The sequence below is a fragment of the Hymenobacter elongatus genome, assembly GCF_004745955.1.
In the GTDB taxonomy this organism is placed as follows: domain Bacteria; phylum Bacteroidota; class Bacteroidia; order Cytophagales; family Hymenobacteraceae; genus Hymenobacter; species Hymenobacter elongatus.
The window spans coordinates 115343-173013 of the sequence record NZ_SRLD01000003.1 but is presented as its reverse complement, the minus strand read 5'-3'; the positions used below and the strand labels follow the sequence as shown (position 1 = coordinate 173013).

General features: G+C 61.0%; 48 protein-coding genes (1 of these 48 cut by a window edge). 18 read left to right on the top strand and 30 right to left on the bottom strand.

Features of this window, described 5'->3' with window-relative positions; all coding sequences use genetic code 11:
* The first annotated feature begins 258 nt into the window (after nucleotides 1-258).
* Together E5J99_RS03020 and E5J99_RS03015 are read left to right on the top strand one after the other, a co-directional pair.
* Nucleotides 259-1251: a glycoside hydrolase family 43 protein gene (locus E5J99_RS03020; RefSeq protein WP_135496235.1), complete on the top strand. Its 993-nt coding sequence runs from the start codon at nucleotides 259-261 to the stop codon at nucleotides 1249-1251.
* A 147-nt stretch (nucleotides 1252-1398) separates the two neighbouring features.
* Nucleotides 1399-1929: a DUF2911 domain-containing protein gene (locus E5J99_RS03015; protein ID WP_135496234.1), complete on the top strand. Its 531-nt coding sequence runs from the start codon at nucleotides 1399-1401 to the stop codon at nucleotides 1927-1929.
* A 59-nt stretch (nucleotides 1930-1988) separates the two neighbouring features.
* On the opposite strand, the gene E5J99_RS03010 is transcribed toward E5J99_RS03015, so the two are convergent.
* Both E5J99_RS03010 and E5J99_RS03005 read right to left on the bottom strand, forming a co-directional pair.
* Nucleotides 1989-2303: a hypothetical protein gene (locus E5J99_RS03010; RefSeq protein WP_135496233.1), complete on the bottom strand. Its 315-nt coding sequence runs from the start codon at nucleotides 2301-2303 to the stop codon at nucleotides 1989-1991.
* A 333-nt stretch (nucleotides 2304-2636) separates the two neighbouring features.
* Nucleotides 2637-4442 carry a M61 family metallopeptidase gene (locus E5J99_RS03005; protein WP_135496232.1) on the bottom strand — a complete coding sequence of 602 codons (1806 nt, stop codon included), beginning with the start codon at nucleotides 4440-4442 and terminating at the stop codon, nucleotides 2637-2639.
* Between the two features lie 429 nt (nucleotides 4443-4871).
* Here E5J99_RS03005 and E5J99_RS03000 point away from each other — a divergent pair, with 429 nt between their 5' ends.
* Together E5J99_RS03000 and E5J99_RS02995 are read left to right on the top strand one after the other, a co-directional pair.
* Nucleotides 4872-7052, top strand: coding sequence for a T9SS type A sorting domain-containing protein (locus tag E5J99_RS03000; RefSeq protein ID WP_135496231.1), 2181 nt, complete (start codon nucleotides 4872-4874; stop codon nucleotides 7050-7052).
* A gap of 346 nt (nucleotides 7053-7398) precedes the next feature.
* Nucleotides 7399-8106: an SOS response-associated peptidase gene (locus tag E5J99_RS02995; protein WP_245318677.1), complete on the top strand. Its 708-nt coding sequence runs from the start codon at nucleotides 7399-7401 to the stop codon at nucleotides 8104-8106.
* On the opposite strand, the gene E5J99_RS02990 is transcribed toward E5J99_RS02995, so the two are convergent.
* The 7 genes from E5J99_RS02990 to E5J99_RS02960 form a co-directional block, all read right to left on the bottom strand.
* A complete protein-coding gene (locus E5J99_RS02990) occupies nucleotides 8103-8336 on the bottom strand; it encodes a hypothetical protein (RefSeq protein WP_135496230.1) in 234 nt (77 codons plus the stop codon). The two genes, E5J99_RS02995 and E5J99_RS02990, sit on opposite strands and share 4 nt — an antisense overlap.
* A gap of 160 nt (nucleotides 8337-8496) precedes the next feature.
* Nucleotides 8497-8772: a hypothetical protein gene (locus E5J99_RS02985; RefSeq protein WP_135496229.1), complete on the bottom strand. Its 276-nt coding sequence runs from the start codon at nucleotides 8770-8772 to the stop codon at nucleotides 8497-8499.
* A gap of 111 nt (nucleotides 8773-8883) precedes the next feature.
* Nucleotides 8884-9237 carry a hypothetical protein gene (locus E5J99_RS02980; RefSeq protein ID WP_135496228.1) on the bottom strand — a complete coding sequence of 118 codons (354 nt, stop codon included), beginning with the start codon at nucleotides 9235-9237 and terminating at the stop codon, nucleotides 8884-8886.
* Between the two features lie 192 nt (nucleotides 9238-9429).
* Nucleotides 9430-11019: a DUF1501 domain-containing protein gene (locus E5J99_RS02975; RefSeq protein ID WP_167851952.1), complete on the bottom strand. Its 1590-nt coding sequence runs from the start codon at nucleotides 11017-11019 to the stop codon at nucleotides 9430-9432.
* Between the two features lie 123 nt (nucleotides 11020-11142).
* Entirely contained in the window at nucleotides 11143-12867 is a 1725-nt protein-coding gene (locus E5J99_RS02970; RefSeq protein WP_135496227.1) for a DUF1800 domain-containing protein, read from the bottom strand.
* 294 nt (nucleotides 12868-13161) lie between these two features.
* Nucleotides 13162-14322 (bottom strand): S1C family serine protease, encoded by a 1161-nt coding sequence (locus tag E5J99_RS02965; RefSeq protein WP_135496226.1) that lies wholly within the window; start codon nucleotides 14320-14322, stop codon nucleotides 13162-13164.
* A 43-nt stretch (nucleotides 14323-14365) separates the two neighbouring features.
* On the bottom strand, nucleotides 14366-14953 hold the full coding sequence (locus tag E5J99_RS02960) for an RNA polymerase sigma factor (RefSeq protein ID WP_135496225.1): 588 nt from the start codon (nucleotides 14951-14953) through the stop codon (nucleotides 14366-14368).
* 134 nt (nucleotides 14954-15087) lie between these two features.
* On the opposite strand from E5J99_RS02960, the gene E5J99_RS02955 reads away from it, so the two are divergent.
* Both E5J99_RS02955 and E5J99_RS21985 read left to right on the top strand, forming a co-directional pair.
* Nucleotides 15088-15333 (top strand): hypothetical protein, encoded by a 246-nt coding sequence (locus E5J99_RS02955; protein ID WP_135496224.1) that lies wholly within the window; start codon nucleotides 15088-15090, stop codon nucleotides 15331-15333.
* A 275-nt stretch (nucleotides 15334-15608) separates the two neighbouring features.
* Entirely contained in the window at nucleotides 15609-15737 is a 129-nt protein-coding gene (locus tag E5J99_RS21985) for a hypothetical protein (RefSeq protein ID WP_262712962.1), read from the top strand.
* Nucleotides 15738-15745: 8 nt separating this feature from the next.
* On the opposite strand, the gene E5J99_RS02950 is transcribed toward E5J99_RS21985, so the two are convergent.
* From E5J99_RS02950 to E5J99_RS02930, 5 genes are all read right to left on the bottom strand, one after another.
* A complete protein-coding gene (locus E5J99_RS02950; RefSeq protein WP_135496223.1) occupies nucleotides 15746-17545 on the bottom strand; it encodes a hypothetical protein in 1800 nt (599 codons plus the stop codon).
* 14 nt (nucleotides 17546-17559) lie between these two features.
* Nucleotides 17560-19815: a DUF4175 family protein gene (locus E5J99_RS02945; RefSeq protein ID WP_135496222.1), complete on the bottom strand. Its 2256-nt coding sequence runs from the start codon at nucleotides 19813-19815 to the stop codon at nucleotides 17560-17562.
* Nucleotides 19812-21365 (bottom strand): BatA domain-containing protein, encoded by a 1554-nt coding sequence (locus tag E5J99_RS02940; RefSeq protein WP_135496221.1) that lies wholly within the window; start codon nucleotides 21363-21365, stop codon nucleotides 19812-19814. Before E5J99_RS02940 ends, E5J99_RS02945 begins: the two co-directional genes overlap by 4 nt.
* Before the next feature lie 74 nt (nucleotides 21366-21439).
* The gene (locus E5J99_RS02935; RefSeq protein WP_135496220.1) at nucleotides 21440-22318 is read right to left on the bottom strand and encodes a DUF58 domain-containing protein; all 879 of its coding nucleotides are present in this window, start codon (nucleotides 22316-22318) and stop codon (nucleotides 21440-21442) included.
* Between the two features lie 160 nt (nucleotides 22319-22478).
* Nucleotides 22479-23456 carry an AAA family ATPase gene (locus E5J99_RS02930; RefSeq protein WP_135496219.1) on the bottom strand — a complete coding sequence of 326 codons (978 nt, stop codon included), beginning with the start codon at nucleotides 23454-23456 and terminating at the stop codon, nucleotides 22479-22481.
* A gap of 186 nt (nucleotides 23457-23642) precedes the next feature.
* Between E5J99_RS02930 and E5J99_RS02925 the strand changes: the two genes are divergently transcribed.
* On the top strand, nucleotides 23643-24353 hold the full coding sequence (locus E5J99_RS02925; RefSeq protein WP_135496218.1) for a hypothetical protein: 711 nt from the start codon (nucleotides 23643-23645) through the stop codon (nucleotides 24351-24353).
* Between the two features lie 5 nt (nucleotides 24354-24358).
* On the opposite strand, the gene E5J99_RS02920 is transcribed toward E5J99_RS02925, so the two are convergent.
* Nucleotides 24359-24982: a DUF4159 domain-containing protein gene (locus E5J99_RS02920; RefSeq protein ID WP_135496217.1), complete on the bottom strand. Its 624-nt coding sequence runs from the start codon at nucleotides 24980-24982 to the stop codon at nucleotides 24359-24361.
* 253 nt (nucleotides 24983-25235) lie between these two features.
* Between E5J99_RS02920 and E5J99_RS02915 the strand changes: the two genes are divergently transcribed.
* Nucleotides 25236-25865 carry a porin family protein gene (locus E5J99_RS02915; protein WP_135496216.1) on the top strand — a complete coding sequence of 210 codons (630 nt, stop codon included), beginning with the start codon at nucleotides 25236-25238 and terminating at the stop codon, nucleotides 25863-25865.
* A 363-nt stretch (nucleotides 25866-26228) separates the two neighbouring features.
* On the opposite strand, the gene E5J99_RS02910 is transcribed toward E5J99_RS02915, so the two are convergent.
* The 9 genes from E5J99_RS02910 to E5J99_RS02870 all read right to left on the bottom strand — a co-directional run bounded on the left by E5J99_RS02910 (nucleotide 26229) and on the right by E5J99_RS02870 (nucleotide 38988).
* Complete coding sequence (locus E5J99_RS02910; RefSeq protein WP_135496215.1) at nucleotides 26229-26654, bottom strand: hypothetical protein; 426 nt, start codon at nucleotides 26652-26654, stop codon at nucleotides 26229-26231.
* Nucleotides 26655-26955: 301 nt separating this feature from the next.
* Nucleotides 26956-27495: a hypothetical protein gene (locus E5J99_RS02905; RefSeq protein ID WP_135496214.1), complete on the bottom strand. Its 540-nt coding sequence runs from the start codon at nucleotides 27493-27495 to the stop codon at nucleotides 26956-26958.
* 433 nt (nucleotides 27496-27928) lie between these two features.
* Nucleotides 27929-29254 carry a TldD/PmbA family protein gene (locus E5J99_RS02900; RefSeq protein ID WP_135496213.1) on the bottom strand — a complete coding sequence of 442 codons (1326 nt, stop codon included), beginning with the start codon at nucleotides 29252-29254 and terminating at the stop codon, nucleotides 27929-27931.
* 81 nt (nucleotides 29255-29335) lie between these two features.
* Nucleotides 29336-30988 carry a TldD/PmbA family protein gene (locus E5J99_RS02895; protein ID WP_135496212.1) on the bottom strand — a complete coding sequence of 551 codons (1653 nt, stop codon included), beginning with the start codon at nucleotides 30986-30988 and terminating at the stop codon, nucleotides 29336-29338.
* A 162-nt stretch (nucleotides 30989-31150) separates the two neighbouring features.
* Nucleotides 31151-32482: a TldD/PmbA family protein gene (locus E5J99_RS02890; protein ID WP_135496211.1), complete on the bottom strand. Its 1332-nt coding sequence runs from the start codon at nucleotides 32480-32482 to the stop codon at nucleotides 31151-31153.
* Nucleotides 32483-32498: 16 nt separating this feature from the next.
* Nucleotides 32499-34151, bottom strand: a complete 1653-nt coding sequence (locus E5J99_RS02885; protein WP_135496210.1) for a TldD/PmbA family protein — start codon at nucleotides 34149-34151, stop codon at nucleotides 32499-32501.
* Between the two features lie 188 nt (nucleotides 34152-34339).
* Complete coding sequence (locus tag E5J99_RS02880; RefSeq protein ID WP_135496209.1) at nucleotides 34340-35374, bottom strand: 5-methylcytosine restriction system specificity protein McrC; 1035 nt, start codon at nucleotides 35372-35374, stop codon at nucleotides 34340-34342.
* Between the two features lie 12 nt (nucleotides 35375-35386).
* Nucleotides 35387-36706, bottom strand: a complete 1320-nt coding sequence (locus E5J99_RS21120; RefSeq protein ID WP_167851951.1) for an AAA family ATPase — start codon at nucleotides 36704-36706, stop codon at nucleotides 35387-35389.
* A gap of 188 nt (nucleotides 36707-36894) precedes the next feature.
* On the bottom strand, nucleotides 36895-38988 hold the full coding sequence (locus E5J99_RS02870) for a sigma 54-interacting transcriptional regulator (RefSeq protein ID WP_135496208.1): 2094 nt from the start codon (nucleotides 38986-38988) through the stop codon (nucleotides 36895-36897).
* A 213-nt stretch (nucleotides 38989-39201) separates the two neighbouring features.
* Between E5J99_RS02870 and E5J99_RS02865 the strand changes: the two genes are divergently transcribed.
* The 5 genes from E5J99_RS02865 (at nucleotide 39202) to E5J99_RS02845 (ending at nucleotide 44937) form a co-directional block, all read left to right on the top strand.
* Complete coding sequence (locus tag E5J99_RS02865; protein WP_135496207.1) at nucleotides 39202-40527, top strand: TolC family protein; 1326 nt, start codon at nucleotides 39202-39204, stop codon at nucleotides 40525-40527.
* Between the two features lie 76 nt (nucleotides 40528-40603).
* Complete coding sequence (locus tag E5J99_RS02860) at nucleotides 40604-41035, top strand: universal stress protein (protein ID WP_135496206.1); 432 nt, start codon at nucleotides 40604-40606, stop codon at nucleotides 41033-41035.
* A gap of 74 nt (nucleotides 41036-41109) precedes the next feature.
* Nucleotides 41110-42204, top strand: a complete 1095-nt coding sequence (locus E5J99_RS02855; RefSeq protein WP_135496205.1) for an HlyD family secretion protein — start codon at nucleotides 41110-41112, stop codon at nucleotides 42202-42204.
* 60 nt (nucleotides 42205-42264) lie between these two features.
* Nucleotides 42265-43836, top strand: coding sequence for a DHA2 family efflux MFS transporter permease subunit (locus E5J99_RS02850; protein WP_135496204.1), 1572 nt, complete (start codon nucleotides 42265-42267; stop codon nucleotides 43834-43836).
* Between the two features lie 300 nt (nucleotides 43837-44136).
* Nucleotides 44137-44937, top strand: a complete 801-nt coding sequence (locus tag E5J99_RS02845) for a bacteriorhodopsin (RefSeq protein WP_135496203.1) — start codon at nucleotides 44137-44139, stop codon at nucleotides 44935-44937.
* A 27-nt stretch (nucleotides 44938-44964) separates the two neighbouring features.
* Here the strand turns inward: E5J99_RS02845 and E5J99_RS02840 are convergent, their stop codons facing one another.
* The 4 genes from E5J99_RS02840 to E5J99_RS02825 all read right to left on the bottom strand — a co-directional run bounded on the left by E5J99_RS02840 (nucleotide 44965) and on the right by E5J99_RS02825 (nucleotide 48754).
* A complete protein-coding gene (locus E5J99_RS02840) occupies nucleotides 44965-45669 on the bottom strand; it encodes a hypothetical protein (RefSeq protein WP_135496202.1) in 705 nt (234 codons plus the stop codon).
* Nucleotides 45670-45972: 303 nt separating this feature from the next.
* On the bottom strand, nucleotides 45973-47007 hold the full coding sequence (locus E5J99_RS02835; RefSeq protein WP_135496201.1) for a hypothetical protein: 1035 nt from the start codon (nucleotides 47005-47007) through the stop codon (nucleotides 45973-45975).
* Nucleotides 47008-47126: 119 nt separating this feature from the next.
* A complete protein-coding gene (locus tag E5J99_RS02830; RefSeq protein WP_135496200.1) occupies nucleotides 47127-47876 on the bottom strand; it encodes a hypothetical protein in 750 nt (249 codons plus the stop codon).
* 20 nt (nucleotides 47877-47896) lie between these two features.
* Nucleotides 47897-48754, bottom strand: a complete 858-nt coding sequence (locus E5J99_RS02825) for a hypothetical protein (protein WP_135496199.1) — start codon at nucleotides 48752-48754, stop codon at nucleotides 47897-47899.
* Between the two features lie 371 nt (nucleotides 48755-49125).
* Between E5J99_RS02825 and E5J99_RS21755 the strand changes: the two genes are divergently transcribed.
* Both E5J99_RS21755 and E5J99_RS02820 read left to right on the top strand, forming a co-directional pair.
* Nucleotides 49126-49644, top strand: a complete 519-nt coding sequence (locus E5J99_RS21755) for a hypothetical protein (protein WP_245318676.1) — start codon at nucleotides 49126-49128, stop codon at nucleotides 49642-49644.
* The gene (locus E5J99_RS02820; RefSeq protein WP_245318680.1) at nucleotides 49544-50341 is read left to right on the top strand and encodes an alpha/beta hydrolase family protein; all 798 of its coding nucleotides are present in this window, start codon (nucleotides 49544-49546) and stop codon (nucleotides 50339-50341) included. The genes E5J99_RS21755 and E5J99_RS02820 overlap by 101 nt, the downstream gene beginning before the upstream one ends.
* 167 nt (nucleotides 50342-50508) lie before the next feature.
* Here E5J99_RS02820 and E5J99_RS02815 read toward each other — a convergent pair whose 3' ends face one another.
* Together E5J99_RS02815 and E5J99_RS02810 are read right to left on the bottom strand one after the other, a co-directional pair.
* The gene (locus E5J99_RS02815) at nucleotides 50509-50901 is read right to left on the bottom strand and encodes a hypothetical protein (protein WP_135496197.1); all 393 of its coding nucleotides are present in this window, start codon (nucleotides 50899-50901) and stop codon (nucleotides 50509-50511) included.
* Nucleotides 50902-50932: 31 nt separating this feature from the next.
* Complete coding sequence (locus tag E5J99_RS02810) at nucleotides 50933-53371, bottom strand: penicillin acylase family protein (RefSeq protein ID WP_135496196.1); 2439 nt, start codon at nucleotides 53369-53371, stop codon at nucleotides 50933-50935.
* Nucleotides 53372-54124: 753 nt separating this feature from the next.
* On the opposite strand from E5J99_RS02810, the gene E5J99_RS02805 reads away from it, so the two are divergent.
* The 3 genes from E5J99_RS02805 to E5J99_RS02795 all read left to right on the top strand — a co-directional run.
* Nucleotides 54125-55276 (top strand): DUF4856 domain-containing protein, encoded by a 1152-nt coding sequence (locus E5J99_RS02805; protein WP_167851950.1) that lies wholly within the window; start codon nucleotides 54125-54127, stop codon nucleotides 55274-55276.
* Nucleotides 55277-55368: 92 nt separating this feature from the next.
* Complete coding sequence (locus tag E5J99_RS02800; protein ID WP_135496194.1) at nucleotides 55369-56478, top strand: imelysin family protein; 1110 nt, start codon at nucleotides 55369-55371, stop codon at nucleotides 56476-56478.
* Nucleotides 56478-57671: the 5' portion of an HTTM domain-containing protein gene (locus tag E5J99_RS02795; RefSeq protein ID WP_135496193.1), read on the top strand. Its footprint extends 171 nt past the window's final position; 1194 of the gene's 1365 nt are visible here — the first part of the coding sequence; it begins with the start codon at nucleotides 56478-56480; its stop codon lies beyond the right edge, outside the window. Before E5J99_RS02800 ends, E5J99_RS02795 begins: the two co-directional genes overlap by 1 nt.

Sequence of the window (57671 nt, the reverse complement as noted above, 5' to 3'; positions counted from 1 at the left end):
TGGACGCCCGTCGGAGGATAGCCAGGACCATGGAAAGCAAGTGTCTGGCCCGGGTTTCTGCCCGCGACGTTGCCGCCTGCGAAGCCAGTAGGGTGCGGCTTGGCAGCAGTGAGCAGCCTATGCTATCTGTCTTTGCGAACACCCACTCGGCGCAGGTGCAGCTGGTGTGGCCGCCCGCCCAGCTGCTACAGCAGTGGGTACCATCATCTTCCTGGCCCCGATGCCGTAGAACAGCAAGTGCTTTAACACCCTGCGCCCATGGTAGCTGCCACGTATCAGAATCCGATAGTAGACGAGGACTTTGCGGACCCAACCATTATCCGGGCCGCCGATGGCTGGTACTACGCCTACGGCACCCAAACCAAATTCCACGGTCAGATTATCAACATGCAGGTGGCCCGGTCCCGGGACTTGGTGCACTGGGAGCGGCTGGCCGATGCGTTGCCCCAGAAACCCGCCTGGGCCAGCACTACCCAAAAGCTATGGGCCCCGCACGTAAGCGAGCACGCGGGGCGCTACTATATGTACTACTCGGCTCTGCCCAACGATGCGGAGGATTATTGCCTGGCCGTAGCTACAGCCGAAAACCCCGCCGGGCCTTTCACAGATAGTGGCCGGCCGCTGCTGTGCGGCCCGGGCTTTCTGAATATCGACCCCATGGCCTTCGACGACCCGGCTACCGGGCAGCGGCTGCTGTACTGGGGCTCGGGCTTCGGGCCGCTGCTGGTGCGCGCGCTGGCCCCCGACCGGATTTCTTTTGCTCCGGGCAGCAGAGCGCAGGAGTTGGTGCAGCCAGTCATCAACGAGGACCCTGACAACTACCAGCGGCTACTCGAAGGCAGTTGGGTGGTGCTGCGCGAGGGCTGGTATTTTCTGTTTTATTCCGGCAACAACTGCTGCGGCCCCGATGCCCACTACGGCGTGATGGTAGCCCGCGCCCGCCACGCCACGGGCCCCTTCGAAACCCTGGCTCAGGCTCTGGGGCATGGCCACAGCATCATTCTGGAAACCAACCAGCACTGGCGTGCGCCCGGCCACAACTGCGTCGTGACCGATGCTGCCGGCCAGGACTGGCTGGCCTACCACGCCATCGATCCGCAGCAGCCCACTTTTGACGCCATCGACGATGCCCAGGGCTACTCGCGGCGCGTGCTGCTGCTCGACCGGCTGGAGTACCACGGCGGCTGGCCCCGGCTGGCCAGCCCAGCGGCACCGTCGCGCACGCCGCAGCCGGCCCCGGTCACCAGCTGACTCAGGCGCTGGCAAGCCCCCGGTATAGCCGGGTGCGGCTAGCATTTGTTTGGTACTTATCGAAAGCAACGTACTGGCTGCCACGCGCGACTTTGAGCAATGCCAGGCTACTGGATATTCCTTTCACCCTTTTTTACGCTCTTGATTATGAAAAACAGCCGTCCGCTTTTCACCCTGACCCTGCTAATGAGCCTGTGGGCCACTTCTCTGGGCTGGGCGCAGTCGATGCCCGCTACCAAGGCTGCCCCGGCCAGCCCACCGGCCACGGCCACGGGTAAGATTGGCGCCGCTACCGTAACCGTCAAATACAACAGCCCCAGCGTAAAGGGCCGGCCGATATATGGCAGCCTGGTGCCCTACGGCCAGGTATGGCGGGCTGGGGCCAACGAGGCTACGACCGTGGAGTTCAGCAAAGACGTGATGGTGCAGGGCAAAAAGCTGCCCGCCGGCACCTATGCTTTCTTCGCCATTCCTACGGAGAAGGAGTGGACCGTTATTTTCAACAAAACGGCCAAGCAGTGGGGCTCTTTCAAATACGATGAAAAGCAGGACGCCCTGCGCGTAATGGCTACCCCGCGCAAAGCGGCCGCCATGACCGAGCAGTTGGCCTACATAGTGACCAAGGACGGCCTGGTGCTGCGCTGGGAAAACCTGGAGCTGCCGGTGGCCATCAAATAAACGGCGTCTGAACGCTGGTGAAACGCCCCGGCCGGCCCGCCGGACGGGGCGTTTCGGTTTCAGTCCTGGCCCGGGGCGGAGGAAGCTAGCCACACTTCCGTGCCGGGCGGCAGCGGCGGTGCGTGGGGCAGCTGGAGCAGCAGCGCATATTCGGCGGGTGGAGCCGGCGCATCAGCAGGAGCGGCGCGCGTAATTTCCTCAACGCTGGCCGTCGTGGCGGCTTGCTGGCCATCGGCAAAAACCAGGCGTACTGCCAACGTCGTGTGCGGCCCAAACTGGCGAAGTGCCTGCCCTCGGTCGTCGCCCCGCACGAACACACCCAGGCCGGTGAGCACGAAGCTGGACTCGACGGTTAGCAGCTTTTCGGTTTTCATACTATAGCGGGAGGTTGAACTGGGCGACGGGTGTGGTAGCGCTACTTACCAGGAACCCGATGCGAAGGATGCAAAAAAGCCCTGGCCGTCGTGACAGGCTTGTCCTTACCCACATCTTTTCCAGCGGCTGCAATGAAGCTTTCACGCAGGGTCCCGCAGTGTTAAAGCGCAGTGTCCCGCCGTATTTTTGCTGAATGGCACTGCGAGACACGGCGCTCTACCCCTGCGGGACCCTGCGTGAAGCACATTCGGGCAAGCCCGCCAAAGATGTGGGTAAGGACAAGGCCGTCGTGACAGGCAGGGCTTTTTGCTGGGTTTGGATAACGGTGCGGGCTACAGGTTTTTCAGCCAGGCCTGCCGCAATGCCAGCTGGGCCGGTGTGGCATCGGGCAGCACGGCGAAGTCGTAGCGCTTAATTTCCTGCTGCTCCACCAGGCGGCAGCGCACTTTCTTCTCGGCTCCGTCGTGGCGTATAGTGAGCTCATATTCCTCGTTGGGCTTGCGCGCCTTTAGCTCCGTCAGGGCCTGGCGGAGGGTGGAGGGCGTAATAGCAGTAGTGCCGTACGCCAGCAGCTGGTCGCCGGAGGTAATGCCACAGTCCCGCAGATTGCTGGATACGGCATCGAAAAGGACGGCGTTTCCATTGACAGTAAACGAAACGCTGGTAGCGCCCAGAGCCGTAACCGGCCGGCCGGTATGTAGTACTGGGGTGTAGCCAATTCCCACGTTGGCGTAGTATTTCCGCAGCGGCAGCGGCTCGGCCTGCTTCACGTAGCGGGCGAAGAAGTCCCCGATTTCAGGGTAGGTAAGCTTGGTGAAGTCGTCGAAGAAGGTCTTCTCGCTGAATGGCTTGTTGGGGCCGTAGCGCTTGGTCAGCTCGTTCATTACTTCCCGCAGCCCCCGCTCGCCGCCGCTCAGCTCTAGTAGGCGCAGGTCGAGCAAGGCGGCCGTCATGGCACCGCGTTGGTAGATATTGTTGTACTGGCGCTGCCCTTCGTCGCTGAACGACAGCAGGCCCAGCTTGCTGAGCGAGTACGTCGTATCAGCCTGAGTGTGGTCGTAGGCCACTTTGCCCGACAACTCCTTCAGGTACTCTTCCAGCGGCGTCAGGCCGCCACGGAGCTTCATCATGCCCGAGGCCCATTCCGTGGTGCCCTCATACAGCCACAAATGCTCGGAGCCAGTGGGCTGCACGAAGTTGAACTGCTCAATAACCTCGGAGTGGATGTTGAGCGGCGTCACGACATGAAAAAACTCGTGGGCCGCGATGCTGGTAATCTGGCTGGCCGATTCGGGCGTCAGGGGCGTTTCGCGCAGCACGTACTCCGAGCTGTAAGAGTGCTCCCAGGCCCCGTTGCTCTGGTCGTCGAAATGGTAGAGGAAGGTGTAGCGCTTCACGGGTAGCTGCACCAGAAACGCCTGGGCGGCACTCAGCATGGTTTGCATGTAGCCCAGCAAGGGCTCGGCCTTCACCTGGTCGGTCTTGGAATAGCAGTATACGGCCACTTCCGCGTCGCCCAGCTTGGTTTTGGCCTCCGTCAGGCGGCCCAGCAGAAACGGCGAATCGACGGCGTGGTCGTAGCTTTTGGCCGCGTAGTAGCCGTGCGCATCGGCCGTCAGCGGCGTGCCTACTTTCCAGCCGGCGGGGTAGTTCAGCTTGATGCGCATGGGTTTGCCCTGCCAGCCTTGCAAGTAGCCGAAGATACCCTGGCCGTTCAGCAGCGCGTGGTCGGCCTCGAGCGACGTGCCGCACATGCGGTATACGCGGTGCTCCTGCACGGGCGTGTCCCAGGTTTCGGCAATGGTGTAGCGGATGGCGCGGGTCTTTTCGGGCTGTTGCAGTTGCCACTGGTTGGTAGAGAGCTGCTTAACTGCCAGCGGCTTATTTCCGGCATCGAAGGCCTCGAACTTGCGCACAAAGCGGCCAATGTCCATCACTTGGTAGGTGCCCGGCGCAGTGGCGGCAAACTGGTAGATGCTCTGCTCTTTGCCCAGCTTGGGCACCTCCAGCCGCACCTCAAACAAGTCCTGGGTCGTAGGGTCGATACTTACCGTGTAGGTTAGCGGCTTCTGGGCGTAGGCTACGGACGTGGCTATCAGCAGGGTGCCAATAAGGGGTACTATACGCAAGGCATTCATAACAATGGGAGAGAGATGGTTCGGCAACGGATGCGGAAAAGAGCCAAACTGTTGCCTGCAACTGCGGCGAGCATCTCCGAAATATAGGGTCGTGGTTCTGATTGCTGGCTTCCAGTGGTGAAGTAGCCAAGCGCAAGTATAGTCTTTAATAATTCAAATAATTATATATAAAAGAGCAGCCTAAGTGTTTTTCCTGCCGCCTTTAACAAGTTCTGTTATAGCTTTTTCAGTCAGTATATATTGACTGTTAAATATAAAATAATATAACTTTTCTATAAAAATAGATAATTGCATAATGTATTTATGGTTGGAATTATCTTATAGAAAGATAGGGATAGGACGAGGTGTTGCCTTTGATAAAAGCATTTTGTTGTATTGACGCTCTATTGCAACCGCCGCTCCATCTTCTTACCATTTCAACCATGGTCTATGAAACCAAAATGTACTATTTCTGTCACCAGCGCCCGCCGTTGGTGTAAAGCCAGCCTGTTCTTCCTGGTCGGCAGTCTGGTGTGGTCGTCGGCCACCGCGCAGGTCACGCCTCCCGCTTTCCCGCGCAACGAAACCTTTAAAAACAGTACTGCCTCCAATTTCACCTTTGGGGGCGTGGCCCAGCTCACCGGCAAAGGTGGCACCGGCAACGACCCGGTTGGTAACGGCTACCTGCGCCTCACGGATGCCGTCACCAACCAGGCGGGCTTCGTTATCGACAACATCGGCTTTCCCTCGTCGGCGGGTTTCACGATTTCCTTCGAGTTCTTTTCCTACGGCGGCACTACGCCCGGAGCCGATGGCTTCAGCGTCTTTCTCGTCGATGGCGACCAACCGGCCACCGGCTTCAAAATCGGGGCCACGGGTGGCTCCCTGGGCTACGCCCAGAAAACGGTGGACCCGATTTCTCCCGGCGTTACCAAGGGTTACATCGGCATTGGCATCGATGAGTTCGGCAACTACTCCAACGGCAGCGAAGGCCGGTCGGGCGGCAGCGAGGTGCTCGATGCCACGAGCAAAGTGCCCAACGGCATTGCCATTCGCGGCGCCGGCAACGGCTCGGCTGCTACCGACTATCCGTACCTGACCGGCACCGAGCCCGGCGCCCTGGGTTTTCCCCTCGACGTGCCCACCACTCGTGCCCAGGCCGGCACCGCCGACTACCGTCGCGCCTACATCGACGTGGTGCCGACTACCGTCGCTTCCGTAACAACCTACCGGATTTCGGTGCGCATTCAGCACGGCAGCTCCGTGCGCACGGCCATCGACAACTTCCTCGTGCCCACGCCGCCGCCTACGTTGCGGCTCGGATTTTCCGGCTCTACGGGCGGCAGCACGAATATTCACGAAATTCGCAACCTGAATATCGTGCAGGTGCCCTTCGCCAACACCGACGTGGTCAGCACGCTCTACAATGTCGCCGTGCCCATCACCGTACTGGCCAACGACGTGGCGCCCGGTAGCAGCATCGACAACGCCTCTGTTGACCTGGACCCCGGCACGAGCGGTATACAAACCACATTCACCGTTGCAGGCCGAGGCGTTTTTGCTGTCGATGCCAACGGCCTGGTCACCTTTACGCCTTCCGGCACGTTTGCCGGCCCGGTGGCTATTCCGTACACGATGCGCTCTATTCTGGGCGAAGACTACACCTCCAGCCCCGCCAACATCCGCGTGACGGTGCAGGGAGCCGATGTGGCGGCCACCATCAGTGGCCCCGCCGCCGTCAGCCCCGGCGACGTCATCACCTACTCCATGACCACGGCCAACCGAGGCGTTACTACCGCCCTGAACGTGTTGCCACAGCTGCGGCTACCCACCAACCTGCCGCCCGCGCAGGTAACGGCTCCCAATGGCGTTTATGATGCAACGAGTGGCTGGGTCACGTTTTCGGCTATCAATACGCTGGCCAACGGCGCGGCTCCCATCACCAATACCGCCACGTTTACGGTGCCCGCCACGGCTCCGCCCACCATGACCAGCCAAGCCACGTCTAGCTCATCGACCGTGCCCGACCCGGTGTTGGCTAACAACAGCGCTTCGCTCAACACCAGCGTAGGCGACCCCCTGCCCGTCGTCCTGACCAGCTTCGTGGTCACGGCCGACCAGGCCGACGCGGTACTGGCCTGGAGAACCGCCTCCGAGAAAAATAACGACCGTTTTGAGGTCGAACGCTCCCTGAATGCTACCGATTTCCAGCGGGTAGCCAGCGTTGCCGGCCATGGCTCCACTGCTGCCCCTTCTACCTACCAGTATCGGGACAGGCAGGCCGGGAACTTGTCGCGCCAGCCGATCTATTACCGGCTGCGGCAGGTCGATACCGATGGCACCTCGATTTACGGCCCCGTGCGGACGGTGCAGTTTGCGGGGGCCCGCAAGCTGGCTATATCCGTCTATCCGAACCCCAGCACCGGCGCGGCCACTTTGGACCTGACCGGGCTGCCCGCCGGCGAGTTTGCCGTGCAGCTCACTGACCTCACGGGGCGCGTACTACGGCGCTACACTGCCGCCGGAGCTCAGGAGCAGCCGCTGGATGTGAGCACGCTGGCTCCTGGTGCGTATCTGGTGCAGGTGCGCGGGCAGGCCGTACAGCTCGTGTTTCCGCTGGTGCGCGACTAAGTATGGATTGGGGATTGGTGAAACCCCCGTTTGTGTCATGCTTACTCTGGCGCCCGCTTGTCGAAGCATCTCTACCACTATACTAATCAGCGTTACTCTGGCGGTAGAGTTGGTTCGACAAGCGTATGCTAAGCAAGTCAAGCATGGTATAGATGAAGCTTTTGTCGATTTTTACATAGGTTCTGACAGACCGAAGTACCGTTAGATCCTCCTCACAAACACACAAGGTCGTTGGCACTCGCCAACGACCTTGTGTGTTTGTGAGGAGGTCATAGTCGTAGGGAATGGGGCGCAAAACCCCGGCCACTGCGCTAGCGTACCCTCACATGTCCTGTTTTACCGCGAAGTGGATACTTCGCCTACTTGCTCCCAGCTTGTGTGTGGCCGTTATGCCTTCACTACCCCAGTTCCTGCCATTGAGAAACGCTTCGAGGCCAGCTTCAGGGAGCCTTTGGGGCCAACTTATAACGCGGCGCCTTCCCAGCGGCTACCCGTTATTACCAACGCGGAGCCGGGACAGGTGCAGCTGTTGCAGTGGGGCTTGCTACCGGGCTGGGTGAAAGACGTGAAAATAGCACCAAAACCCATCAATGCCCGCGCCGGGACGCTGCCCGAAAAACCGTCGTTCCGCCAGTTGCTGCAGCGCCGCCGCTGCCTGGTGTTGGCCGACAGCTTCTACGAGTGGCAGCAAACGGCACCCGCGCAAAAAGGGCCGAAGACGCCCCACCGCATTCTGCTGCGCAACGAGCAGCCATTTGCTTTTGCGGGTCTCTGGGACGAGTGGCTGGACCGGACCTCGGGTGAGCTAGTGCCCACGTTTACCATCATTACCACCGATCCTAACGCCCAAATGGCCCCGTTACATAACCGCATGCCCGTGATTTTGCCCGATCGGCAAGCAGAACTGGCGTGGCTGGACGATGGCGCGTCCGTAGCCGACCACCAGCTGCTATTGCAGCCTTATGCCGCTAGCCTCATGCGGGAGTATGTAGTCAGTGCCTTGGTTGACTCGCCTGCCAACAATGACCCCTCGGTGCTGGTATCGGCAATCTAAGCCGCCGTTGGCACCACGGCCCGAGCCGCATGGCTGCCCAACCGCCGCCGGTAGGCCGGACGCTTCTTCTTGCGCTTGCGCCGTTTGCTGGCATCCGTGCCGAAAATAGGAAACGTAGAAGCCGTGAGCGTGGTACTGTCAGACAGCACGGTTGCTGCTGGCGCTGCTACTATTTCGGCGCTATCAACGCTCAGAAAGGCGGCTAATAAAAGTAGGCTTAGCGTTTTCATATCGGTAATAGAAAGTGAATGCTGAATAGAACGTAGTGACGTTTCATGACAATAGTATAGTTTTTATAATTTAAATACAAATAAAAAACGATTTACCTCAACAAAAAGCCCTGCTGACTTACGTTGGTAGGTCAGCAGGGCTTTTTGTTGGAGCCCAGGCTTAGCGGCCCCGCATGCCGTGATGCCGACGACTCTTGCTACCCATACGTCGCTTCTTGTACTTGTATTTCTTGCGCTTGAACAGGCCCCCGTCAGCGGCGTCACCTATAGCATTGGCATCGACGATAGATACGATTGAAGGTACGGTGGTGGGGGCTGTGCCGGCTTCGGCCTGGGAGGCAGCAACAACAAGAGCTAGAACGAGGGTAACAAAAGCTTTCATGATTTGGTATTTTGGTTGGATATTTTTATCTTTTGGTGATGCAATATTAGCCAATGATATCGTATTAGTGCAATAAATTATCATCACATAAACATGTGAATGCAGAAAGCCCTGCTGAGTTGGATGGCTCCAACCCAGCAGGGCTTTTCGTGTAGCGGAGAACCACTAGTGTCCCTGGTGCTCCTGGCCTTCTTTATTGGCCTGACTGCCAGCCGCTTTGGGCTTGCTGTCCTTGAGCGGTTCAGCGGAGGTTCCTGCGTCGTCGGCTTCACTGCCGGTGTGCTCTATCGAGCGGCTTACCACTACCACGGCCACGGCGGCAATAGCGGCAATGCCCAATATCATTTGGGTGGGCGTCAGGCGCTGGGCAGCTTTCTTCAGGAGCGTGCCGCCGTGCTTCAGCAAGTCATCCATATGATCGTGGTTGCCTTGGATGAGCACATGGTAAGCGCTTTCGAAGGTGCGGGCCAGATCTTCGGGCATAATTTTCTCCAACTGTTGTTCAATCTGGGATTCCATAGCGGAAGAGTAGGTAGGTGTTCGTGGAAAAGTTGATACAGTGGTAGTGGCAAGCCACTGAAAAGCCTGTACGCAAAAAGCCGTTGGCGGGCTACCCTTTTTCCGCGAATGGGTAACATTTATGCGTTGGCCCAAGGCTGAGTAGTTGTGATTGGGCACTATCAGGCGGGAATACGCGCTTCCCGCCTGTTCCTACCGCTCCACGGCTATCAGCCGGGAGCTGGCGCGGCTGCCTTCCTGCACCTGGCAATAGTAGGCCCCCGCCGCCAAGTCGCCGGCCGGGAGCGGTAGCCGCTGCACCCCGCGCGGCAGCTGCCGGTCCAGAAGTCGCCGAACCTCGCGGCCCATCATATCGAATACCAGCACTTGCACGTGTCCGCCTTCCGATTCGAACTCCACGGTGGCCTGCTCCCGCACGGGGTTAGGATACACGCTGAAGCCCTTTACGCTCATATCGGAAGCCGTAGCCACCCCCGTGACCACACCCGGACGCAGCACCGGTACGTGCGGAAACGAGGCTCCGGGATGCGGGAGCAGGGCATCTACGGTGGCCTGCGGTACTTTAAACCAGTCCATCAGCAGGCTGCCATAAATGGCCCGGAAGTCGAACTGCATCGGCACGTTGTCGTTCACGCCGGCCGTAGCAGGCAGCACCGGGTTGGTACCGTGAATAATGGGGTTAACGCTGGTGCCAAAAACGATGAGCGGAGCCGCCGCACCGTGGTCGGTACCGAAGCTGGAGTTGGCTTTGATGCGGCGGCCAAACTCCGAAAACGTCATGCCCACGACGCGGTCCTGCACCTGCAGGCGCTGCAGGTCGTCGAGGAAGGCCTCCAGCGCCTGCGAGATTTTGCCCAGCAGCGTGGCGTGGGTGCCAGTGGCGGTGCCCCCGGTGGTCGATACCTGCCCGGCGTGCGTGTCGAAGCCGCCCAGATTGCAGACGTACACGCGGGTTTGCAGGCCACCCGCTACCAGCTGGGCCACTATCTTGAGCTGGTCGGCGAGGCTGTTCTGCCCGGCCGTGGGGTAGAGTGGCGACAGGTTTTTGGCCCGCCCCGCCGCCTGCTGAATGGCCGAGTTATAGACCTGCGTTTGCTGCACCACCTGCCGGATAAACGTCAGCTCGTGGCCGGCGGGCGTGTTGGGAGCCGTATCGACGCCCCCCGAGAGCAGCTGGTAGAACGAGGCCGTGCTGGCAATGGCCATGCCCATGTTCACGGCGGGTCCCTGCACACAGTTGCTCACCACCGAGCCAATGCTGATGGCCAGCGGATCGGGGCTTTGGGTGTTGGGGTAGCCGGTGGGGAAGCCGGGGTATTCGCCGTTCAGGTAGCGCCCGGCCCAGCCGGAGGTGATGGTCACATTCGACTCGGAAGCCGAGGTCCAGATATCGGTGGCGCGGAAGTGGGAGAAATTGGGGTTAGGGTAACCCACACTCTGCACCACCCCGATTTTGCCGCTGGTATAGAGGCTCTTGATGCCCGTCATGGCCGGGTGAAGGCCGGTGGCGGCCGTCAGCCGCAGTACCTGGGCCTCGGGAATGGCGATGCTGGCGCGGGCATTCATCAGGGCCGAATACTGGTCGAGGGGAATAACCATGTTCAGGCCGTCGTTGCCGCCGTTGAGCTGAATGAGTACCAGCACCCGGTCGGTTTGGGTGGCTGCGTTGGTCAGGGCGGCCAGCTCAGGCGAGTAGCCGTAGGCCCCAATGGGAAAGCCGCCCAGCAAAGCGGGCAGCACCGACGCTGCCGCCGTAGTCTGGAGAAAGTCTCTGCGTTTCATGGGAGAAAATCTGGAATAGTTGGGGGTACAGGGGGTGGCATTGCGGGTCTGGTAGGAGTAGCGCCAGCGGCCAACCACTGGCCAGAAGCGGCACTTCCTACAGCCCGGTTTCTGATTCCCCGACTAAGACAAATGGTATTCGGCCAGGCCCATCATGGTGCGCAGCAACGACTGGAGCTTGGTGTTGACAGCAGTTTTTTTGGCCGTGTTGGTCGGGTTGGCCAGGTAGTCCGTCCACTCTTCGGTCCACTCAAAATCGGGCAGACCGGGCAGCAGCACGTCGTTTAGAAACGTGAGCTGGGTGGCCGTGAGCGAAATCGGCAGCAGCAGCCGGGCCAGCTCCGCAATGAGCAGATTCGGGTCCTGGGCCACGTCGGTGGGCAGGCTCTGCACCAGGGCAATAGCGTCGATATTAATTTTAACGCCGTTGCGGCTGTAGCCTGCCGTGCTGATCATCTGGTCCGTAAACTGGTTGCGGCGGGGCAGCGTCACGGCATTAATCCACATTTCATGGAACTGCGGCGTTTGGTAGTAGGCTTGCCAGCCGGCCACGTTTGGTGGGTCGCCCACTACTTGCTGCTGCAGGTTGGTCACCCCATTCAGATAGTCCCACATACCGTACTGCGCCACCACGGTAGAGGCTGGCGGGAAGGCAATCTGCATCTGGCGGCCCACCGTGAGCGTAAAATCGAGCGGGCTCTTGATAAGGCAGCCCATATTCACGGCATCAAAGAAATGCTCACTCGAAAGCAGCGTGCGCAGCACCGGCGCCACGTTGTAATTGTTCTGAATCAGCAGCTGGGCCAGAGGCTCAATAACGTTCTGCTCCGTGGTGGCATCGATAACATAGTATACAAACCAGCGGTAGAGCTTGCGAACCAGAAAGCGGGCCGTTTCGGCCTGGCTGAAAATCAGGTCAACCAGCGTCTTGTATTCCTGGTCGCCGCCGTTGGTGATGGTGGCACGACCAAAAGCGGCCGAAAAAACCTTAGCCGTCGTGTCGTGGCGCGACGCCGTAAAATAGCTGTTGATGGCAAGGGAGTTGTCGCGCCAGCCCGTGAGCACGCGGGCCGCCGCCTGCACGTCGGCCTCGGTGTAGGTGGTGTAGTTGCCGTTGCCAATCAGCGGCCCTTTGCCCACCGTGAACAGCTCCAGCAGCTCCCGGCCGTAGTTTTCATTGGGTGCCGAAGCTGTGCTTTGATTTCCGTTCAGGTAGCGCAGCATGGCGGCATTCACCGTTATATCCTTGGCCAACTGCCGGATATTGCCCAGAGCATACTGCCGCAGTAGCGCCGCGTACTGGTAGCCCTGCCGCGAATCGTTGATGTCGCCGAACTCGATGACGAAGTGGTTGTGCCAGAACAGCGTCATCTTCTCCGTCAACGACAGGTTCTGGGTGAGCATCTGCCCCAGCCACCACGCCCGCAGCGACGAGCGCCGCACGCCCTCCACGTTCTGGTCGAAGGCCTGCGTCACCCAGGTTTGCCCCACCGGCACGCTGGTATCGGTCGTCGACACATTCAGGGGTGGGGCCGGGGCTGCCGGGGCCGTGAGCAGGTCGTTCACCACTTGGGTCAGCGTGCGTCCGGCGGCGGCGGCTATTTCAGTGCGGGTGGGGCCAAAGAGGGCACGCCGCAGCAGGTGCCCGGCCTGCTCACGGCCCCAGGGCCCCGTGTAGGGCGCCACGCCGGCCATAGAGCGCGCTGTAGTCGGCAGGGCCTTGTTGGCGAAGCGGCTGACGGTTTCATCCTCGCTGGGCGGGTCGGTCGCCGCGGGCCTTTCCGCCAGCGCCGTAGCCGGAGCCACCAGCACGGTGGAATTCTTGCGGAGGAAAGCTCTTCTGTCCATAAGCTGTGTGGTTGGAAAAGGGTAGAGAAGGTCGAATAAGCTCTTGTAAGGTAGGAGATTAGCCCAGTGTCAGCTATTGGGTACCTAGATAGACCAGCAGACATAGCCATAGTTTAATGCCCACTTCTACCTCTTGTTTCACTCAATCTTTTTTAGATGCCAATAGCCTCAGTTTTTGCGACGGATACGGGTTGTTAAAGCCAAAATTTTGTTTCGATTTCCTGTAGCCAGGACACAAAAAAAGTCTCACCATAGCGGTGAGACTTTTTCTGAATAGAACTGAAACAACCGGCGCTATTCGTATACTTTCACGACGAACACGTAGTCCTGGAGCTTCCGAATCTGCTGACGGCGCGAAGTGCCAGTCATTTGGCTGGTGCGCGGCATGTTGTAGGGCTGGGCCGTACCGGCAGCCGACAACGAATCCACCAGTCGCATCAGGTACGACGACTTGGTGGCGAAAGCAGCGCTCTGCATATCCATCTGCCGGCCGCTGATAATGCCGATCAGGTTGCCCCGGTCGTCGAGTAGCGGGCCGCCGCTGTTGCCGGGATTCACCGGAATCGAAATCTGATAGAAGGCCGTGTCGCCCTCAAAGCCCGAGCGGGCACTCAGCGAGCCTTCCCCGAATACGACATCTTCGCGGGGGTAGCCCAGCGTGAATACTTTCTCGCCCAGGTCGGCCGTGCCACGCTTAAAAGAGTAAGGCAGGCGGCCAAAGCCGTTGAATTTCCGGTCCTTGATGCGCAGAATAGCCAGGTCGTGCGCCACGTCGGTAAACACGGGCTCGGCACGGAAGCGCTGCCGGTCGCGGCTTTCGATCAGCAGCGAATCGGCACCCTGAATGACGTGGTAGCTGGTGACCAGGTAGCCATCGGCGGTGAGGGCAAAGCCGGTGCCGCTGAATTTGCCGGGGTTCAGCTCGCCTTCAGGCTTGGCCCCATCAATTTGGTTGATGGCCCGGTTCATCGCTTTCTGGGTTTGCTTGATGCGCTCTACCTCGCGCCGCAGCACGGTGTAGCCGTAGAGCGAAGGCCGCTGGGCGGTGCGCCACCACTCGAGCCCCAGCAGCGTGGCAAACACCGCCATAACGGCCACCGAAGCCGCTACCATCGCCGTGGCGCGGTGGGCACCCCAGAACGCACGCAGCTTGCGCTCCACGGGAGAAATGTATAGCTGCGGCATGGTAGGGATGCCCGTTTCCAGCGTTTCTCCCTCCAGCCGTACGGCCTGCTCCGCATCCATATCCGCCTGAATGGCGTGCAGCTTGCGGCGCGTAGCCAGCCGGGTGCCGTAGCCGTGCAGGGTGGTGGTAAGCTCCGTGAAATCGGCGAACTGCTGCGCAAAGTCAGCGTCGGCCGCCAGGCGGCGCTCCACATCGGCGCGGGCCGGGGCCGTAAGCCCGCCCGCACGGTAGGCTTCGAATAAGGCGTAGTAGTCGGCTTCCGTTTTCATAGCGTGGGACCGAGTGGGTGCTCGGCCGGAATACGTACATCTGCTAAAATGATTCTTCTTCCTTGTAATGGGCGAAAAATAACTTTTTCAGGCGTACCAGGCACTTGTATTTTTGATTCTTGGCATTGTCGGCATTGGTGTAGCCAAACTCCGCCGTAAGCTGCTGCATAGACTTATCCAGCAGGTAAAATCCTTCCAAAAGCGAGCGGCACGGCTCTCCCACCAGCTCCAGGGCCTCGCTCATGGTCGCGAAGCGCTGGTCGCGCTCCTCGGCCAGGGCTACATCGGCCTCGGCACCAGTTTCGAGGTAGGGTTCGTGGTCTTCCAGTCGGCCGCCGAAGCGGGTCTTCTCGGTGAGACGCTTCAGCCACAGGCGGCGGCACACGGCATAGAGGTAGGTTTTGATCTGGCAGCTTAGCTCGAGCGAGCCTTCGCGCACCTTCTCGTAAAATACCATCACGCCCTCCTGGTACACATCCTTGGCTTCGTCTTCGGTTCCGCTGTTTTGCAGAACGTAGTGCGAAATCATCGGGAAGTGCAGGCGGTAGAGCTGTGCCAGCGCCCGGTCGTCGCCGTCGCGGATAGCCGCTACGAACTCTTCATCGGTGTAGGAAGGTTGACCCTTACCCATTCGCTTTGTCGATTAATACAGTGTCAGCACTTTAGTAACCCACGAAAAGTATTTTTTCCGGGGCGGGTTACCTTCTTAAGAAGCCGGTATGAAGAAAGTTTTTCAGACTAAATTTTTTCAAACGTACCACCAAAATGAACAATCTCCTGAAGGTTTCTGCCCTGGCTCTCGTATTCGCTACTACCCTTGCTTCTTGCGAGACGAAGACTGCTGAAACCACCGAGACTACGAACGTAGAAGTTCCTGCTACCGATGCTACCACGATGACGATGGACTCGACTAGCACCACCACGACTGTAATGGCTGACTCGACGATGGCTGCTCCTGCTGCTACCACCACCGAGGCTTCGACCACGACGACCACGACCGAGCAGAAGTAATTACGCGCCGGCCCTGGCCGGCGTGCACTCTGCAAGCGGCCCGATTTTCCACCCCGGAGAATTGGGCCGTTTTTCGTTGGTGTCAAGCCAAGAGAAAATAAATAACAGATAGATTAAATATTAAATATTTTAAGTGCAATATTTGTGCCCCGGTTTCTTCGAACAACTATCTAGCAGCCTTGTCCAAGTATTCTAAGCACGCTATAAACAGCTCCATCTTTTCCAACAAAGAGGAGAGTAATTCAGCCAATAGGGGCGTTTCTGAAAAACATCGGGTGCCACCCTCTGCTACCTACCCCGATTCAGAAACCACGACGGCAGGAATAGTATTCGTCGTGGGCGAGTATGTGGTGGGCGATGCGGAGGATATGCTGCTCAACGGTCATCCGGATATTCGCTACTAAGGCTGTAGTCAGAGCTTCTCTTCCAGCCACAGGCTACCCGCCGCCAGCACGAACAGAATAAAGAACCACAACAGTGAGTAGGACTGGCTCGTTAGCGTCGGCGACGTAGAGGGTGAGGTCGATGCCTGCAGCGAAGCCGCGGCTTGCTCCCTGATTGTTCTTTCGGGGCCCTGCCAGTCGGTAGTGCCAAACACATAGAAAGCCTGCGGTGCCTGATTTGCCAGGCGTACCTGGTGCCAGCCGGGGGCGGCAGGCCATAAATGCCCAGCCTTCCATTCGGGTAGTCGTGCATCCTGCCGCAACGCCAGCGTGATAGGTGCTGTCTGCCGTAAATCTGAGACGCTGGGCTGCTGGGTAGGGAACGTGCCGGAAACCAAGCGTAACGCCACCGGCTCGTGGGCGCGCGGCCAGGCGGCCAGCACTTGCCATTGAGCCGCTGGCGCGACGGGCCGGGCCACTATTCGCAGCAACGAACCCCAATAGGCCGCATACGTGCTGGCCGCATTTTGCAGCGCCCACGGATAGGTTTGGGGCAGCACCGACACCATGACCATGCCCGCACCCAGCCGCTGCGCAGCCACCACAGGCTGCTGCCGGCCATCTGCCACTACGGGCCGGGCAGTGGCCGCCAAGCGTATGGTGGCCGGAATAAGCGTGGTGGGCTGGCCTATTTGTTGGGGCCAACGCACGGGTTGTGGGCGGTCGGTGGCGGTGGCGGCGTGGGGCACCACGGTGAAGCTGGCGCGGGCGGGCGTGGCGCGGGGCAGCGGGGCCGCGTCGCCGAGCACGATGAGTCCCAGCCCGGTGGTGCGGATAGTCGTGTTCAGGGCCTGCGTTTCGGCGGGAGCCAGCGCGGCCAGGGTGCCGGCATCAGCTACTATTACATCGTAGCGGGCGAGCAAGGAGCTGGAAACCCGGGAAAGGTCGTGGGCGGGTTGGTTGAGGAATTCGGTTTGGGTCAGACCCCGGCTAACCCCCGTGCGCAGTGCCACACGGTGCTGACGCTCGCCGAGGTGATTCTTCAAAAATTTGAACTCGAAGGAAGCCGTGCTGCTCAGCAGCAAGACTCGTAGGGGCTGAGGCGCCACTACCTCGACCGGCACGGGCTCGGCAGCCACTAGCTTACCGCCCCGCCGGGCCCGGAGCTGATAGACAGCCAAGCCGGCTGATTTGGGAAGAAAGCGTAATCGGAAACTCCCCGCCCTGGCTTTCAGCTGTACTGAATCGGTATTTTGGCCCGGCCCGCGCAGGCTAATCCAGACGGGTTGCCCGGGTTTTATGGCCGAGAAAACGCCTTCCACCAGCAGCGGCTGTCCGGCCTCCAGGCGGCGGCTCCACCCGGCTTGTTGAAAGCCCTGAAAAGCTGCTGGCTGATGCGAAATTAGCTTCACGGGTCCCAGGTTGGTCAGTTCCGTAGTCGGCAACCCCTGTCCCAGAACGTGCAGGTGCCGCAGGGCGGGGTATCGTTCCCGCAGGAGCAGCACACTGCTCAAACTCGGCGTGTCGGCGCTGGCAGTGGTGGTGCCGTAGCGCCATAGCTGCGTAGCCGGTCCTAGCTGCCGCACTATTCGCCGTAGGCTGTCGGGTTGGTAGCCGGGTGTGAGAACAACCGCTTCGTTGCTGGTTCCGCGCACGGTGTAGCGCGGCGGATTTACCATCAGCCACAGCGCCAGCACTGCCAGCCAGCCAGCGGCCAGCCGTAGCACAAGCCGTTGTCGATTGGCGCGGCGCAGGGCCGCTATGGTAAGGCCAGCGGCCAGCAGCAGGCACAGTAGCAGGAAGAGATAAAAGATGGGCGGGTGCGACATGATAGGGGAAAAGCTCACCGGCCCAGCTCCTGAAAGTACCGGCGGGCCAGTCGGTCGGGTCCGGTGGGGCGGCCAGGGTCAGCGGGCGGGGGCGGGAGCAGGTCAGTAAGCGCAGATTCTACTTTGGCAATGCACGACTGGCAGGGCCGCCGGCTGGCCCGCACATCGGTGGTCAGCTGGCGTAGGTCGCGCACGGCGGTCAGGTAGCGGCCGGGGTTGCGCAGGGCCGCCTGGGCGGTAGCGGGGCGGGCCTGGTCCAGGATAGCCGCATCGGCCGGCCGCACGGTGCCCCCCTGACGCAACACGGCCAGCAGGCGCAGGGCGGCCTGAATCGTGGGTTGGGTCGGCGGGGCGGCTACCTGCTGCTGGCGGCGCGGCGCGGCGGCCCCAGCCATTTCGCCGGTAAGACGGGTGGTAGCTTCAGGAATTATCGGTGGGGCAAAGCCCGACTTGCGCACGTACGCCCGGGTTTGCTGCTGCACCTGCTTTAGCAGCCGCAGGGCCCGGTATTCGTAGGGCAGGGCTTCGGCGGGCCGGGCGGTGCGCAGGCGCAGCTCCGCCTCCCACATCTGGCTCAGCACGCCGCGCAGCTTGGCCTTGACAGCAGGCTCCAGGAAGTCGGCGGTTTCGGAGTCGTCGTGGTGGTGCACGTAGGCATCGAGCAGCTGCGCGGCTTCGGCCGTGGGGCTGGCGTCGGCAGTGGCGGCTGCGCCATGGTCGTGGCCGGCTTCCTCGCCTTCCGCATGCTCCCCGGCCTCGTGATGGTCACCGTCGGTATCGGCTGCGGGTGGGCGGGGGGCGCTTTGGCCGATGCTCTGCTCAAACTCCTCGCCCAAAAACTTGCCGTAGCGCAGCCGCAGTACTTTCTGATCGTGGCCCAGGTCGTTAGCGCGGTCGGTGAAAGCGGTAGTCTCCAGCTGCCGCCGCTCGGCCACCAGCTTTTCGGTGTCGATGATAACCTGGCGCTGGCTGCGAAAGTAAGCCGGCACCACGTTCACGCCCATGGCCATGTCAGAGCCTGAGTCATCGACTGTCGTGTCTTCCCACTGCACTAAGTAGGTATCGGAGCGGGTGCTGTGGCGGGCGTTGTCCCAGGCCTGCACATAGAAATACACTTCGTCGCCGTAGGTGAGGCCCAGGGCGGGCAGCCGGAGCAAGTGGGTGAGGGAAACCTGCGTGGGCTGGCCGCGCAGGCTACCGTTCAGGTCGGTGGCTACTTCCCGGAATTTCACGGCCTCGCCCTGGCCCTGCGCCACGGTGGCTACCAGCCGGGCCGCAGTCAACCCATACTCATCGCCCAGCGCCAGACGCACGGCTACTTCCGGACGTTGGCCAAACTCAACCAGCGTGTACGGTTTCGGGCTCCGGATTTGAATAGTCGGCGGTCGGTCGGGCTGCACTTCCACCGCGTAGTCGTCGGAAGCCTGGCCATCAAATCGGATGCGGTAGAGCGTAGAAGCAGCAAAAGTATAGGAAGCGGTGAAGTGCAGCGGCTGGCCCGCTACGGGTCGAAACCTGAGCCGTTGCCGGCCAATTTCCAGCTGGGGCCGCCCGCTCGCCCGGGATACCCGCACCGTCCAGCGCACCTGAGAGCCTTGAGGGCAGCGAAACGAAGGCTCGGCCGCCGTAAAGCTTGGACGGCGTGTGTAGGCAGGCGGCACCACTCGGATACGGGTTTCGAGAATACGGGCCGGCGCGGCAGCTTTCTGACCAGTAGTGGGAACGGCCGGAAAATGCAAGGCTGCAGTCGGCGCGGTGCCGGGAGGTTGGGCCGGAGCCGTTGGGGGCCAAAGCCACACTCCGGCCAGCGTTAGTAGCGCCGCAATAGTGAGGTAAGTAGCCAGGGCAAAGCGCACCGGTAGCACTGGCCGAGGTTGGGACGTCAGGGCTAGTAAGCGCGTCGTAATGTGCTGCTGCTGCAAGTGCTCCAGCAGATTCAGCTGTTGCGCTGGGCGCAGCAGCAGCCCGGCGCTGTCTTCCAGCTCCGGAAAGCGCCGGTCGAGGTGGCGGGAAATGGTGGCCAGCGGCTCACGCCAGATTCTCCAGAGCAGCCCGGCTACCACTACCGTCCCCAGCAAGGCCACAAGCACCGACAGCATAAGCGGTAATTGTGGAAAACGTGCCTGTAGCAGCAGTAATAGACCCGCCAACGCCAGGGTTGGCACCAGCACAGCGGCCGTGCGGTGCCACCGGTACGTCTGGCGTACTTGGCGCAAAGTAGCCAGCCCCTCGGCGGCGGCAGTATGGGGCGTCGATAAGGTGGTGCTCATAGGGCCACGGCTTTAGCGGAAGAAATGCGCCCGGCCACCAGTCGCTCAATACCCCAGAGCAAAGCGGCGGCCAGCACTACCCAGATTCGTAAATCGGTGGCAGTAGACGCGGCCGGGACCATTGGGCGTTGGGTCGTGCGGCGCTGTTGGCGCAGTACCTGCGTGGGGTCGAGCTGGCGCTGGTCCTGCGCCTCGGGTGCGACTGCGCCATCGGGTTGCAGCAGTGACAGCCACAGCTGCGGTAAATCCGGACTGTCGCCCAGGCGGCTCCAGGCCGGGTGCAGGCGACTGTGAAACGTGTAGAAAACACCCCGGCCTAGTGCCCGCTGCGAAAGCACGGCGCGGCCATTAGTCGCCTGCCATAAAACGCTGTTGGGTTCCCGAACGGAAACGGTGTCGAGGCGGCTCAGTGGATAGTTTTGGCTAAGTGGGGCGACGGCAAAGCTGGTTTGGACAGCAATGCCGGGCGTATGCCCATTCTGCCAAAGCGTGAGCCCGGCGGCTACCCGCTGTTGCCAGAGAGTCGGCACGGGTGTATTGGCCAGCCAGCACAGCCAGTCCAGCTTTTGGGCCGCTGGCGGCGGAGTAGTCGTCACGGTAAGCTCCAGCGGTGTGGCCAGGCCCAGTGCTGCCGCCCGTAGCGCTGCTCGCAGGTAACGGGCATCCAGGGTATGGTCGACATCATAATACACCCATAGCCGCACCGGCTGAGTGCGAACGGGAATCCGCAGCGAATCGGGTGCTAGAGTTTGGATAGTAGCTTTTCCGGCCACTAAAGTGTAGCGCAATGGCGGCAATCCGGCAATGCCGGGCAGCCGCGCCGGGAGCTGCCAGGGTTTTGCCAGCGTATGGATGCTGGTATAGATGCCATCCTGGTTGCCATGCTGCACGACCAGGCGCAAGCTATCCGGCGTTATAAGGCTGGCTCCGGTCAGCCACGCGGCGGTGCCGGGGGGGAGGGGCACGGTTTGCCAGCTGATGTTGGCAGGCAGCGCCGGCCGGCCACCCCGAAAATGCCGCATTGCCGCCGAAGTGAATACTCGAACTGGCTGACCGGGAAAAGAGTCGGCGGCTTGGCTTACCCGTGTCCAGAAATTCTGTTGGGGCGCTACGATGGCAGCCGCTGCGGGCTGGTCGCGAAGCTGTTGCCAGAGCGTATCTGAAATCAGCGGAAAGCCCTGGCCAAGCTGGCGCAAGCCAAAGCCCCGGCGGCGGAGCGAGTCAATCGTAGGCCGCACAGCCGTGAGCGACGCCGATGTCAGTAGGTCCGGACTTATCAGAATTTGGCCGCGGCGGGGCGGCGGGGGCTGCTGCCATACCGGCCTGGCTACCGCTACCGCCAGTGTGGCAACCAGCAGCAGGCGCAAGAGCAGGAGCAACAGCTGTTCCAGCCGCAGGTTGCGCATGCGCCGGTTGGCGGCCACGGCCAGCCACCGAATGCTGCCCACCTGCACCGTGCGGCCCGGCCGCCGGTTCCATACATGAATAGCAATGGGTACCGCTACGCCCAGCAACGCCAGCAAACCGGAAGGAGCAAGAAACGTGAGCAACGCGGAGAAGAGTTAAAACGAAAAGGAAAGATACGGGCGGCGCGGGCGGGAAGCTGCCGCAAAGACACCGGCCACTAGAAAGAGGTGGCTTGGCGGCGGCGCAAAAATTCGCGCAGCGCCCCATCCAGCGGCTCCAGGATATTCAGCTGGTGGTAGTCGAAGCCCTGACGGCGGGCTGCCTGGGCGGTGGTGCGCAGCCATTCCTGCAACTGCTGCTGGTAGCTGGCGCGCTCCTGCTCGGCATTGAGCTGCACAGTCTGGCCCGATTCCAGATCTTCGAACGTGAGAGAACCCCGGTAGCTGAAGCGCAGCTCGTTGTCGGCCATCAGATGCAATAGCAGCACTTCGCCCGCCACGGCCCGCAAGCGCGTCAGCAGAGTGCTTATCTCGCTTTCTTCCTCATATAAGTCGCTCACGCAGACTGTGAGGGCGCGTTGCCGCCGCGCCAGCAGCGGGGCTAGCTGCCCGGCTTCGGGAAAGCGCCCCGTGCCGGCCGTGTTTTGCAGCGCCTGATACAGCCGGGGCAACTGGCGCGAGTCGGCGCGGGCCGGCAGATGCACCAAGCCTTGCGGGTGCAGAATGCTCAACGACACTGCATCGCCCTGCTGCTGGGCCAGGTAGGCCAGCGCCGCCAGCAGCAGCCGACCATACTCGAGCTTGGTCAGGCCGTTGTCGTCGCGGTGGTTCATGCTGGCACTGGCATCGAGCAGTAAATGCACCGTGAGGCTGGTATCGACCTCCGACTCGCGGATGTAGTAGCGGTCGGAGCGGGCGGCCAGGCGCCAGTCGAGGCGGCGCAGGTCGTCGCCGGGCTGGTAGGGGCGGTACTGACTGAACTCCATGCCCGGGCCCCGCCGCCGGCTCAGGTGCTGCCCGGCCAGAAAGCCTTCGGCTGCCTGTTTGGCCGCCAGCGGCAGGTTGTGGAGCGCATGCAGGAGTTCGGGGGAAAGCATGTTAAAATTGAGAATTCAAAAGTGAGAACTCAGCGTGTAGTTGAAAACTGATACAACAGCATCTCCGTCCTGCTCATCTGGCGTCCGCGCAGTTGAAGCAGGACAAGCTTCAGATACCGCCTAGTCTGTAGAGAGAAGGCTGAGCGTTGACAGCTCATTTCTATACCGGCACCGCCTTCAGCAATTCTGCCACGGCATCGTCGGGAGTGATGTTTTCGGCCTCGGCGTTGAAATTCAGCAGCACGCGGTGGCGCAGCACGGGCGGAGCCAGCGTCCGGATATCGTCCAGGGTGGCGGCAAAGCGGCCTTGCAGCAGCGCCCGAGCTTTGGCACACAAAATCAGGGCTTGCCCGGCGCGCGGCCCGGCTCCCCAGCGGCCGTATTCCTGAATAAACTTCACCGGCGACGTGGCCGGCCGCGTGGCCCGCACCAGCCGGTTCACGAAATCCAGCAGCTCGGGGCTCAGGCTTACCTGGCGCACCAGTTGCTGCAGTTGGCGGATGTCTTCGCCGCCCAGCACGGGCTTCACCTCGGCCCGGGCGGTGCCAGTGGTGCCGCTCAGCACGGCCAACTCTTCCTGCTCGGTGGGGTAGCCAATGCGGATGTACAGCAGAAAACGGTCGAGCTGGGCTTCCGGCAGCGGATAAGTGCCGCTTTGCTCAATCGGGTTTTGAGTGGCCAGTAGAAAGAACGGCTTGGGCAGCGCGTGTTCCTGGCCGGCATAGGTCACGTGGCCTTCCTGCATGGCTTCGAGCAGCGCGGCCTGGGTTTTGGGCGGCGTCCGGTTGATTTCATCGGCCAGCACGAGGCTGGCAAAAATCGGCCCCTGGTTGAACTTGAACGAGCGGTGACCGGTGCCGTGGTCTTCCTCCAGCACTTCGGTGCCCAGAATATCGGTCGGCATCAGGTCGGGGGTGAACTGGATGCGGCGGAAGGGCAGGTCGGTGGCGGCGGCCAGAGTACGTACGAGCAGCGTTTTGGCCAGGCCCGGTACGCCCTCCAGCAGGGCGTGGCCGCCAGCCAGCAGCGCCACCAATACCTCGTCGAGCACCTGCTGTTGGCCCACGATAATTTTGCCAATTTCTTCGCGGAGCGGGGGCAGCTTGGCCAGCAGCGCGTGAACGGTAGATTCAGTCAAGGAGAAAAGAAATGAAGCCGGGAGAAAAATCTGGGGTAAAGTCTGATTTTTTCGGGAATAGCTGCTTCCTGCCGCCGAATAGTACCGCTTGCCGCCGGAGATTAAAAGTCTGATCGTACTGGTTTCTGGGTTGGGGCAGCGGCCGCCGGCTCCTACATTTACCCTACTACTTACCCCTTACGTGCGATGTTGTTTGTCCTGAACTATGCTTTTCAGCTGCGGGCACCGAAGGCCCACGCAGTGCCCCGGTGGCTGGTGGCAGCCCTGCTGTGTGGTACGATATCGACAAACATATACGGACAAAGCCCGGAGCCCGCTGCTCCCGGCCGCCGCTCAAGCCCCGGCAACAACATCGTGCGGCTCGACCTGCTGTCGCCTTTGGGCTACAATATGGCTTACAACTTATTTGCCGACCACGGCTTCGTTTTTCCGGTGCTCGTGTCGTACGAGCGGCACCTGCGGGGGCGCTGGAGCGTGGGCACCGAGCTGCTGGTGAACGGCGGCGACCCAACCGACCGGCGCAGCGGCGCGAGCCTGATGGCGCGCTACTACCTGCTGCCCGCCCGCAAAACCGTCGGCTCCCTGGCGGGGCTCTACGTTTCACCCGTGCTGAACTATCGGGCCATGCGTACTACCGACGGCTATTTTGGCAGCACGCCCTCCATCGTGCGGGTTCAGCGAATCGGGCTTGGGGCGCTGCTGGGGTGGCAGGTGGCGCTCAACCGGAACCAGGCCCCGCGCTTCGTGCTGGATTTTGCCGGCGGCGTGCTCTACCGGGCCCGCCTGGGCGCCGACCACGTAGATGATCCGTATGGCTATTACACCGGGAGCGGGGTGCCGCGCCATCGAATTGGTATTGGGCCCGACGCCCGCATCGGCCTCGGCTACCAGTTCTGACCGCGCTACGCCGTGAGGGCGTACAGCAGAATATTGACCCCAAACTTGGTGTTGTCTTCGGCCAGGAAGCGCTTGTTGCGAAAATCGTAGTCCCACTCGCAGCCGTAATCTTTGTTGGAATACAGCACGCCCAGCTTACCGTTCACTTCTATGCCCTTCAGGTAGTCGTGCACCAGGTCATCGCCCCAGCCATTGAGCTCGAAAGACGTGGGCGGCGGGCCTTCCGGAAACTTGAAAAACTGCGAGTAGATAGCATGGTTTTTTGGGATTTTCTTCAGCGCCCCGGCCCCGAAGCACTGGCGCATCTGCTCCTCAAAAGATCGGGCAAACAGCCCGTCGATATCGTGGTTGCAGTCGTCGACAAATACGAAGCCGCCGTTGCGCACATACTGCGTGAAATTCTTCTTTTCGGCGGCCGAAAACTGCACCAGCCGGTGGCCGGAGAGGTAGCAGAACGGGTAGTTGAAAATCTCGGGGCTGTCGAGCGCCACGGCCTTTTCTTTCTGCGAAACGGGCACCGTGGTATACTGAATCAGAGAGTGCAGCAGGTTGGCGGGCATTCTTTCGTCCACGCCGTCCCAGTCGCCGGAGCGGTATTGGAGGCGCACGAAGGTGAATGGAACGGGCATGGGAGCTAAAAAAAAGCGGAGCAAGCAGAAAAGACGAGGCAAAGACAACAACCCGGCAACAAGGTGGCTTGGCCTGCGGTAAGTACCTTTGCAAGTACGCGGAAAGCCATGCAATGTAGCAGCCCGCGCACCGTTGCTAGCGTGGCCCGTGCCCACCGGCGCGCCGCTTTCCCGAAAAAGTTTGCGTACGTGGGGGTAAGCCCGCCGTTCGGCATCTTACCGCCAGTGCTTCACCTCTTGTGTCTTCCCCGTCATGAAACGATTTGCTGCTTTCTTGTTTTTCAGCGTCTGGTTTTGGCTGCCAGTCCATGCCCAGCTGGGTGTGAAAGGCGGCCTCAACGCGGCCGTGCTGCAAGGCACCGTCGGTACCGATGCCACCTACCAGATGTCGTACCACGCCGGGCTGCTCTACGAAATCAAGCTCATTGACCCGGTATTGTCCCTGCAGCCCGAAGTCCTGTATTCCCTGCAAGGCACCGAGCGCAAGTCGGATCTGGAAAACTACCGCACCAAGCTGCACTACGTGAACGTACCGCTGCTGCTCAAGCTCACGCTCGGACCGGTGTATGTGGAAGCGGGTCCGCAGGCGGGGCTGCTGATAAAGGCCCAGGACGACGGCGTGATGGTACTCTCGCAGGACGGCAGCACCGTGGTGTACGGGCCCACCAGCCGTGACTCGGCCCCCGACTACAAGCAGCTGGACCTGGGCGCGTGCGTAGGAGCCGGCCTGAAGCTGCCGCTGGGTTTTGCCCTGGGTGCCCGGTTCAATGCCGGCCTCAACGACATCAACGACGTGAAAAGTGTAACGGGCGTTAATGACCAGAAGCTCTACAACCGTGTGTTTCAGGCCTACCTCAGCTTTCAGCTGCCCGAAACCAACTGAGCGCACTGCGCCAGTCAGCGGCCGCAGTTCCAGCCATTGGTTGCCGACAACCTACAGCGGCACTACTAAGCCTGCGGCTACCTTGCTATCAAAATCTGTCAGCGAAAACGAACATTAAGACTATAGTTTTATCTGCGTGCCAGGTAAATTATTGCCATTCAGCAAGCTAACTGGGTAAAGTGCACGGTTATGCGGTCGGGTCGGAGGTTTTTTTCTATTTGTTCAACAACACCCAACGAAGCAGTAGAGATGCTTCGACTGCGCGGACGCCAGAGCAAGCATGACCGTTTTTAACAACATAAACAGGCGCTAAGAAAAAGCCCCGTACTCCGACAGGAGTACGGGGCTTTTTCTTAGCGCCTATTAAAAAGAAGGTTTTTGGAATAGCGTGCCGCGTTTGCGGTTGTTCAGGTCGGGCGTGCCGCACCACTGTCTGACGTCCTGCAGGCAGGTAATGGTGGCGTGAGCGTCGCCTGGGCCGCCATCTTTGGTAATTGTTGCGCCTCGGATATACCCAATAGTGATTACCTGGCCCTCAAACTGCATGGGCTCATACGCCTCCCAGGTTGCACCGTTGGGGCGCAGCCGCGTGCCATCGGCCAACTCCAGCGTCGTGTGCTCGGTGAGACAAATACCGGTTTTGGCGGGGCATAGGCGCACGGTGGCAGCCGTGTCGCAGGTCTCCGCTGGTACAACAGCTTCTTTTTCGGAGCAGCCAGCCAGGCCGAGTGTGGCCAGCAAGCTCACGCTGGCCATAAGGTGACGAGCAGGAGTACGGTTCAGACGCATAATAAAGGAAGGTAAAGTGGCTTAAACAATGACTAAATGGCCGACCTGACTCCTCCGCGTTTTCGAAAAACGATGCTAGCCAACCGGGGTGTAGTAAGGAGCTTCGGCATGGCGTCAATGGTTGCAGCGCTTCCATTTTAATTTACTGCCCGCCGCCTCACCAACAGATTTCCAAACGCACATTGCCTCCGCCGGAGCAGTGAAGTCAGTAAATCGGAGGTAGACAACGCCGCGCCGGCGCGGCCGGCACGATGCTCCTGCTCCACCGTGTCTCAGGCCCGGCCGCAACACATAGCGCGCGTTATTTGGCGGTTTCGGGCTGCGCTTTGCTCGTTATAAAATTATTGTAGCGCTGCACTATACGAACCATATCACCGTATCGGTAGCCCTCGGCACCAGCCGCAATAGGGCCGCTAAGAGCGGGGCAATCGGCTGTGAAGCCGCTCATTTGGGTGCGGAAAGCCGACCGAGACACGGGCATCAATGGACCAGGAGCGCGGCGCACAAACCACAGGTTGCGCTCGATGGCAGAGCCACCCAAAACGGCCGCCCCGGCCACCAGGCTCAGCACGGGCACCATGGTCAGCAAAGGTACGTTATCGGCTGCCGTGCCGCTCATCACAAACAGCTGTACCGGACCCTCCAGGGCCCGCAACGCCAGCACATCCGCCCGCCCCGACTCGCGCATGTTTTCGTGATAATGCCCCCGAATGGTGGCGCTCCGTAGCTTATCCACTTTGATATACTGCATTTTGGGAAAGGGCCGCACTTCCGGATTGCTGCGGAAGTAGCCGATTGTTTCCTGAAAACCGATGCAGTCGACGGGGAAATAAGCGAGCACGAAGCGGCCATCGGTGGTGTATACCTCGGCAAGGCCATGCCGGGCGGTGGGGCCGGTATCGCGCCACCGCAGAGTATCGGGAGCCGGCGCGGTGCCTTGCTGGGCCCAGCATCAGATGGGCGCTAGTAGCAGACTGCTAAGGATAGTGAATCTCATTTTCTACACGGACAGCAGGATTGAACAGCTAGCAAGTTAGAGTGGTTTTGGATTCAGTGTACGAGGTAGCAGTAGCGCGAACTTTGTAGTTCGCGTCCCCGCGCCGTTCGCAGTCGTTCTATCGGCGCGGCGACGCGAACTACAAAGTTCGCGCTACTGGCCATTGACCCCGAAACCGCTTTAAAACCAGTTTGGAAGAGGGTTACAACAGCTCCATAACCAAAACACCTTGCCCGGCATGACCAGGCAAGGTGTTTGGAGGTACCGCAGCGTGTTGTTACACCGCGTCGGAGAGGCTGGTGAAGGTGAAGTCGCGAATCTTGAGTGGTGGCACCAGGTTACCGCCCAGGCGTTGCGGCTTGCCAATGGCCTCCACATTGTTGAGCATGATGATGGGCGACTCGTTGAAGCGCATGTTCTTGATGGGGTGCTTGATCTTGCCGTTCTCGATGTAGAACGTGCCGTCGCGCGTGAGGCCCGTCAGCAGTAGGCTTTGCGGGTCCACGTCGCGGATGTACCACAGGCGCGTGACCAGAATGCCTCTAGCCGTACTCTTAATCATGTCCTGCACCGATTGGGTGCCGCCCTCCATGATGAAGCCGCTGGGGAAAGCCGTAGCGGCTTTCTTGTTCTTCTCGGCCCAGAAGCGCGAGTAGTACATGTTCTTCACCACGCCCTTCTCAATCCAGGCCATGCGTTTCACCGGCAGCCCGTCGCCGTCAAACACGTCGCCGGGTGCCTGGGCGTTGAGCGGATCGGAGTAGATGGTAACGCGCTCATCGAACAGGCGTTGGCCGAGTTGGTTGCCGCCGCCTTTCTTGCTCAGGAACGAGCGGCCCTCGTCGGCTTCGCGCGCGTCGAGGGCATACATGAGCCGGTTGAACATGCCCTCGTCGGATACCAGCGCGGCTGGTTCCAGAATGACGGTGTACTTGCCCGGCTCAATGGCTTTGGCACCAATGGAGCCGGCGGCTTTGTCGGCAGCTACTTTGGTTAGGGCCTTGGCGTCGAGCTGGGCCACGTCGGTGTAGTCGGCCACGGCGTAGCCCGAGCCAGTGCCGTCGGGTGTGCGTACCGTCACCGAGAAGTCGAGCGTCGTCGATTGCTGGAAAGCTTCCAGGCCCTTGCTGTTGCGCATAGCCGTGAAGCGGGTGCCGTCTTCGAGGTAGCCGGCGGCGCTCAGCTTGCGGCCTTCGCAGTGGGCAATGCTGTCGGCGGCCACGCGGGCCCGCACATCGGGCGAAATAGCGGCCGTGGCGGGTGCAAACGTGGTCGGCGACAGATACTGCTGCGGGCCCAGCAGCGGCAGGTATTCGGGGTCTTCGGGAGCCAGGCGCGCAATTTCTTCGGCCCGCTGCACACAGCGGCGCAGCGTTTCGTCGTCGAACTGGTTGCAGGTGGCCACGCCCGAGCGTTTGCCAAAGCGTGACTGCACCACGAGGGAAATGTTGTCGGAGCCGCCGGCGGTGCTAACGGCATTGCGGGCGTAGCGGATGTTGCCGCGGGTACGGCCGTTCAGGGCCGCTTCGCATTCATCGGCCTTACTGAAGCTCAAGACCTTTGTAAGAATGGCCTGGGCTTCGTCGCGAGATAAAAGTGCCATATAAGAGAGGGAAGTCGGGAGGGAAGGATTGCGGGAAAGGCCCGGCATCCCCTCCTTCCATAAGGAGGGGCGCCTGCCGTTCTAGCCGACTTTGCGGGCGGTGTTGATGACGTTGACGCCGTTGAAGCGCGTGGTGGCTGAGCCGTGGCTCACGGCCGAGCTTTGCGAGGGTTGGCCCTTGCCGTCGTTGAAGAAGCCCGCGAAACGGTAGTCTGATTCGTCGCAGGTAGCGGCGCAGGAGTTCCAGAACTCCTGCGTGTTGGCCTGGTAGGCCACGTCTTCGAGCATACCCGTAATCTTGCCTTTCTCGATGGCGTAAAACACCTGCCCGCCAAACTGAAAGTTGTAGCGTTGCTGGTCGATGGAGAACGAGCCGTTGCCGGCAATGTAAATGCCTTTGTCCACGTCCTTGATCAGCTCATCGACCGACATCTTGGTCTTGCTCGGCTGCAAGCTCACGTTGGGCATGCGCTGAAACTGCACGTCCTGCCACGACTGGGCATAGCAGCAGCCGTCCGATTCGTTCTGGCCCACAATGTGTGCCTGGTCGCGAATCTTCTCGTAATCCACCAGAATACCGTCTTTAATCAACGCCCACTGCTTGGTTTTCACGCCCTCGTCGTCGTAGCCCACGGCACCCAGCGAACCGGGCTGCAGCTTGTCGGCCACGATGTTCACGGCCTTCGAGCCGTAGGGTTTGCCTTGCTTTTTCCACTCCAGGGTAGCGAAGGAGGTGCCGGCAAAGTTGGCTTCGTAGCCCAGCACGCGGTCCAGCTCCAGCGGATGGCCCACCGATTCGTGGATGGTGAGGCCCAAGTGGTGCGGATCGAGCACGAGGTCGTACTTGCCCGGCGTCACTGATTTCGCGGTAAGCTTTTCCTTGGCCTGCTTGGCAGCGCGGGCCGCGTCTTCCAGAATGTCGTAGCTGTTCTTGTAGCCCACCACATCGGAACCAGCGGGCCCCATTACTTTGTCGGCCGCTTTTGGCGTGAGGTACTCGTAGCCGAGGCCCATCGGCGCGCTCAGCGCCTGCCGCGTCCGGAACTTGCCCGAGGTGCGGTCGATGGCCGTGACGCCAAACGTGGGCCAGATGCGGTGAATATCCTGGTCGATGTAGGAGCCGTCGGTGGAGGCGAAGTACTTCTGCTCGTTTACCTGAAACAGGGCTGAGTTCACGAAATTAGCACCATTTTCCAAGGCCTTGGCATTGGCGGCCAACAGGACATCAACCTTTTGAGCAATGGGCACCTCAAAAGCGTTCTGCTGAATCGGGGCTTTCCACGATACCTCACCGTAGCCTTTTTGCGGGGCCAGTTTCACCGGCTCCTTCTGCACTTTTGAGTTCGCCTTGGCAATTTGCACGGCCAGCTGCGCCGCCTTGGCAATACCGGCTTCCGTCACGGTGTTGGTGGCCGCAAAACCCCAGGTGCCGTTGGCAATAACGCGCACACCAACCCCAAAACTTTCGCTGCTGACAATATTTTGCACCTGCTTTTCGCGGGTGAAAATGCTCTGGTTCAAATAGCGGCCGATGCGCACATCGGCGTAGGAGGCGCCGGCCGATTTGGCCGCGTTGAGCGCGGCGTCGGCCAGGCGTTTGTTCACGGCCGCGTCCATCACCGGCTCCAACAGGCGCGAAGGATCAACGGGCATGCCGCCGAAACTGGGAAAAGAAGGCAGAAACAGGGCACCGGCGGCGAGGCCGGTCAGCCCTACAAAGTCGCGTCGTTTCAAGAGGGTAATGGTTTTGAAATGAGGGGAGGGCTATGGCTTGGGGCAAGCGCCGCAGCGGGCGAAGTGGTCAGCCGAAACCGAGGAATCGATGAACGGCCAGAACGCAGTAAATCATGTAATAGAAAGCCCGCCCGGGTTACCGGACGGGCTGACTACAGCGGCTTATACCGCGTCGGAGAGGCTGGTGAAGGTGAAGTCGCGAATCTTGAGCGGCGGCACCAGGTTACCGCCCAGGCGCTGGGGCCGGCCAATGGCTTCGAGGTTGTTGAGCATGATGATGGGCGACTCGTTGAAACGGAAGTTCTTGATCGGGTGCTTGATCTTGCCGTTCTCGATGTAGAACGTCCCGTCGCGCGTCAGGCCGGTGTAAAGCAGCGTTTGCGGATCGACGGGGCGGATGTACCACAGGCGCGTCACCAGAATGCCTTTAGCCGTGCTCTTGATCATGTCCTGCGTCGACTGGGTGCCGCCCTCCATGATGAACGCGCCAGGGTTTGGAATGTCGGCAATGCCCGATTTCTGGGCCCAGAAGCGCGAGCTGTACATATTTTTCACCACGCCCTTCTCAATCCAGGTTACCTTCTGGCGCGGGCGGCCGTCGCCGGCAAATGCCGGCACCGGCACCTCGGCGTGCGTGGGGTCGGAGTAAATGGTTACGCGCGGGTCGAACAGCTTCTCGCCCTTGCGGTTGCCGCCGCCCTTCTTGCTCAGAAACGAGCGGCCTTCGTCGGCGTTGCGGGCGTCGAACGACTGCATGAGCGCGCCCAGCAGCGAGGCGTCGGTGTTCGATACCAGCGCGGCTGGCTCCAGAATCACGGTGTACTTGCCCGGCTCAATGGCCTTGGCCGCCACCGAACCGGCGGCTTTGTCGGCCGCAATCTGGGTGAGCTTGGCCGCGTCGAACTTGCTGATGTCGGTGAAATCGGTGGTGGCGTAGCCCGAGCCGGTGCCGTCGGGCGTGCGCACCGTTACCGAGAAGTCCATGTTGGTGGACTGCTGGTAGGCCTCGAGGCCCTTGGAGTTGCGTTTGGCCACGAAGCCCGTGGTGTCCTGCAGAAAGGCGGCCGACGATAGTTTTCTCTTGTCGCAGAGGTCGATGCTGGCCCCGGCTTGCTTGGCGCGGAAGTCGGGCGTGATGCCGGCCGTGTTCTGAGCGTAAGCGTTCGAGGTCAGGTATTGCTGCGGACCCAGGAAGGGCATGTACTCGGGGCTCTCGGGGGCGAGGCGCGCAATTTCCTCGGCCCGCTGTACGGTGCGGCGCAAGGTGGCCTCGTCGAACTCGTTGCAGGTGGCCACGCCCGAGCGTTTGCCGAAGCGCGACTCCACGGCCAAGGATACGTTGTCGGCCGCGCCGCTGGTGCTCACCATGTTGCGAGCCGTGCGGATGTTGCCGCCGTTTTGGCCGTTGAGCGTTACTTCGCACTCGTCGGCTTTGCTGAAGCTTAATACCTTTTTAAGAATGGTATTCGCGTCGTCTTTGGAAAGGATTGCCATTGGTAGGGTTGTGCGGTTAGCCGACTTTGCGGGCGGTGTTGATGACGTTGACGCCATTGAAACGAGTGTGAGCTGAGCCGTGGCTCACGGCCGAAACCTGGCTGGGCTGGCCCTTGCCGTCGAAGAAAGAGCCGAACAGGCGGTAGTCCGACTCGTCGCAGATGGCGGCGCAGGAGTTCCAGAACTCTTGCGTATTGGCCTGGTAGGCCACGTCTTCGAGCATGCCCGCAATCTTGCCTTTCTCAATGGCGTAGTACACCGTGCCGCCAAACTGGAAGTTGTAGCGCTGCTGGTCGATGGAGAACGAGCCGCGGCCGGCAATGTAAATGCCTTTGTCCACGTTCTTGATCATGTCGTCCACGCTCATCTTCTGCGTGCCGGGCTTCAGGCTGATGTTGGCCATGCGCTGAAACTGCACGTCCTGCCACGACTGCGAGTAGCTGCACCCATCCGATTCGTTCTGGCCCACGATGTGCGCCTGGTCGCGGGTTTTCTGGTAATCCACCAGCACGCCGTCTTTAATAATGTTCCACTCTTTGGTTTTTACGCCCTCGTCGTCGTAGCCCACGGCACCCAGCGAACCGGGCTGCAGCTTGTCGGCCACGATGTTCACGACCTTCGAGCCGTAGGGCTTGTTCTGCTTTTTCCAGTCGAGCGTAGCGAAGGAAGTACCGGCATAGTTGGCTTCGTAGCCCAGCACGCGGTCCAGCTCCGTGGCGTGGCCCACCGATTCGTGAATGGTGAGGCCCAGGTGGTTGGGGTCGAGCACGAGGTCGTACTTGCCCGGCGTCACTGATTTCGCGGTAAGCTTTTCCTTGGTCTGTTTGGCGGCCAGCGCGGCGTCTTCCAGAATGTCGTAGCTGTTTTTGTAGCCGATGAGACCGGTACCCGCCGGCCCGGCAATCTTATCGGCGGCTTTGGGCACCATGTACTCGTAGCCGAGGCCCATGGGGGCACTCAGGGCTTCACGCGTCCGGAACTTGCCCGAGGCGCGGTCGATGGCCGTGACGCCAAACGTGGGCCAGATGCGGTGAATATCCTGGTCGATGTAGGAGCCGTCGGTGGAGGCGAAGTACTTCTGCTCGTTGATCTGGAACAGGGCCGAGTTCACGAAGTTAGCGCCGTTGTCGAGGGCTTTGGCGTTGGCGGCCAGCAGCAACTCTACTTTCTGGGCAATGGGCACCTCGAAGGCGTTTTGCTGAATAGGCGTCTTCCAGGTCACGTCGCCGTAGCCTTTTTGCGGGGCCAGTTTCACTGGCTCCTTCTGCACTTTCGAGTTAGCCTTGGCAATCTGTACCGCCGTTTGGGCAGCTTTAACCAAGCCAGCTTCCGTTACGGTGTTGGTGGCGGCAAAACCCCAGGTGCCATTGGCCAGCACCCGTACGCCCGCGCCATAACTCTCGCCGCTGGCAATGTTCTGCACCTGCTTTTCGCGGGTGAAGATGCTCTGGTTGAGGTAGCGCCCGATGCGCACGTCGGCGTAGGAGGCGCCGGCTGATTTGGCTGCGTTCATGGCCGCATCGGCCAGGCGTTTGTTCACGGCCGCGTCCATCATCGGCTCCAACAGGCGCGCCGGGTCGACCAGCGTGCCGCCGAAGCCGGGAAAATTCGGCAGGAACAGGGCGCCAGCGGCGAGGCTGGTCAGCCCTACAAATTCACGTCGTTTCAAGAGGGTAGATCTTTTAAATAGGAGGAGTGGAGAGCAGTTTAAGCAGAAAAGCGGGAAAACCCAATCTCACAGACACAACCTTCGCTACAAGGGCTGCAAGCAGGACAAGTACACCGGAGAGAAATGGCGCGTCGGCGCGGGGATGATGCCTTGCGCGCGACCCCAGCATAGCCACCTGGCGACTTCTGCTAGTAATGAATCAGGGCCAACAAATCGGCGGCTATGCCGGGCCAGGGCTGGTTCAGATCGAGGGTGACTACGCGCACCGGGTGGCCACCCAGCGTGTAGCGCACCGCCAGCTCGTGCTGCGCCGCCGGATACAGCAGAATGCCTTCCAGCTGTTGCTGCGGCGCGCGGGGCTGGTTTTGCAGGTAGGCATACAGCTGGTAGAGGTGGGGCGAAATCAACCGCTGCTGGTCGTAGCGTGGGCGCAGGGCGGCCGTATAGTATTTGGTGTCGAGAATAATTTTGCGGTCGGGGGCTTCCAGCGTGGTGTCGGTTATCATCACGGGCAGTAGCGCTAAGTCGGCGGAGTGCTCGGCGGCGGCCTGCCAGGCAATGGTTTCGGACAGCACCCGAAACCGCCGCTGCTCGTGGCGGTAGAAGTTGCGCACGAAGGCTTCAAACAGCTGGGCCATCAGCCGCTCGTCGCGCCGAAAGTCGCGGAACCGGGCCCGGCCGGCCGCGTCGGGCGTGGGCAGGGCACTGTGCTGAATCAGGCTGCAGATATTAAGTAAAAAACCCTCCAGCCCCTGGGGGCGGAGTCGCCACAGGTGCCGAAGCGTGTGCGCGGTGCAGGCCCTGGCAACTACCTGCGCGGGGAAGCGCCGCCGCACCGCCCGCACCTGCTGCCGAAGCGGTGCCGACACCTGACGGGTGCGGCTGAGCTGCTCTAACGTGCCGAGAAGCAACCCGTTAAACGGTGTGTCAGCCACCAGCTCATCGTAGGCGCACACGGCCCGGCCGCGCCGCAGTAGGTCGCGGCTGAGGCTGGGGGCCAGCAGCAGGCGGCCCCGCAGCTCGGGCAGCTCTGCTTCCTGCTCTCTATACTGTAGGCCCAGGCCCTGCCGCAGCAGTCGGCGGGTGCCGGTGAGCAGCACCTGCGTAAGGAGCTCCAGCGGCCGGTGAAACGGCGCTGCTTCTACCGCCAACAGCTCCTCGCGCTCCGGCAGCCGGTTCCAGGCGTAGCATAGCAGGTAGTACAGGTTCTGAATCGGAATCATACCAGCGCGGGGTCAGGAACCGAGCAGCTTCCGGCGGTGGGCGGCCGCTTTGGCGGGCTGGTCGAGCCAGTACTCCTCCAGCAGCGGTACTATTTCCTGCTCCAGAATAGCCGCCAGCCAAGCCGCTGATTCCGCCGGGTTGGGTGGCGGCTGGCAGAAATAGCTGTGCCCAAGCTGGAAATCCGGCCCCAGCTCCGGGTCGTCGGCTATGGCCTGGTTGAGTTCGGTGAGGCGGCCGACAAGGCGGCTGATAACCGGTGTGGGCACCGCGTGGGCCGCTAGCAGCTGTTGCAGCGGCAGGCCAAATTCCGGTGTCATCCGGATGAAGGCAAAGCGGCGGCGCAAAGCATAGTCCAGCGGTGCCAGTGACCGGTCGGCGGTGTTCATGGTGCCGATAACGAAGAGGTTTTCGGGCACGAAGAACCGGGGCGCGTCGGCCGGGGCGTAGGGCAGGCGCACGGCGTGGCCCGGCCCGCGCTTATCGGTTTCCAGGAGCAGCAGCAATTCCCCGAAAATCCGGCTCACATTGCCCCGATTGATTTCGTCGATGAGCAGGAAATAAGGTTTATCCGGCTCGGCGGCAGCTTTCTGGCAGATGTCGAGCAGCACCCCGGCCGTGAGGCGAAATACGCCCTGGGCATCGGGCCGGAAACCCTGAATAAAGTCCTCGTAACTGTAGCTGGGGTGAAACTGCACCAGCTCAATTCGGGCTGCATCGGTGCTGCCCAGGCCCAGCCAGGCCAGCCGCCGGGCCAGAAACGTTTTGCCGGTACCCGGCGGACCCTGCACAATCAGGTTGTGCCGCCGCTGCAGAGCCGCTTCCGCCTGGGCCAAGCTTTCAGCCGATAAAAACAACTCCCGCAGCGCCGTGGCGCGGTCGTAGGGAACAGGTGGGGGAAGCGTATAGGCCAACAGAGGCTCGGCGGCGAGGGCAGTAACAGCTTCCCGCGCTTTGCCCGGCGCAGTTGCCGTAGTTGCCGATGCGGGGCCGGTGTACAGCTCCCGCATGGCATCCTGGGCGGCCACGTCGCCGTCGTGGGGCGAGTTGGCCAGCGTGGGCCGCTTGGTGGCGACGGTAAAATCGAGGCGTTCGAGCAGCGTGTTGGTGGGCGTGCCAGCCAGCAGCGGCAGTGTCGCAGCGGGCTGCCCGCTGGCCAGGCGAAAAGCCAGCTGCAACACCGGCCGGGGTGGGTAGCGCCGACCCTTGTACACCAAATCATAGACCGTGCTGGGCGGCAGCGGCTGGTCGTCCCGATCGATCTGGCGCAGGGCGCGCACTACATGGTCGCGGGTGAGCTGAGCAGGTGTAAACGGAGCAGTGGAGTCGGGCATTGGGGGAAAAGTACGGGCAAAACGCCAAAAAGCCACGCGGCGTTCGGCTGCGGCCAGCGGCACGCCGCTGGCTCGGGGCCTTGTCACTCGTAAGGGCGGGTGCGTGTGATTTTACATTCTGGTGTCCTGTCTGATCTGGCGGCTGCCCGTTGGAGCACATATACATCGCACTACGCCACAGGCTACACCTACACCGGCACTACCTGGTGCTCGCGCCGGATACCGAGCTTTTTCATGCGGGCTTCCAGCGTTTTGGCGTTAATATCCAGAATAGCGGCCGCGCCGTTGGGGCCGCTCACGCGCCCGGCCGTGTGTTTGAGCGCCGCCATAATATGGTCGCGCTCCTGGTCACGGAGCGTTTTCAGGGGCTCATCCTGCTGCTCCGAAAACGAGCGGGCGGCAACCACCTGCGCCGCCGAAAAGCCCGCGAATTCCAGAAACGGCCCTTGGCTTACGATGACGGACTGCTCCAGCACGTGCTCCAGCTGGCGCACGTTGCCGGGCCAGCCGTATTGCTGCAACGCCCGCAAGTCGCGGGCCCGCAGGCCGCGCACGGGCTTGCCCATCTGCTTGGTGAAGCGCTCCAGAAAATGCCGCATCAAGGGCTCGACGTCTTCGGGCCGCTCGCGCAGGGCGGGCAGCCGAACAGGAAACACGTTGAGGCGGTAGTACAGGTCGGCGCGGAAGCGGCCGGCGGCTACTTCCTCCTCCAGCACCCGGTTGGTGGCGGCAATAACGCGCACATCGGCCCTGATAACGCGGCGCCCGCCGATGCGCTCAAATTCTTTTTCCTGCAATACCCGCAGCAGTTTGGCCTGCAAGTCGAGCGGCAGCTCCCCGACTTCATCCAGGAAAATAGTGCCGCCGTCGGCCAGCTCAAACTTGCCCATGCGCCGGTCGTGAGCACCCGTAAACGCGCCTTTTTCGTGGCCAAACAGCTCACTTTCGATCAGCTGGGCGGGCAATGCGGCGCAGTTCAGCTTAATCAAGGCGCGTTCTTTTCGGGGCGACAGGTTGTGCAGCGCCCGCGCCACCAGCTCCTTGCCCGTGCCGGTTTCGCCGGTGATGAGCACCGTGGAATCGGTGGGAGCTACCTGCGCAATGCGGGTCTGGACCTGCTGCATACTGGTGCTCGGGCCCACGAAGTCTTCGAACTTGGCGGTGGTATTTATTTCGTCGATGAGGTAGGTTTTCTCCCGCTCCAGCTGAGCCCGGAGCGCCTCTATCTGCTCGAAAGCCGCCAGGTTCTGCATGGCCAGCGTGATTTGGGGAGCCAGGCTGGTTATCAGCGTCAGGTCGTCGGGGGTGAAGGCATCGGGGCGGCGGCTGGCCAGAATCAGGGCGGCGGCATGGTCGCCTTCGGTCCAGAGCGGCACGCCCAGCATGGCGCGGGTGCCGTTTTTTTCCATGGTGTAGCGCAGCATGCGGTAGCGGCGGGCCGCCACTTCATAGTCGGGGCCGGTGAAGAGCAGTGGCTGGGTGAAGAGCCCAAACGTTTCGGCCTGCAGCTGCTCCCGGTTGGGAATCCCGTCCCAACGGGTTTCCTCCAGCTGCAAAAAGCGGCCATCGGGCTGCCTGGAAAACTCGGCGAAGCCCTGGGTGCCCGACTCGCGCTGTCGGATGCGGACGCCGAAGTAGTCGATGGGCACGATGCGGTCAATTTCCTCGGCCACGGTCAGGAACAGGGCCGCGCGGTCTTTGCGGCTCAGTAGGGCGTTGTTGACGGCGAGCTGGAGGGATTTTTCCCGCTCGCGCCGGGCCACATCCTCAAAGGCCAGCGTGTTGCTGACGGCTACCGCAATCAGGCTCCCGATTTTTTCCAGCAGCGAAACATCGGCGGGCGTGAAGTCGGGCCGCTGCCGCGCGGCCATCGACAGCAAGCCAATGAGCTGCCCACCGGTGCGCAGCGGGACGATGGTGACGTAGTAGACGCCGCGCTGCTGGAGCAAGAGAAATGGCATGAACTCCGGGTAATCCTGCGTCAGCTCCCGGATATCGAACTGCTGTACGTGCGGCTCCCGCAGGAAAAGCTCCGCCGGCGAATCGGCTACCAGCGTCGCTACCGGTACCTGGGAAGCCGGGTAAGGAACCTCGCCCAGGTAGTCGCGCATAAACAGGCGCTTGTACTGGTGGGCGCTGTCGAGCGTGACCACGGCTATCATATCGAAGGGGAAGATGAGCCGGAGCTTTTCCGTGACGATCTGAAACAGCTTTTCCTTGCTGCGCGTGGTGGCAATGGCCTCGTTGAGATACAGCAGCAGCGAGTCGTCCTGGTTGAGCATGTGGGTATTATTCCTGATATGTGAGGAATGTATTATAGGATATCCTGATATGTAAGGAAAACCGCGAAGTGGTAAAATCGATTATTACATCTTTTTTAAAAGTTAAAAGGGGGTTTTAGTGCTGTAAAGGCTGTTTTTGCGCAACACCAACGTTGCATTACTCGCTTGGCACACGGTTGGGTAGCGGGGACGCACCAACAAGTTGTATCTCTGATGCTTTCCCGACCACTGTTCGCCGCTCCAGTCCTGGCTTTAGGGCTTCTGTTTGGAGCCGGCGCGGCCCACGCCCAAAGCCTGGTACTAGCCGATTCTCTGTCCCTGGACGGCACCATTCGCTCGGTGCTCGATGCCAATCCGGCCATTACGACGCTCGAAGAAGAAGTAAACGCTGCTACGAGTAGGGTAACGCAGAGCCGGGGCGGCTTTTTGCCCCAGATAACGGGCACGGCTACTTACACCCGCATCGACCCGGTGGTGAAGCTGCAGCTGGCCCCCGACGCACCCGAATTTCAGCTGGCGCCCAACAACAACTACGACGCCCACATTACGGTGCAGTACGGCCTGCTCGACTTCGGTAAGAAGGAGGCGACCTATAACCTGGCCGAAAGTCGCCGCCTGACGGCCCTCGACAACATCACCGTGACGCGGCGGGACCTGGCATATTCGGCCGCTCAAGTCTACTATAACATTCTGTTCGTGCGGGAAAGCATCAAGGTGCAGGACGCGCAGATTGCTTCCCTCAAGCAGCACCAGCGCGAAATGGAAAAGCGGGTAGAAGGCGGCGTAAGCACCCGCTTCGACGTGACGACTACCCTGGTGCGCATTACCCAGGCCCAGAATACGCGCATCGATCTGGAAAACCAGCTGCAAAACCAGCAGGTGCAGCTGGCCCGCCTGCTACACAAGCCCGAGTACGCGGCGGTGCCGGTGCGCGGCGCTTTCCGCTACGCGCCGCAGCCGCTCGATGTGAGTGCCGCCGTGGCGCAGGCCGTCGAAAACCGGCCCGAAGTGAAGCTGGCCCGCGACGCCGAACAAACCGCCAACCTAAGCCTGAAGCTCATTGAGCGCAGCAACATGCCGCTGTTGGGCGTAGGCGGACAAGTAGGCGCTAAAAACGGCTACCTGCCCAATCTGGGCAAGATTCGGCCAAACACGGTGGGCGTGGTGCAGCTGTCGGTGCCTATTTATGACGGCAACAAAAACAAGAACCAGCGCACCGAGGCCCTGGCCACCATTCGCGGAGCCCAGTCGCGCATTCAGGATACGCAGGAGCAAATCAGGGCCGATGTGCGGCAGGCGGCCAACAACCTGCAGTCGAGCACGGCGCGCTACGAAAACGCCCAGCTTCAGATTGCCCAGGCTACCGATGCCCTGACGCGCGCCAAAGCCCGCTACCGCTACGATGTAGGCACCAACCTCGACGTGCTGGACGCCGAAACCTCCCTGGCCCAGGCCCGCCTGGCCCGCTTGCAGGCCATTTATAACTACACCCTCGGCCAATACCAGCTCAAGCGCGCCACCGGCGAGCAAATCTGGTAGCGGAAAGGGCAGCAGCAGCCTACTGCCCGTCGCGCTACCAGTACGTCAGCATTCACCAGCTCATACCTTTTTCCGCATGACTCTCTCGCTCATTTTTTGCCCGGTTGACTTCTCGGCGGCCACGGTGGCGGTGGTGGCCTATGCCGCAGTGCTGGCGGCTGGCGCAAAGGCAGAATTGCGCCTGGTGCACGTGCTGACGCCGCAGCCGGCGCGGCGTGCCGACCACGCCGAGCTGGCCGCCACCGCGCAGCTGGCCCCGCACCGGGTAGCGGCCGAGCAAGCCGGAGCCCGCGTAACAACCAGCGTGCTGCGGGGCGACACCGCCGCCGAAATCGTGGCTGCTGCCCGCCGCCAGGCCGCCGACCTCATCGTAATAGGCGCCCACGGCCAAACGGGTCTGAGCCGCTTTCTGATGGGCGGCACCGCCGAGGCCGTAGTCCGGACCGCGCCGTGCGCCACGCTGCTCGTCACCGCCCACAGCACAGACCTGAACCAGAAGTCGGCTTAAGAAAAAAACTCCCGGCAGAGTGCTTGCCGCCCTGCCTTACGACCACAACGAACAACTACTCCCCGATACTTTCCATGGCAACTCCTGTTCAACCCGACCAAGCCAGTACGCCCTACCAGGCTTCGCCCGAAGCCGAAGTGCCGGCCGGCCGCTCAAAACGGCCCATCATTTTCATTATTCTGGCCTTGGTGCTGCTGGCCGGCAGCTACTATGGCTGGCAGCGCTATCAGTTTGGCCTGGCCCACGAAGACACCGACGACGCACAGGTAGAAGGCGACGTGTATCCGGTATTGCCGCGCGTGGGCGGCCCGGTGCTGGAGGTGAAGGTGCAGGAAAATCAGCTGGTGAAAAAAGGCGACGTGCTAGCCACCCTTGACCCAGCCGACTACCAGCAGCGCGTGAATGCGGCCGAAGCCGCCCTGGCGGCCGCGCAGGCCAATGTGGTGGCGGCCCGCGCGGGCGTGGGCACGGCCTCGGCCACCGTCAGCACCGCCCAGTCGTCGATTGGGGTGAGTGATGCCAGCCGCTCCAAGCTGGAGAAGGACCTCAAGCGCAGCGCCTTTCTGCGCAAGGAGGATATCATTCCGCAGAGCGAGTACGACGCGGTGCAGGCCAACCTCAACTCGACCAGTGCCCAGCGCGCCACGGCCCAGCAGCAGGTGCAGGTGGCGCGCCAGCAAGTAGTGGCCGCCCAGCAGCAGGTGGCAGTGGCCCAGGCCGTGGTGAAGCAGCGCCAAGCCGACCTCGACAACGCCCGGCTGCAGCTCAGCTACACCACGCTGGTAGCCCCCGGCACTGGCGTTGTGAGCCGGAAAAATGTGCAGCCCGGCCAGGTAGTGGCCCCCGGCCAGCAGCTGATGGCGCTGGTGGCCTCGGAGCAAACCTGGATTGTGGCCAACTTCAAGGAAACCCAGCTGGCGAAGATGAAAGTGGGCCAGCCCGTAACCATTGAGGTAGATGCCTATCCAAACGTGGAGTTTCAGGGCAAAATCGAGTCGATGTCGGCCGCTACCGGGGCGCGCTTCGCCCTGCTGCCGCCCGACAATGCTTCCGGCAACTTCGTGAAGGTGACGCAGCGCGTGCCCGTGAAAATCGTGCTCGACAACATGGACCCTCAGCACCCGCTGCGCGCCGGTATGAGCGTGGCGGCCACGGTGAAGGTGCAGTAATCGACTTACGGCAAGGAAGCACAACATCCTTCCCACTTCATCCTTTTACCACCTCACCGCATGGAAACCGGATTTACCAAGTGGATCATCGTTATAACGGTGGTGCTCTGCTGCTTGCTGGAGCTCATTGATACCAGCATCGTAAACGTGGCCCTGACCCAGATGATGGGCAACCTTTCGGCCACGCAGCAGGAAGTAAGCTGGGTTATTGCCTCCTATGGCATTGCCAACGTCATCGTGATTCCGATGACGGGCTTTCTGGCCGAGCAGTTTGGCCGCCGCAACTACTACTTCGTGTCAGTCATCATTTTTACGCTGGCCTCGATGGCGTGCGGCCAAAGCACCAATATCTGGGAGCTGGTGGCTTTTCGCTTCATTCAGGGCATTGGCGGCGGGGCTCTCATGGCTACCTCGCAGGCTATTCTGATTGATACTTTTCCACCCAAGCAGCTGGCATTGGGGCAGGCCTTGTTCGGCATGGGCGTCATTATCGGCCCCACCATTGGGCCTACGTTGGGCGGCTACATCGTGGATAACTACACCTGGCCCTGGATTTTCTACGTGAACGTGCCCGTGGGCATCCTGGCGGCCATCTTCACCATGCTGTTTATTCGCGACCCGGAACGCATCAAAAACGCCATTCCCCGGCCATTGCGCCAAATCGACTGGGCGGGCATCGTGCTGCTGATTGCGGGCGTGGGTGCCCTGCAGCTGGTGCTGGAGCAGGGCGAAAGCGAGGATTGGTTCGAAAGCGCCTATATCCTGAGCTTCAGCGCGCTGGCTGTGGTGGGCGTAGTGGGCTTCATCTGGCGCGAGCTGACGGCCGACCAGCCGATCGTGGATTTGCGGGTGCTCACCAAAAGCCGCAACCTGTCGATTGGGGCATTTCTGTCGTTTGTTCTGGGCTTCGGGCTGTTTGCATCGGTGTTTGTCTTCCCAATTTTCTGCCAGCGTATTCTGGGTTTCACGGCGGCCCAAACCGGCTACCTCCTGCTGCCCGGCGCCTTGCTGTCGGGCTTCATGATGCCCGTCATCGGCAAGGCCATTCAGGGCGGGGTGCCGCAGAAATATATGCTGCCCGCCGGCTTTGCCATCTTCTTTTTCTTCTCCTACTGGATGAGCACCCGCATTTCGCCGCTGGCGGGCGAGAGCGACTTCTTCTGGCCTCTCATGCTGCGCGGCCTGGGGCTGAGTTTGCTGTTTTTGCCCATCACCACCATGTCGCTCTCCGGCCTCAGCGGCAAAGACGCCGGGCAGGCGGCGGGCCTCACCGGCATGATCCGGCAGCTCGGGGGCTCGTTCGGCGTGGCGCTGGTCGGGACCTACATCGAGCGCTCGTCGTACCAGAACCGCACGGCGCTGCTGCCCAATATCTCGCTCTACGACCCCGAAACGCAACAGCGTCTGCAAGGGCTCACCAACAGTTTTCTGGCCCGGGGCGCAAGCCTGGTGCAGGCCCAGCAGCAAGCCTACGCGGCTCTGGAAGGAGCTTTGCTGCGCCAAACGGCCCTCATCACCTACTCCCAGACGTTCCTGCTGATCGGCGTGTTCTTTCTGCTCTGCCTGCCCCTGATTTTGCTGATCAAGCGGGCCCGGCCCGGGGCCAAAGTCGATTTGAACGCGGCGCACTAGCTGTTTCTTACCCACCGGTGAAGCCGGGCTCCTGCACCGGAGCCCGGCTTTTTTGTGCCGTATTAATCCCCAGCCGGACCAGGTACGTATGGTTAATTCCTGGGCTTGTGTGGTGCATGCACAAGCGCGCAATGGGGTGCTCTGGCGGGCCGGGACCCAAGGCTATTCTTAGGCTCCTGCTAGGCCCGACTTATTTGGAAAGCGCGCAAACATCTACCGGCTCAGATAGTATGTGGAAACGGGGCTCCGCTTAGTTGACTGCCATCAGGCTGATGCTTACCCCAGCCACCGATTCTGCCTATGTTGCCACTCCTACTATCGATATCTACTGCCGCGCCCGTCCTTACTCGCCCTTACTATTACGTGGCCGATAACGACCTGATTGGGGTGACGTTCTTCTTCAGCATGTTTGCCATGCTGGGCGCGTCGCTGTTCTTTCTGGTGGAGCGCGGCAACGTGCCCCGGCGCTGGCGACTCACCATGACGCTTGCCAGCCTGGTATGTCTGATTGCGGGTGGCAGCTACTATTTTATGCTCGGTATGTATCTGAACCTGGGCCTGTCGCCGACGCGGTTTCGCTACATCGACTGGGTGTTCACGGTGCCGCTGATGTGCAGCCAGTTCTACCTGCTGCTGCGGCCTTTGGGGGCACCGGTGAGCTCGTTGTGGCGGCTGTTGCTGGCGGCCATCTGGATGATTGGCTTCGGGTTCGTGGGCGAGACGTCGCCCGGCTACTGGTCTATTCTATGGGGCAGTATTGCGCTGCTGGGCTATATGGTCATTCTCCACGAAATCTGGTTTGGCCCGCTGGCCCGCCTCGTCGATGCCTGCCCCGATGAAGAAGTGGTGCAAGCCTTCAGCTACCTGAGCTATTTTATCCTCATTGGCTGGGTCATTTATCCCCTGGGCTACGTGACCATTCCCATGAATCTGTTTGAGCGCCTGCACCTGAACCATGACCTGGTTTACAACTTCGGCGATGTGCTGAACAAAGTCGGTTTCGGTCTCGTGATTTATACCATGGCCCGCAAATGGGGCCGCAAAAGAAAGCAGCGCCGCCAGCAGCAGCAGCGGCTTTTTGGGCGAAACATAGCAGGCTGACGTACGCCTGAGGCGCTGTCGGCGCGATTAAAAGGCCCAGCCCACATTCAGGCCCGACGAAACCTTAAGGGCCGTGCCCTTGGGCATGGTATCAACCAGTTTGCCCTGGGTATCAAAAATCCGGATGCTTCGGTCGCGGTAGCCCAGGCCGGTGAATACGTCGACCACGAAGTGCTTGCCCCAGATATCCTGGAAGCCGAACAGCAGGTTATAATTGCTGTTGGTCATCTTGATGGCCGCCGCTACCTCAAATGCCTTCAGCCGAATGTCGTAGTCGGCTTTGGCGTAGGAGAAGTGCGGCGACAGATACAGACCCTCCGGCGCGGCCTTCTTGCTCAGATAGTGTTTGTACTGGAACTGGTAACGGTAGCCGCTGGTGTTGATTTTGGTATCGGTGTACACGACCGTGGGGTAGCCGGCGGCCGTGAAGGCCGTGCTGATGGCCGCGCTCAACGCCACGCTCCCCACGAAATTGAACGGTTTGTTGGTGCCCAGATGCGAATAGGCCACCGCCACGCTGCTGTGCGGCCCGATTACCCGTTCGAAGCCCAGCCGCGACTCCACCGAAAACGGCAGCTGCCCATGAATAAAACCCAGTGGCGCGAGTTTGATGATATTTTTCGGTGCGCGGCCCGGGGCTACCGGGTCGGTGGCTTGGCCCAGGCCGCGCAGCGCCAGCAGAACCAGAAAAGTGAAACAGATAAATCGGGTAGTGGTAGAGGGGCGAATCATGTAGAAAACAGTAAGGGTAGCTAGCAAAGGTAAAAATTGGCCGCAAATACAATCGGGACTTCGGAAGAATATTCGGACTGGAAAAATACAGGTGGAGCTGTTTAGAAAGTCAAAAGAACGTCATGCTGAACGAAGTCGAAGCATCTCTACCGCTTCGTAGGTGCCGTTCCAAGAAGCGGTAGAGATGCTTCGACTTCGCTCAGCACGACATGCTGGTTACGGTTGGCGACTTTCTAAACAGCTTCGGTAAAAAAAAAGGCCGCTGGAGTATCCAGCGGCCTTTTTTGTATGTTGCCTCAACGGCTACTGGTACTGTATGTACAGCGGCGACGGGGTGAGAGCAATGACCTCCTGGGGCGTCATGATGTGGTGGGGCTTGGGCCGGGCATCGTACTCGTAGAAGAGCTTAAAGCCGGTGTACTGCACCGGCTCCTTCACGATGTAGTCGTGGTAGGAGTCCTTTTTGAGAGTGGGCTCGCCGTGGCCGTCCATGTGCATCACTATCTGCACCCGGGGGTCGAGCTTGATGTTTTTGTAGTTGGTAATCATCTTCCGCGTGAAGCGGTGCACCGTCAGCACCTTGGGCGGAAGGTTGTTTTCGCTCACGATACGGGCCAGAAAGCTCACGGCGAAGTTCACGTCTTTGGCATCATAGGTACCGATGCGCTGGTTGGGCCGTACACCGGGCATCGTAGCCAGCGAGAACTCGGGGTCGATGCCCAGGTGAATATCGGGCTGCTTGAGGTATTGCTCCAGTTTGGGCAGCTCGGCGGCGAGGGTACTGTGGCCCACCTGCACGTCCAGAAAAAGGATGCACTTGTGCTCCCGGGCCCAGCTGATAACTTCCTCGATGGTGGCCTTGGAGTTCATCAGGCGCCACTTGCCGTCTTTGCCGGGCGTGCCCTGGGCCGTAATCGTCACGTTGTGTAGAGCGGCCTGCACGCCCCGGCTGGGGTCGGCGGCACGCCACTCGGCCAGCACCTTCTCAAACTTGCGGAACATTTGCTCCTTGGGCTCGCGGCCCAGAATGCCCATGCCCTTCGAGCGGATATTGCCATAGAAGGCCACGATGCGCTTGCCCGGCAGAATAGCGCCCGGCAGCTGCCCGCTTTTCTTCATGATGGAATCGGCCAGCAGCGAATCGCGCAGCATCACCTGCTTTTTCAGGGTGGCGCTATCCACTACCACGGGCTGGACGGGCACTTCGGCGGTGGCTTTGGTGTCGGCAGTTTCACCGTCGGAGCGGGTGCCGCAACCGGGCAGCGTGAGGGCGAAAAACAGGCCCAAAGCTGGCAGCAGCGGGCGCGAAAAGCGGGAGAAACGGGTAAACGAAGACACTGCGGAACGTAGGTGTTAAAGGCAAGAGTGGTCAGCAAGTTACGCCTTTTTGCCACGAACCGCCGCCCCGATGGCCCGATATTGTTGGTGGCCCCGACCGGGCGGCTGGCCCGTTTTGCCTACTGTGCGGGCGTTTGCGGGGCTGGCCGGGCCGCCGCCTGGACTTTTTTAGGCCAGCCGAAGCGGTATTGCACGCCCAGGTTGGCGCTGCGGGTGAGGCCCCAGCGGTTGCCGGTGGTTTCCAGGTTGGTGTAGCGCGAGGAGGCGTGCAGGTTGCGGTTCAGGGTGATATCCCAGACCAGGTGCCAGTGCTTGCCAAACCACACCCGCGCCCCCACCCCGGCCGTGGCGTAGAGCTGCGGGGTAGCCCGGCCGCCGTAGCTGGTCGAGCTGATGATCTGACCGTCAATCCGGCTGTCGCTGTAGCCGCTGAAGCGGGCAGCAGCTAGCGTTGCCCCGCTCAACAGATCAAACTGCACCCGCGATAGGGGCCTTCTGGTGAGCGTGTACCGCGTGAGCAGCGGAACAGCCCAAGCACGTGAGGCATAACGATACACCCCGGAGGTTTGCTGGCCGGTGAGCGTAGTTCCTGTACCGGACGGGTCCTCCACAGTTTCCTCATGGCTGTAGCCGTAACCCACTTGCAGCAGAAAACGCGGCGTAAACTGCACTCCGGCTGTCACCATCCAGGGCTTGATGCTGCGCGTGCTGACGGTAGTAGGATAAAACACGACGTAGCGGTTCTGCGCCGTTTGCACGCCGATGGAAAAGCGCGGGGTGTAGCTGGGCGTACTCGGCTGGGCTTGGCATTCCGGGCCTTGGCCCGGAATGCCTGCGCAAAGCAGCAAGGTGAAAAGAGGGATTTTCATAGCTGAATACGGTTCTCGGTTTAACGGTAGCAGAAATAGATAAAGTCGCCACCTGCCCCGGCGTTTAGGTCCTGTGGATATTTCTCCCAGCCTGAAGGAGGTTGGATAGCAGAACTACTGCCTGATAATATCCCGACCTGCGAAATGTATTTGTAATTTGATACTGCCGGATTTTTCGACTGAAAAGAGTAGATGTACTCTCCACCAGCTCCTGCATTCAGGTCAACCAAGTCCCAATGGGCATACGAGTATTGATTCGGAGCCCAGATATTGTAAAAATGTGTGCTATTGCTAGGGAAGTTGGAAAAACTGCCAAACTTAGCTTCGAAGCTGGTCAGCACATCCGTGGGAGCGGTGTAGGGAAAGTTTTGGTGGTACTCCAGCCCCTTGAGGACGAAGGCAGGGTCGCGGGTGAAACACAGGTAGATGAACGCGCCGCTGGCCCCCCGATTCAGGTCGGCATTGAGCTTAACGTAACCCGTGGGCGCATTATTGGCACTGGTGGAGGAGTTGGCAATGAGCTTGAGGTCGTGTATCTGACCGCTGCCACCCGTGCCCGTGCTTTGGGTGAAGATGGAATACGCAACGGTAGGGCCGGAGCTGGGGCAGCACGGGTCATCGGGCAGCATGGTGTATACTTCGCCCCCGTCCTGGGGCAGCAGGGCCACGTGAAGGCCCCGGCTGGCTTCGCCTTTGGGCCGCCGCTGTGCCTGCTGGCCCCTGGTAACCAGGGTGCCCTTGCGTACATACCGGCCAAGTGGGTCCTGGAGTGCGCCACTTTCTACCTGTTCTATAAAGGTAAGCCAGGCAGCGCGGGCCTGGGCCGGGGTGGGGGCCAGTACGGAGTGGGCCTGCGGCCGGGCTTGTGGCCGGACCATCGGCTCCTCCTCTTCGCTGCAGTATAAAAGCTCAGACTGGCCGCCAGGGCGGCTACGGCAATGCGTAATTGCTTGCTCATACACTATTTTTTATTGGGTTAGGTGATACAACTCTTTGATTCGGCCGGAGCCGAATAAAGCACTGCCAACTGCCGTCCGGAAAGCAGGCAGCAGCAAAAACCACGAAGCGCAATAAGGTGTGTAAGCGGAGCGGAGGTGCCCGGCCAGGAAGCAGCGGGCGGCCAAATCTAGGTCAAAAAAGATTGGCTTGTAGCACAAAGCCGCCGGAAAAGGCCAGCGTATGCCATCCTCGGGAAATTTTTTCGTCGCTCCGCTGTTAGCAGGCAGCACCCCACCTTATTACGCTCCGCGTGACGCACTCGAAATCCAACTTCCGCCTGACCCGCCTCGTGTTTCTGCTGTGGGCCGGCGTCAGCACGGCCTCGGGCCTGAGCTGCACCAAAGATGCCGCCGCCCCACAGCCCGCCACCGAAACGCCGGTGGCGGCCGAAACGCACCTGGTCAGCAGCACGCTCATCGGGGAGTATTCGGCGCTGGCGCTGGCCGGGCGCGTGGCGGGCATTCCGCTGGTCGGGGCGCTGGTCAGGTACCCGATTCGGGCCTACAAGCTGACCTATACCACGCGCGACACCGATGAGCATTGTGGCCTCCGGCGCGCTGCTGGTGCCCGTCACCACGCAGGCGCTGCCGCTGCTGAGCTACCAGCACGGCACCATCCGGCCCGACGACGAGGCCCGGGCGCCTTCCTACTACAGCCAGAGCAGCGAGGTGTGGTCGGCGGTGTCGGTGCTGGCCTCCACGGGCTACCTCGTGTCGGCCCCCGACTACATTGGCTACGGCGCGTCGAAGGCCGTGCCGCATCCGTATGAGCACGCCGCATCGTTGGCTTCGGCTTCACTCGATATGCTGCGCGCCGCGCGCGAATTCGCGGCCAAAGAAAAGCTGGTGCTCAATCAGAAGAACTTCCTGCTGGGCTATTCCGAAGGTGGTTTCGCTACGCTGGCGCTGCACAAGCTACTCGAGGAAAAAGCGGCTACTGAGTTCAGCGTAACGGCTAGCGCGCCGGGTGCGGGGGCTTACCACAAGTCGGCCTTCGCCGATTATATTCTCCAGTCGGATAAGCCGCTGAGCTTTTTGAGTACCTACGTTTGGGTGCTCGACACCTACAACCGCGTGTACGGCATCAACCGGCCTTTGCCTTTCTACTACAACCAGCCCTGGGCAGCCCAGCTACAGGCCAATCCGTTCGGCGAAGTACCGGACCAAGCCAAGGAGCTCTTCACGGCTACGTTCCGCCAGGGTATCCTGAGCAAAACGGACCAGCCGATGACGGCCGCCTTCCGCGCCAACGACATCCACGACTGGCAGCCCAAAGCCCCGCTGGCCCTCTTTCACGGCACCGCCGACGATTATGTGCCCTTCTTCAACTCCGAAGACGCCTATAAGGCTATGCGGGCCCGTGGTGCCACCCAGGTGGAGCTGCGGCCGATTCAGGGCGGCAACCATTTCTCCTCGGCTACGACGTACACCTTGCAGGCCTTTGCCTTTATCTCGCAGTATTACTAGCGTAAAGTCCCGCTGGCTCACGGCAACCAGTAAACTTGCGCGGGTCGTAGGCTGGTAGCGAGTAGCTCGGCACTAGAAGCGTTTCGGCAAACTCGACCTCCCGAAATGCAACAGCGTCACTGCCTAAGTTTGGCAGTGACGCTGTTGCATTTTGTATGGAGTCAGATTTAGCGAAGAAGGACTTTTTCGGTTGTGGTGTCCGTATCGACCACAGCTTCAGCCGGTGTCACCGCCTGCCGGAGCCATGCGCCGGCCAGCGCCGCCAAGCCCCCAACTAAGCCGCCCAGCACAGCGGTGAGCACTACCAACGCCCAGCTATTGCCACCTAGCGGCAGCAGCTGCGCCACGCGGTGGGCCAGCAGGCCGTCGTTTTCCACGTTCCACCAGGCGGCCAGTATCAACCAGCCCAGGCCTACTCCGGCGAAGCCCGCCAGAAAAGCCCAGCCACCGTGCGGCCGGGCCACAAAAGCTGCCGCTAAGCAAACGGGCGTGATACTCCACCACGGGAGAAAAAACTGTGCTATAGCGCTCAGAACAAAGAGTAGCAGAAACAGACGCATCGTATGGAAGGAAATGAGAGGATAAGAACGGCTACTGCTGTTGTAGCGTCCAGGCGGCCGGTACGCGTGGGTTTTTCTCGGTCGCGCTACGCAGAAAAATCAGCTCGTTTAGCTGCCCCTGGCTCCAGGTATCTACCAGGTTTTCGTAGTACGCCGAGCCGGGGTTGCCCGACTGCCCGCCGGGGTACACGCCGTAGGCCTTCACCTGCGGGCCCAGCGCCACCACCATGCGCCACGAGGGTCCGTTGCGCTCCGAAGTAGCATTGACGATGCCCGCGCCGCCGCCCACGTTCAGATCCAGGCGGCCGAAGCCGGGTAGCTGGGCCAGGTGCAAAATGTCGGTGCTTTTCTGGTTGGCCCAGCGCCAGTCGGTGCCCAGCGGGCCAAATTTGCGCGTGAGCGAGTCGGTGGCGAACTGCAACGACTGCCGGGCCAGGGTTTCCAGGGTTTCTTTGGCGGGCGTGCGCCGGTCGTCGATCCAGCGGGAAGTGGGCTCGCGTAAAATCAGGGTGTTGGTTCGGTCCCGGGCGGGGCTGCGCATTTCCAGGCCCGTGGCTTTCTGACCAAAATCATCCTCCCAGAGCCGCTTTACCAGGTCGCCGTACCAGAGCTCAAACAGGCTGGGCCCAATGGCGTCGGCGGTATAGAAGTAGTCCCAGCGGCTGAGCTCGTCGTAGGCACGGCGCGGCGCGGCGGCCAGCTGCTGCGGCTGCACCAGCGCCAGCAGGCGCGGCAGCATCAGCTGGGCGTTCAGGTTCAGGTTGTCGTTTTGCAGCACCCGCAGGCTGTCGGGGGTGGCCTTGGTCATGCGGGCCAGGCGCTCATTGATGCGGTGGCCCCGCTCATAGCTGGCGTAGTTCCAGTTGAGGTAGTAGGGGTAGTCGGGGCCGGTGGAGAACTGGTTGGCCGAGCTAACGAAGCCCCGCGCCGGGTTCTTCACATGCGGGTTCTGGGCCTGCGGAATCCAGCCCTGCCAATCGTAGGCCGGGTCGGTGCCATCGAGAATGAACTTGCCCTGGTTGCGCCATTTCAGCGGAAAGCGGCCATTGGGCCAGATGGCAATATCGTTCTGCTGGCTCGCGAAAATGAAGTTCTGGGCCGGTGAGCCGTACGACGCCAGTGCCGTAGTGTAGTCCTGGTAAGTGTGGGCGCGGTTCAGGTTATAAAACGCCAGCACCTCGTTGGCCGCGTCGTGGGCCGTCCAGCGCATGGCGTGCCGAATGGGCGTCTGGGCTGTGAAAGGCTTTTCGTCCTGGTCGTACACGATGGGGCCGTGGTGGGTGTAGAGCACCGTGTCATAGCGGTCGGGCTGGCCGCGCACCACGAGGCGCTCCACCACGCGGCGCACGGGCTTCCAGCGGCCGTCGTGCCAGTATTCGCGCTGCGTGGCGTCCCTGAATTTGAGCTGATACCAGTCCATCACGTCGGCCGCCACGTTGGTCACGCCCCAGGCCACTTGCTCGTTGAAGCCGATAATAACCAGCGGGGAGCCCGGAATCGTGACGCCGTACACGTTTACGCCGGGCGCCGAAAGCTGCACCTGATACCAGATGCTGGGCAGGTTGAGCTGCAAATGCGGGTCGTTGGCCAGAATGGGGAAGCCCGAAGCCGATTTCCGGCCGTCCACGGCAAAATTGTTGGAGCCCAGCTCCGGGTCAGGCTCCCGCGCGGGTACTTTGTCCGACATGGCGGCCTCAAACGAAGCCGGCGTGGGCGGGGCCGGTAAGGGCCGGAAGTCCAGCGGCGTGCCGATCGGCACAATGGGGTCTTCGCGCTGCGGATAATCCGGAAACAGGTCTTTCACTACCGCCGCGCCGTACTTGCCCAGGGCGTTAGACAGGCGCAGGTCGTCGGAGCGGCCACTGAGGTCGAAAGCCATGTACTTGAGCAGCAGCGAGCATTTCAGCGGCTCCCAGGGCTCGGGGGCGTAGTCGAGCAGCTTGTATTCGAACGGGTAGTCTTTGGGGGCGAGCGACTGAATATAGGCATTGACCCCGGCGGAGTAGGAGGTGAGCACCGTGCGGGTAGTAGGGTTGGCCAGCATGGCCGCCAACGACTTTTCGGCCCCGAACTTCAGGCCCATGCGCCGAAAAAACCGGTCGGTTTCCAGCCGCGCCGGCCCTACTATCTCCGACAGCCGCCCCGCCGCTACGTGGGTCACGAAGTCCATTTGCCAGAGCCGGTCCTGGGCCGTGAGGTAGCCTTGGGCAAAGTACAGGTCGTGGTCGTTCTGGGCGAAGATGTGGGGCACGTGCTTGTCGTCGAAGCGTACCTGCACCGGCTGTTGTAGGCCCGCAATAGTCAGCGTGCGACTGGTCGGGAAAGCGCCCGTAGGCTCGGCATTGCGCCAAAAACCGCGGAAAGGCGTCAGAAACTTGCCAAACGGCGGAATGTCGCCTTGCTTGGTATTCAGCACCCACGTCAGGGTTAGGGTGAGGGCAGTAGCCAGAATGGCCTTGATCCACTTCATGAATGGGGTTGTAGTGGCTGGAGGAAACGAAAATGGCCGTCCGCACTCCCGGATGGCCGGTATAAGTACTAGATTAAAACTGATTATTGAGAGGTAAAAGCGGTTTTCGGAAAGAAAATCTGCAAGCCTGCTCTCTGATAGCAGTGAATCTGTTTAGGAAGTCTGCCGAACGTCATGTCGACCAACGGGAGACATCTCGCGTGCACTGGTAAGTTGAGTACTACTGCACGCGAGATGCTTCGACAAGCTCAGCATGACGTTCTGACGACTTTCTACACAACTTCATGGGGCATAGAAGTGCGCTTCGAGACGGAAACGGCCCAGCCTACACTTGAGCTTAAACACTTTGGGGCCGGTGTAGACCAGCATGGCGGCCAGGGAGTGTTTGGCTTGGGTGGAAAAGGTATTCGCAGATGATTTCTCATCGATGCGTTTTGCTGGAGTGACTTGCGGTAATCCTCCACTTTCCGACGCGTCTGGTCAGTCGTCGTCAGTCGGGGCTGGTCCAGGTCGCGCCGCCATCGGCTCTAGGTAGCCAGTCTCATGTGCGTTCCGCGTCAGACAACTGCGTAACTCCTGGGAGCATGTAGCTGGCGTGGAGCATAGTACGGGCAGACTTGGCGCAACGCTGGGTCGAATCGGTAAAAGCGCTGGCTATTTAGAACACGTCCAAGTAAAAAACATCTCTGTTATTTGTAATCTTTACAAATAAGGAAATATCTTTGTGTCATCATCACCCTAATGACAGGTTTTATGTTTTCTAAATACGCTCCGCTCGCGCTGCTTGCCCTCGCTTTTAGCTTCACTTCCTGCGATAAGAACGACAACGAGCCCGCGCCTGCCCTGCGCACCAAAATAGATGCCAGCACGCTGACAGCCACCTCGCGCTACACCGAGGCTTTTAAAGATGCCAGTGGCCAGACCACCGTGGACCTGGGCACCTCGACGCAGCGTCTGGACATGTTCACGGAGTTTAATTCTTACATGGCGCTGGTGGCCGTGGCCTCGCCCGCAACGCCCTCCACGCTGGATGTAGCCAAGCTGCGCGGCCTCTACGCCAACACCGGCAACTATTTTACGGGCACGGGCCTGAATGCTTCCGGCCTCTCGCTGCGCAGCACCACGGCGGCTTCTTTCGCCGGCACGCAGGCCGAGTCCGTTCGGGGCTATATTGATAACAACATCACCAAACTGGCCACCGCCAGTCAGTCGGTGAACCAAGTCGCCACGCCGGGCTCGGCTGGTCGCTTGGGCCGCTACCTGGTCGATGGCAATGGCATTGAAGTCAACCAGGTGATTCAGAAAGCGCTGATTGGTGCCCTGCTGCTGGATCAGATGAACAACGTGCTGCTCACCGACAACGCGCTGAAAGCCAACAACAGCCAGGTTGTAAACGGCAAAGCCTACTCCGAGCTGGAGCACAACTGGGATTTGGCCTACGGCTACTTGACCAGCAACGCCATTATGACCACTGACATTGCCCTCACGCCCCGCGAGCGGTTCCTGGCCGGCTACCTGAACGAAAAGAACGGCCCGGCCTCGCCCGGCGTGTATATGGCTTTCCTGAAGGGCCGCGCGGCTATTGTGAACAACGACGCGGCGGGCGTGAAAGCGCAGGCTGATATTATCCGCACGGAACTCGAAAAGACCATTGCGCTGTCGGCCGTGTCGTACCTGAGCAACTGGAAAGCGGCGGCAGACCCGGCCGTGAAGGCCCACGCGCTGGGCGAAGGCCTCGGCTTCATCTACTCGCTGCGTTTCTGCAGCAAGTACAGCGCCGATGCTGCTTTCTCCGACAACCTGCTTACCGGCCTGACTTCGGGGACCAACGGGGCCTGGAGTTTGACTAACACCCAGGCTGATGTAGCCATCAACGCCATCAAGACCAAGTTCAGCATCCAGTAACCTCCGGATTGCCTTTTTAGTGACCCGAAGGTCAACCAATCGGGTAGTACGGCTGTTTGGTTGGCTGACCTTCGTCGCGAAATCTGTTTTTTATGAAAAAGTCCGTTCTGTTTGCCCTGACGCTGCTGTTGTTAGCCGTGGGCATTATCAGCTGCCAGAAAGACCCCGGTGCCACGCCTGAGCCCAGCACCGGGCCCGACCGCAAGGCGCTGCTGACTTACTGGGCCGACAGCCTGGTGAAGCCGGGATACCAGCGCTTCAACGAGAAGTTGGTGGCTCTTAAATCCAGGACGACGGCCTTTACCGCAGCACCGACTCCCGCGACCCTGCAGGAAGCGCGGGCCGCCTGGCAGGCAGCTTACGTGGAGTGGCAGCGGGTGGAGCTCTACGAGTTCGGCCCGGCCGAAGAGGTGAGCCTGCGCAACCACTTCAACATTTACCCCACCGACGCGGCCGGCATCAACCGCAACATCAGCTCGGGTACCTACGACTTTGAGCTGTCCGCGGCCATTCCCCAGCAGGGCTTTCCGGCTCTGGACTACCTGCTCAACGGCGTGGCCACCGGCGACGCGGCTATTGCCCAGCAGTATGCCTCGTCGGCCCAGCACCGCCGCTACCTTACCGATGTGGTGGCCAAGATGGAGCAGACCTTCGGCACGGTGTACAAGCAGTGGAACGGGTCCTACCGCGACACGTTTATCAACCGCACCGGCACCGACGCCAGCTCCTCGCTCTCGCGCGTGGTCAACGCTTACTCGCAGTATTACGAGCGGTACCTGCGGGCCGGCAAAATCGGCATTCCGTCCGGCACCATGACCGGCACGCCGCTGCCGAGCAAAATCGAAGCCTATTACCTGCGCGGGGCCTTGCCTCTGCAGCTGGCCACCACGGCCCACGCCGCGGTGCAGCAGTTCTTCAACAGTCGCGCCGGGCAGCCCTCGCTCAAAAACTACCTCGATGCCGTGGGCGCCAAGGACAGCCGCACGGGCCAGGGCCTGACCAGCATCATCAACACCCAGTTCGGGGTATCGGCGCAGCAGCTCGCCTCCCTGGGCCCCGACCTGCACGCGACCCTCACGGCCCGCAATGCCGACGCGGTGGCTTCGTACAACGAGATGCAAAAGGCCGTGCGCCTGCTTAAGGTGGACATGACCTCGGCCCTGAGCGTCACGGTGACCTACGTGGACAACGACGGCGACTAATGGGCGACGGGCTTCGGCGCTACCTCCACAGCTACACTCCGGCGGCACCGCTGGCTACGTTCCGGATGGCCTTTAGCCTGCTGGTGCTGGCCAGCGTTGTCCGTTTCTGGGCCAAGGGCTGGATTGTGGAGCTGTACCTGCGGCCCAGGTTCTTTTTCCCCTACTACGGCTTTGAGTGGGTGCGTCCCTGGGGGGCTTACACCTACGGGCTGTTTGCCCTGTGCGGGCTGTGCGCCCTGCTCGTAGCCCTGGGCTACTGGTACCGCACGGCCGCCGCGGGCCTGTTTTTGAGCTTCACCTACATTGAGCTCCTGGACAAAAGCACCTACCTCAACCACTACTACTTCGTGAGCCTGGTGGCGCTGCTGCTGCTGGTGCTGCCCGCCGGGCGCTACTTTGCCCTCGATACCCGCCGCAACCCGGCGCGCTGGCGCAACGAGGTGCCCCGCTGGACGGTGGACGCGCTGCGCCTGCTCATGGGCATCGTGTACGTGTACGCGGGCCTGGCCAAGCTCAACTCCGACTGGCTGCTGCACGCCCTGCCCCTGCGCATCTGGCTGCCGGCCAAAAACGATTTGCCGCTGATTGGCCCGCTGCTGGGGCAGGTGTGGGTGGCGTACGCCTTTAGCTGGTTTGGGGCGTTGTACGACCTGACGGTGCCCTTCTTTCTGCTGAACCGGCGCACCCGGCCCTGGGCCTACGCCACGGTGGTGGTGTTTCACGTGCTGACGGCCGTGCTCTTTCCCATCGGCATGTTTCCCTACGTGATGATGGTGGCAGCCCTGATTTTCTTTCCGGCCGCCGGGCACGAGCGGGTGCTGGAGCGCCTGCGGCGTCTGCGGCACTTCTCCCCCGCCAGCCCGCTGCCGGCGGCTCCGCTGCACTATGGACCGGCCCGCCGCCAGCTGCTGCTCATGGGATTGAGCGTGTTTTTCCTGGTGCAGCTGCTGCTGCCGTTCCGCTATCTGCTCTACCCGCGGGAGCTGTTCTGGACCGAGGAAGGCTACCGGTTTTCCTGGCGGGTGATGCTGATGGAGAAAATGGGCAACGTGCAGTTCAAGGTAGTGGACGGTGCCACGGGCCGGATCCGGCAGGTCGACAACCGCGAGCATTTGAGCGTGCTGCAGGAAAAGATGATGAGCACGCAGCCCGACATGCTCGTACAGTTTGCCCACTACCTGCGCGACTACTAC

Coding starts and splice junctions, on each gene's coding strand:
- E5J99_RS03020 (WP_135496235.1), top strand. CDS start 259: ATGGTAGCTGCCACGTATCAGAATCCGATAGTAGACGAGGACTTTGCG.
- E5J99_RS03015 (WP_135496234.1), top strand. CDS start 1,399: ATGAAAAACAGCCGTCCGCTTTTCACCCTGACCCTGCTAATGAGCCTG.
- E5J99_RS03010 (WP_135496233.1), bottom strand. CDS start 2,303: ATGAAAACCGAAAAGCTGCTAACCGTCGAGTCCAGCTTCGTGCTCACC.
- E5J99_RS03005 (WP_135496232.1), bottom strand. CDS start 4,442: ATGAATGCCTTGCGTATAGTACCCCTTATTGGCACCCTGCTGATAGCC.
- E5J99_RS03000 (WP_135496231.1), top strand. CDS start 4,872: ATGAAACCAAAATGTACTATTTCTGTCACCAGCGCCCGCCGTTGGTGT.
- E5J99_RS02990 (WP_135496230.1), bottom strand. CDS start 8,336: ATGAAAACGCTAAGCCTACTTTTATTAGCCGCCTTTCTGAGCGTTGAT.
- E5J99_RS02980 (WP_135496228.1), bottom strand. CDS start 9,237: ATGGAATCCCAGATTGAACAACAGTTGGAGAAAATTATGCCCGAAGAT.
- E5J99_RS02975 (WP_167851952.1), bottom strand. CDS start 11,019: ATGAAACGCAGAGACTTTCTCCAGACTACGGCGGCAGCGTCGGTGCTG.
- E5J99_RS02970 (WP_135496227.1), bottom strand. CDS start 12,867: ATGGACAGAAGAGCTTTCCTCCGCAAGAATTCCACCGTGCTGGTGGCT.
- E5J99_RS02965 (WP_135496226.1), bottom strand. CDS start 14,322: ATGAAAACGGAAGCCGACTACTACGCCTTATTCGAAGCCTACCGTGCG.
- E5J99_RS02960 (WP_135496225.1), bottom strand. CDS start 14,953: ATGGGTAAGGGTCAACCTTCCTACACCGATGAAGAGTTCGTAGCGGCT.
- E5J99_RS02955 (WP_135496224.1), top strand. CDS start 15,088: ATGAACAATCTCCTGAAGGTTTCTGCCCTGGCTCTCGTATTCGCTACT.
- E5J99_RS02950 (WP_135496223.1), bottom strand. CDS start 17,545: ATGTCGCACCCGCCCATCTTTTATCTCTTCCTGCTACTGTGCCTGCTG.
- E5J99_RS02945 (WP_135496222.1), bottom strand. CDS start 19,815: ATGAGCACCACCTTATCGACGCCCCATACTGCCGCCGCCGAGGGGCTG.
- E5J99_RS02935 (WP_135496220.1), bottom strand. CDS start 22,318: ATGCTTTCCCCCGAACTCCTGCATGCGCTCCACAACCTGCCGCTGGCG.
- E5J99_RS02925 (WP_135496218.1), top strand. CDS start 23,643: ATGTTGTTTGTCCTGAACTATGCTTTTCAGCTGCGGGCACCGAAGGCC.
- E5J99_RS02920 (WP_135496217.1), bottom strand. CDS start 24,982: ATGCCCGTTCCATTCACCTTCGTGCGCCTCCAATACCGCTCCGGCGAC.
- E5J99_RS02915 (WP_135496216.1), top strand. CDS start 25,236: ATGAAACGATTTGCTGCTTTCTTGTTTTTCAGCGTCTGGTTTTGGCTG.
- E5J99_RS02910 (WP_135496215.1), bottom strand. CDS start 26,654: ATGCGTCTGAACCGTACTCCTGCTCGTCACCTTATGGCCAGCGTGAGC.
- E5J99_RS02900 (WP_135496213.1), bottom strand. CDS start 29,254: ATGGCACTTTTATCTCGCGACGAAGCCCAGGCCATTCTTACAAAGGTC.
- E5J99_RS02890 (WP_135496211.1), bottom strand. CDS start 32,482: ATGGCAATCCTTTCCAAAGACGACGCGAATACCATTCTTAAAAAGGTA.
- E5J99_RS02880 (WP_135496209.1), bottom strand. CDS start 35,374: ATGATTCCGATTCAGAACCTGTACTACCTGCTATGCTACGCCTGGAAC.
- E5J99_RS21120 (WP_167851951.1), bottom strand. CDS start 36,706: ATGCCCGACTCCACTGCTCCGTTTACACCTGCTCAGCTCACCCGCGAC.
- E5J99_RS02870 (WP_135496208.1), bottom strand. CDS start 38,988: ATGCTCAACCAGGACGACTCGCTGCTGCTGTATCTCAACGAGGCCATT.
- E5J99_RS02865 (WP_135496207.1), top strand. CDS start 39,202: ATGCTTTCCCGACCACTGTTCGCCGCTCCAGTCCTGGCTTTAGGGCTT.
- E5J99_RS02860 (WP_135496206.1), top strand. CDS start 40,604: ATGACTCTCTCGCTCATTTTTTGCCCGGTTGACTTCTCGGCGGCCACG.
- E5J99_RS02855 (WP_135496205.1), top strand. CDS start 41,110: ATGGCAACTCCTGTTCAACCCGACCAAGCCAGTACGCCCTACCAGGCT.
- E5J99_RS02850 (WP_135496204.1), top strand. CDS start 42,265: ATGGAAACCGGATTTACCAAGTGGATCATCGTTATAACGGTGGTGCTC.
- E5J99_RS02845 (WP_135496203.1), top strand. CDS start 44,137: ATGTTGCCACTCCTACTATCGATATCTACTGCCGCGCCCGTCCTTACT.
- E5J99_RS02840 (WP_135496202.1), bottom strand. CDS start 45,669: ATGATTCGCCCCTCTACCACTACCCGATTTATCTGTTTCACTTTTCTG.
- E5J99_RS02830 (WP_135496200.1), bottom strand. CDS start 47,876: ATGAAAATCCCTCTTTTCACCTTGCTGCTTTGCGCAGGCATTCCGGGC.
- E5J99_RS02825 (WP_135496199.1), bottom strand. CDS start 48,754: ATGGTCCGGCCACAAGCCCGGCCGCAGGCCCACTCCGTACTGGCCCCC.
- E5J99_RS02815 (WP_135496197.1), bottom strand. CDS start 50,901: ATGCGTCTGTTTCTGCTACTCTTTGTTCTGAGCGCTATAGCACAGTTT.
- E5J99_RS02810 (WP_135496196.1), bottom strand. CDS start 53,371: ATGAAGTGGATCAAGGCCATTCTGGCTACTGCCCTCACCCTAACCCTG.
- E5J99_RS02805 (WP_167851950.1), top strand. CDS start 54,125: ATGTTTTCTAAATACGCTCCGCTCGCGCTGCTTGCCCTCGCTTTTAGC.
- E5J99_RS02800 (WP_135496194.1), top strand. CDS start 55,369: ATGAAAAAGTCCGTTCTGTTTGCCCTGACGCTGCTGTTGTTAGCCGTG.